Below are 57,671 nucleotides of genomic sequence, written 5' to 3' on the forward strand. Positions count from 1 at the left end.
TGCATTTCACTTGAAGGATGAAACTGCAATTACCTATTCATATTGGGTAAATAGCAGATATTTGGCTTTAGGTGTTGAATGCCCATTAGAGTTTCAAAATGAGATTGACAAAGCAATAAATAAAATGAAGAAATAGAAAACTAGAAGTATACTTTTTTCTTTTCTTTATAAAGTATACTTCTAGTTTTATCTATTTTATTCAGTTTTATATTTCCTCTTAGCCTCTAAACCACTTTCATTAATAGCCGGGCTTTCTATAGTTTGAACTATAGAATTTTTAGAGAATTGATTTTCTGTTGATTTATAGCCTTTTTTATTATAATTTCTTGCTAATTCACCTTCAATATGCTTATCAGTCAAAAGTAACACCTCCTTAACTTTGTTTCATTAATTATGGTGTCCTTTTGCATTTATTTTTATTAGTTTTAAATGAATGTTGGTTTTTGCATTCATTTAAAACTTTTCTTTAGTAGCCTAAGGCTATTTTTAAGATTATAGATTATATTCTGTGCTTCCCAGTAATACTTTCTATTTCTATTTTAATTATATTAGTTTTATTTTTTGCTCTTTCTACGTATTCTCTTCCTTCGTTTAAATATTCAGGACTGTATTTGCTTATAAATTCTAGCAGTGGTTCAGTTCTTTCCGCTTCTGAAACAATAGCTGCCGTGCCCATAACAATAACGCTTTCATATTCTGTAGAAAATTTATCCTTAAGCACTTTTGTTTTTCCTACAACTGTAAAGCTCACCTTATTATTTGCATTAATGTTGTCTATTTTACTTCCAACCATTGCACAATGAATGTATATTGAATTACCTATAACTACGTAATTTACAGGAACTCCATAAGGCTGATTTTCCTCTCCACAGGTTGATAAAATTCCATACTCACCCTTCTTAAGTAATTCAAAAGCATCTCCATCTTCCATTTTCCTGTCTACTCTTCTCATTGTTCTCATGATTATAATTCCCCTCCCATTTACCATACCTTTTCAATTGTGTATAATGAACTATATCAAATATTATACCATGATTCAAATCAAGGAGTTGACTTTATGCGAAAAATTGGAATGAGGAATTTAAAAACAGCTTTATCTGTTTTTCTATGCATTGTAATTTTAAAGTTTTTTAATATAGATTATCCATTTTACGCTTGTATAGCTGCAGTAATATGTATGCAAGGTTCGATTTTCGATTCATTTACAACAGGTAAAAATAGAATGGTAGGTACTTTTATTGGGGCATTAGTTGGATTGCTTTTTGCTCTTATTGAACCTAGAAATCCTTTCCTAAGTGCTATAGGAGTTATGGTAGTGATTTATATCTGTAACTTGATAGGTAAAAATAAAGCTATCACCATAGGTTGTGTGGTATTTCTCGGAATAATGATAAATCTTACTGATACGACTCCCTTAGTTTATAGTACTACGAGATTGTTAGAAACCTTTGTGGGAATAGCTATTTCAGTTCTGGTAAATTATTTAGTTTACCCACCTAAATACTTCAACAAATTATACAAAATGAAAGAAAACATAATTACTAACTTACAAGATTCCTTAGAAGAACACCTAAGCTCAGACCTTCCAATTAACTTATCCAAGTTAAATAAACAAATTTCAGATTTTGAAGATTTACTTAAGTCTATTATTTCTGAAATTACTATTAAGGAATCTAAAGTCCCTGAGATTGAAAATTTAAATTCCGTATTAAACCTATGTAAACAAGCTTATAGTCATCTCTTTATGCTGGAATCCCTCAGTGGAGGTTTCAGTTTAAATCATAAAAATATAGAAAATCTAAAGAATATAATAAATTTAGAAATAGAAAATAAACCTTCTCTCAATTCAGATATGGAGATAGTATATAATTATCATATAGAAAATATAGTTAAACTTATTTCTTCTTTAAACACTAATTTATGCTAATAAAAAGTGGATATTTCAAAATTAAGTCTTGAAATATCCACTTTATTTGCATAGATTGTATATAGTCAAACTATTCTTCTACTTTAATTGCATCAACAGGACAAGACTCTTGAGATTCTACAGCACCATCTTCGCTTCCTGATGGAACTTCATCAACTATAGCATGAGCCTTTCCGTCATCACCCATGTCAAAAACCTCTGGGCAAATTGAAGGACATAATCCACATCCTATACAGGTCTCTTGATCAACATAAGCTTTCATTTACATCTCTCCTCTTTAATTTCTTATTTCGTATACCCTTTTATGATTCCCTTTTTATTATAAATTTATTACATATATTAGTAATAAATTTATTATTTTGTTGATTGATGAAAATTATTTATGCTTCTTCCTGATCATCCTCATCGCTCTCTTCAAACTTACCTGTTTCAATTTTTCTTACTAAATGTTCTTCTTCATATATATCGCTAAATAAATATTCATCTCTTTCATTTGGATCTAACATCTTAATTAATTCAATAGAATAACTATAAGATGGAAGCCAACATTTAAAAACTCCATTTACAACATCAGGAGTCTCTCGGACCTCACACTTTCCATCTATGATAAATTTGCAGTTATGACAGTACTTTTCTAATTTCATTCCTCGTTTCCCCTTCCGCAAGTCTTTTAAAATATTTTCTTCTAAAGCTTCTCATATATTAGTTTAAATAATTTTCCTTGTTTAATCAAGTATTTCAAATATTATAAATTAAAAGGAATAGTAAATTAAACCTTTTCATATTATTTATAAATTACATCTGAATAGGAGGGTACTGTATGTTTAATGAATTAAAAAAAAGTCATATGCCTTATGCAAAAAAAATAATGATAGAATTATATCTAAATAAAAAACTAGACGTTGAAACCATTTGCTCTAAGTTTGTTAAAAAACGCCATAACATAGTCCGTGCTTCAATTAAAGATTTAGAAAAATGTCATTTATTAAGAAGCATAGATAAATCAAAAGTTAAGGATGATGAAAAAGTATATTCTTTAACTAAGATTGGAATGAGCTTTATATCAGAAGAAGCAAGTAAAGTATCAAGTGAAACCGATAATATCTAAATACAAAGAGCCACATTAATTAAGTGGCTCTTATACTAGCTATTTTTTGAATTATACTCTTGTAGAACTCTTTGAAATTCTGCTCCAGAACCTATAGAAGCATACTCAATTTGGCCATTACCCCTACTTACTTCTCTATATGCATTAGCCTCTTCAGTTCCAGGTGGTGAAACTATTACATACTTGTCATTTCCTATTACTAGTCTATCTATTAGTTCCAATTCTACTTTTTTACCATACTCATTTTCTACAGTAATGCTTTGAGTTTTTTCCATATGTAATGCCCTCCTAAATTTATGAATTAATTTGACTTCATAATTAGGGTTCTCAATTTAAATAAATATATTTATACTTTTTTTAATTTAACTTGAAAATTATTTTTAGTATCCTGTAAAATACATTTAAGATCTTCACTATTTATAACATTCTTATTTATTATTAACTCAATAGCTTCCTTAAATTGTTCTTGCAGGTTATTTTTAAAAATAATATTTAAAGCTTTTTCAAATACCCCTTCTAGAGATATAATAAGTTTTTCATCCCTTATTCCGTTCAATTGTATATATCCCATAGCTAAGTCTATATAATATAACATTAAATCAACTTTATCATAGGCTCTAGTAGATATATTTTGAAATTCCATTAATATTTCACTTATCTTATAATATCTAATTTTGTTATTAGGGTAATTTGAAAATTCTTCTACTAGTCTTTCTTTACAAGCTCTTAATAAACTTTCTTCTAATTTTCCGCTTATTTTTAAATTGTAGTAATTCTTCACATCATCAAAAACCTTAAAGACTTCTACAATTTCTTCTTTAAGTTGATTAGTTTCAAGTGTATTTAAATATTCTCTAAGCTTAGCTTCTCTCATAAAGGGTAACTTCTCCTCTTCCTTAAGTAATTAGATATATTTACGGCATAATACTATTATACTCATTTACATATTTTAACAAAAGGGGTTTTTAAAATTTTTATTCCTTAGTTTTTTATTAACACTTGCTTCCTCTTCTAACTACTTCAAACTTTTCTATTGAATAATTTTCTTCTGGATATATATCAGCTTTATCTAATGCAATAGACAGCTGTTCTTCTACTGTATCTATTCCTTCTAAATTAGGAAGCAATACTCCACATCTTGAATCACATCTTACAATAACTCCATACTTTTCAGGGTCTAATTCTTCTCTTGAAGCTTCAGTTGGTTTCATCAATATGTCAATAGAATACTCTAAATCCTCAAGTTCTTCTTCATCTATAGGTGAAAATCTAGGATCATGTAATCCTGCTTCTACTGAGTTTCTAATGATTTCATTAGCAATACAATCAGTAGAAGGGAAAATAGTACCAATGCAGCCCCTTAGCTCTTCTTCCTTTTTAATTGAAACAAATACTCCGTTTCTTTCCTTTAGCATTTTATCGTGAAGTAAAGGCATAGTAATATATTCTCCTGTTTTTACATAGTGTTCAAGACTGGATCTAGCAAGTTTTGCGTATATGTCCTCACATTGTCTTATAGCTTCTATCTCTTTCTTTCTAATTTCACTTATCTTTGAAAGCATATTTTTCTCTTTATTTTCTTTTGAATTAAATTTCATGACTCCGTAGCCTATTCCAAAAGGTGCTTCATAGGATAATACTTCTCCATTTATATCCTTTTGCTCCATGGATCCAAAGAGAATATAGAATGATCTAAGCCCACATTCACCTGCTCCTTTTATCAGCATCCTATCAATACTAAAAATACCTTCTACATCTCCATTTTTTAATAGTTCTAATAATTTCCTATCAAACTCTACTCCAGCCTCCGAAAATCCGTAAGGACCTTCCTCACTAAGTCTATGAGATAAGTCTCCACTGGCAATAACTACTACACTTTTATCCTGAACACTTACTGCTTCTTTTATGGCAATTCCAAATTCGTATAGCTTTACCTTAGAAAGTAACCCATAAGTTATATGCACAATATTATAATTTTTATAGTATTTATTTATAAAATATAAAGGAACCATACTTCCATGATCTAATTCTGTGGAAATACCATATTGATTTGCTGAAGTCTCATCTATAGGTACAACAATTAAATCTTTTTCAGCAGCCTTTTGTCTTATAAGTTCTGTAAGCTGTTCATCTATATTAATGTTAAATTCCACTGCAGGTGCATTGAAGCTTCCTAAGTCTCCTTTTATTGTAGAACCAGAAGAAATCGCTAGAGCATCGCTAAATAAAGGTCCATGAGGGGTAATTATAATTATTGTACTAGGTTTTAGTTTTTCAACTTCACGACCAATACTGTCACAAGCTTTTAAAGTGTTCTCTGCTTTTACTTCTTCACCCTTTCCTACCTCCTCCACTATAATTGGAGGATGAGGCATAATATAATGTGCTAAAATTTTATCCAAAGATAACACCTCCTTTTTAAAGTTTACCACTTATAAAAAATTAAATACATATAGAATAAAAAATGAGGATGTCATAAAAACATCCTCATCTAAATACCATATTAGCCTCTTAAATAGGTATCTCCCATTAAATATTTATCTACGTTTTTAGCCGCTTGTCTTCCACCGTGGATTGCTTTAACTACTAATGATTGTCCTGTGTTCATATCTCCTGCTGAAAATACTTTATTTACATTAGTCATAGAATTTTCATCTGTTAATACATTTCCTCTTGGATCAAGCTTAACTTTTAACTGCTCTAATAAACCTTCGTGTTTTGGATGAAGGAATCCCATTGCTAGGAAAACTAAATCAGCTTTCATTTCAAATTCGCTGTCCTTAACTTGCTCCATTACCATTCTTCCATCTTTATCTTCACTCCACTTTACACGAGCTAATTTAAGCTTTTCAAGTTTTCCGTTATTTCCCACAAAAGCCTTTGTTTCAATATTCCAGTCTCTTGTGCAACCCTCTTCATGTGAAGAAGAAGTCTTTAAAGTTCTAGGATATGTTGGCCAAGGCATTGTGTCATCTCTATCTACTGGTGGCTTAGGCATAATTTCAAATTGGTAAACTTCCTTTGCACCTTGTCTTATAGCTGTTCCTACGCAGTCTGAACCTGTGTCTCCTCCACCTATTACAACAACTACCTTATCCTTTGCATCTATATCCTTCTCTTTAAATTTCTCTCCTGATATCTTTTTATTTTGCTTTGATAAATATTCCATTGCAAAATAAACGCCTTCTACTTCTCTTCCTTCTGCCTTTAAATCTCTTGGAATTGTAGAACCACCAGCTAATACGATAGCATCAAAGTTTTCTAAAAGCTCTTTTGCTTCTATGTCAACTCCAGCCTCAGTATTTGTCTTGAATACTACACCTTCCTCCTTCATTAGCTTAATTCTTCTGTCAACTATATTTTTTTCTAGCTTGAAGTCAGGAATTCCATATCTCAATAATCCGCCAGGTTTTTGGTCTTTTTCAAATACTGTTACTTCATGTCCAGCATAATTAAGCTCTGCTGCAGCTGCAAGTCCTGAAGGACCTGAACCAATAACAGCTACCTTTTTACCAGTTCTAACCTTAGGCATATTAGGCTTTGCATAACCTTCTTCAAATGCCTTTTCTATTATAGTAAGCTCAATTTCTCTTACAGAAACTGCTTTTCTATTTACTCCAAGGGTACATCCAGCTTCACATAGGGCAGGGCATATTCTTCCTGTAAATTCAGGGAAATTACTTGTTAAAGTCAATCTCTTGTATGCTTTCTCCCAATCACCCTTGTAAATCATATCATTCCAATCTGGAATAATATTGCCTAGAGGGCAACCCCAGTTGCAGAAAGGTGTACCACAATTCATACATCTTGAGGCTTGCTCACTCATTTCCTCTTTTGTAAGGGGAATGTAAATTTCTTTATAGTCTTTTATTCTATCTTTAACTTCTCTTCTTTTATATCCTTTTCTTTCAAATTCCTTAAATCCAGTTAACTTTCCCATGCTTACACCCCCTCACTAAGATATCTTTTCCATTTTTTTATTTTTTTCTAATATTGCCTTATAAGCAGTAGGAATGATCTTTTTAAATTTAGATTTATTTTCTTCCCAGTTGTCTAATATTGCTTTAGCTCTTTCACTTGCAGTGTAGTTTAAGTGGTTAGTTATAAGCTTATGCACTAATTCTTCATCTTCTATATCATCTAAATCAAATATTTCCAGCATTTCTTCTGTACATTTTGCTTCTATGCCTGAAGCTTCATCATAAACAAAGGCAATACCTCCGCTCATTCCAGCTCCAAAGTTTCTTCCAGTATTTCCTATTACAACTACAGTTCCACCAGTCATATATTCACAGCAGTGGTCTCCAACACCTTCAACAACTGCAGCAGCTCCACTGTTTCTAACAGCAAAACGTTCACCAACAATTCCATTTACATAAAGCTCTCCATCGCAAGCTCCATAAAGTATAGTGTTACCTGCTATTGAATTTTCTTCTGCTTTTAGCTTGCTTTCTTTTGGAAGTTTAACAATTAGTTTTGCTCCTGAAAGACCTTTACCAACATAGTCATTAGCATCTCCTTCAAGAACTAAAGTTAATCCTTTAGCACCAAAGGCTCCAAAGCTTTGTCCTGCAGAACCCTTAAAGTTAAATACAATAGTATCCTCTGGAAGACCATTTTCTCCATAAGCCTTTGCTATTTCTCCACTTAGCATCGCACCTACAGTTCTATCTATATTCTTTATTTCAAAGCTGCCGCGTACAGGTTTCTTGCTTTCAAGGGCAGGCTTAGCTATTTGTATTAAGTGATGATCAAGTGCTTTATCTATTCCATGATCCTGAGCAATTACACAGTAAGGTTTTATTCTCTTAGGCATATCTGGTTTAAATAAAATGTTAGAAAGATCTAAGCCATTTGCTTTCCAGTGATCTATAGCCTCTTCAACTTCAATCTTGTCAATTCTTCCTATCATTTCATTCATTGTTCTAAATCCGAGCTGAGCCATATATTCTCTTACTTCTTGTGCTATAAAAGTAAAGAAGTTAATTATATATTCTGGTTTCCCTTTAAAGCATGTTCTAAGCTCTGGATCTTGAGTTGCAATTCCCATATCACAAGTGTTGCAGTGACACTTACGAAGCAATGTACATCCTAATATAACTAAGGCAGTTGTTGCAAATCCAAATTCTTCAGCACCTAGTAATGCTGCTACTACAACATCTTTACCAGTCTTTAATTGTCCATCAGTTTGTAATCTTACTCTGCTTCTTAAGTTGTTTAATAGTAATACTTGGTGTGTTTCTGATAAACCTATTTCCCAAGGTATACCTGCGTTTCTGATAGAAGATAAAGGTGCAGCACCAGTTCCACCATCGTGTCCGCTTATTAAAATTACATCTGCATGGGCTTTAGCCACTCCTGCTGCAACTGTTCCAACTCCAGCCTCTGCAACTAACTTAACGCTTATTCTGCTAGCTGGGTTAACTGATTTTAAATCATATATAAGCTGAGCTAAATCCTCAATTGAGTATATATCGTGGTGTGGAGGAGGAGATATTAAATCTATACCTGGAGTTGAGTGTCTCATTCTTCCAATGTATTCATCAACCTTCTTACCTGGAAGATGTCCTCCTTCTCCTGGTTTTGCTCCTTGAGCTACCTTTATTTGAAGCTCATCTGCATTAACTAAATAGTTTGTAGTAACACCAAAACGAGCAGAAGCTACTTGTTTTATAGCACTTCTCTTACTGTCACCGTTACTATCAACTCCAAATCTTACCTTGTCCTCTCCACCTTCTCCTGAGTTACTCTTTCCCCCAAGGCGGTTCATTGCAATTGCAATAGTTTCGTGAGCTTCTCTACTAATAGATCCTAATGACATAGCTCCAGTACAGAATCTCTTAACAATTTCACTTACTGGTTCTACTTCTTCTAGTGGAATGCTATTGCCCTTCTTAAATTTAAATAATCCTCTTATAGTACATAGATTTGTACCTTGATTATTAATGTGCTTTGCGTAATCCTTATATACTTCATAATTATTTGTTCTAGTAGCTAATTGTAGCTTGTATATAGTTTCTGGATTAAATAAATGGATTTCTCCATCCTTTCTCCAAGCGTATAAGCCTCCTACTTCTAGCTCATTTTGAGGCTTTCGAAGTATATTGTAAGCCTTTTTATGTCTTGCTAATACTTCCTCAGCAATAACTTCTTCACCAACTCCGCCTATTCTAGAAGTTGTTCCCTCAAAATATTTGTCAATGAACTCTTCACTTAATCCAAGAGCTTCAAATATTTGCGCTCCATGGTAACTTTGAACAGTACAAATGCCCATCTTTGAAAGTATCTTTAATAGACCCTTACAAATAGCATTAATATAGTTCTCTACTGCCTTTTCTTTGCTTTGTGCTTCTATTCCACCTTCATCAAACATATTCTCAACAGTATCAATTGCCAAATATGGATTCAAAGCAGTTGCTCCATATCCAATAAGAAGAGCACAGTGTGTTGTTTCTCTTGCTTCTCCTGTTTCAACAATTAAAGATACCTTTGTTCTTGTCTTTTGTTTGATTAAATGATGGTGAACTGCTGAAAGTGCTAATAAGCTTGGTATAGCTGCTTCATAGCTGTCAACCTTCTTATCACTTAAAATTAATATATTATATCCTTCTTCAATACGTTTTGAAGCTCTTTCGCATATTAAATTCAATGCTTCCTTAAAGCCTTCAATTCCATTATCAGCTTTAAAAGTTATAGGTATAATGGTTGACTTAAATTCCTTTGTTTGTATTGCTTTAATCTTATTTATTTCATTGTTTGATAAAACAGGTCTTTCAATTTCTATAAAAGGCTGATCAGTCTCTTCTTTATTTAATATATTTTCTTGCGCACCTATAAAATTCATAAGAGACATAACTACGCCTTCTCTTATTGGATCTATAGGTGGATTTGTAACCTGTGCAAATAGCTGTCTAAAATATGCAAATAAAAGCTGAGATCTATTTGAAAGTACAGCTAAAGGAGTATCATTTCCCATGGATCCCAAAGGTTCTTTTCCATTTTCAGCCATATATTTTAGGATAACATCTAAATCTTCTAAAGTATATCCAAAAGCTTGTTGTTTTTCTTTTATATCTTCTTGATTTGAAACTGTACCATTATCTACACTTTGGAAATCGTCAAGAGTAAGTTTCTTTCTGTCTAATATTTCTTTATAAGGCTTCTCTTGTGAAAGCATTTTAGTAATTTCATCGCTATAGAAGATTTTGCCAACACTTGGGTCAACTAATAGCATTTTTCCAGGCTCTAATCTTCCTTTTTTAGCTATTTCTTCTGGAGTAAATTGAAGTACTCCTAGCTCAGATGCCATAACCATGAATCCATTTTTTGTTATAACATATTTTGCAGGTCTTAATCCGTTTCTATCAAGAGTTGCTCCTATTTTTTCTCCGTCTGTAAAGAATACTGCAGCTGGTCCATCCCAAGGCTCAACTAAAGAAGCGTGATATTCATAAAAAGCTCTTTCTTCTTCAAACATAAATTGATTATTCTTCCAAGCTTCTGGAATTAACATTCTCATTGCATGTACGTTACTTCTTCCATCTAAAGTAAGAAGTTCGAAAACATTATCTAAAGAGGAAGAGTCACTTCCACTGTAGTTTACTATTGGGAATAATTTAGAAATATCTTCTCCAAAGGAGTCTGATTGTAAAACTCCTTCTCTAGCATTCATCCAATTTCTATTTCCTCTAATAGTGTTTATTTCTCCATTGTGTGCTAAATATCTGAAAGGTTGTGCTAAGTCCCAAGTAGGAAATGTATTTGTACTAAATCTTTGGTGAACTAATGCCAAAGCACTTTTAAAGTTTATATCTTTTAAATCAAGATAAAATCCATCTATTTGGTCAGCAAGAAGCAAGCCTTTATATACTATTGTCCTGCTTGAAAGGCTGCAAATATAGAAGTATTCAGTATTTCTTTTTACTAGCTTTTTAACTTCATTTTCAGTTCTTTTTCTAATTACGTATAATTTTCTTTCGAATTCGTCTACGCTTGTACAACATTTTTCAATAAACAATTGTCTTATAATAGGTTCTGTACCTTTTGCTGTTTCGCCTATTCCCCTATTATCTGTTGGAACATCTCTCCAACCTAATACCTTTTGCCCCTCTTCTTCAACTATTCTTTCAAAAATTCCTTCACATTGAAATCTTAAAGCTGGTTCTTTAGGTAAAAATGTCATACCTACAGCATAATTGCCCTTCTTAGGTAATTCCATTCCTAAATTATCACAGCTTATTTTGAAAAATTCATCTGGTATTTGAAACATTATACCTGCTCCATCTCCAGTTAAAGGATCTGATCCTACTGCCCCTCTATGAGTTAGATTAACTAATACCTGAATAGCTTTACTTACTAATGCGTGAGTCTTTTCCCCATTTATATTAACTACAAAGCCAACACCGCAATTATCCTTTTCAAACTGCGGATCGTATAGGCCTTGCTTTTCAGGCATGCCTGTTCTACATTCCATATTTGTCCCCCCAATTTCATTGAAATAAAACTTACTAAGCGATTTTGGTTTTAATTATAAAGGTTATTATGCAATTTTTCAATATTAAAGTTTCATTTTTTGACTATTTTTTTGATTAATTTTTATTATTTCGTTTACATTATTAATAAAAAATAATCAAATTGTCATTTTTTTTATTAATAAGTTAAAGCTAGTATTCTACCATTATCATTTTATTCCAATAATAGTAAAGAGATTTAATCCCTTATAATTAAATCTCTTCTAAAATTCTTTGTTAAAATTATCACTGAATTATTGATTTATCTTTCCCACCACTTCTTTAGTATTAACTAAATCTTTAACGTATACTCCCATTACTTCTCTAGTTGTTAAGCTCCTAATCTGAGCTGTTTCTGAATTATTGTCAATCTCTTCAATCCATATTGGAAGACCTTTATATAATACCTTAATTTTATTTGAGCTTGTAATAATTTCGTGCGCTTCATGTAAATCCATAATTATTCCTCCTTTATAGTTTATATATGTTTATATGCTCTGCGTAAATTAATTAAAGTATGTAAATGAACTAAAAATATATTATCAATATGTTTAAAAGTCTTTTATCTGGCAATAATCTGAATAAAACACATATAAATGAAAGGAGAACTACATTAAATATGAAATCAAAAATTAAAAAGGCCCTAATAATTCTTTCCTCTGCAATTGTATTATTCTTTGGAGTGTTTTTCATGACTAGAAGCTTAAACAATCTTGTACAAAGCTCAAATAAATCAGATATAACTGACGTCAATGAAACTTCTTCCAAGGAAAATTCAAATGCAGAAGATAAGGTCCAAGTTTCAAAGGATAATAACACTACAAAAAGTACCAATGATGAACCTGCTGCTCAATCATCTAATAACTCTACTGCTGAAAAGTATACAGATTATGTAGTACAGAAGGGAGATACTTTATATAGTATAGCTAGAAAGACAATTCCATGGAAAAGCCAAGAAGAAGCAGTTAAATTAATAGAAACTATGAATAATATAAAAGATAGAGAAGTAATAGTATCTGGACTACGTTTAATGGTACCAGTAAACACCATTGATACAACAAATTGCATAAAGTACACAGTTCAACCTGGTGAAACTCTCTATAATATAGCTGAAGAATATCTTCCAACAATAGACACAAATGAAGCAGTTCAGGTAATAATGCAAAAAAATAATCTTTCTAACCCTAATCTTTTAAGTGTAGGTCTTGAGATCTACATTCCTGAAGGAGAAGCAGAACCAGACGCAGAATAATAATCAAAAAGAACAAGCACCATCTAATGCTGCTTGTTCTTTTTGTTATATGATATTAACTTTTCTAGTGTTCCATATTTCTTTAGAATAATTTTCAATAGTTTTATCACTAGAGAATCTTCCAGAATGCGCAATATTAATTACACTCATTTCCTTCCATTTGTTGTAATTTTTATATAGAGCCTCAGCTTTTTCTTGAGCATTAACGTAAAAATGAAAGTCTTTAAATATAAAATATTCATCGTTCTTATCTATTAAGTGCTTATATATGTTTATAAATTCACAATTAGGCACTTGAAAATATCCATTAATTAAGCTATTTACTATTTTATTGATTATTGGATCTCTATTAAATATCTCTTTTGAGTTATATCCACCATATCTTTCGTAGTTCATTACTTCATCAGCATTCAAACCAAAAATTATTATATTTTCTTCTCCAACGGCCTCTCTTATCTCAACATTTGCTCCATCCAGAGTAGCAAGGGTAATTGCCCCATTCATCATAAATTTCATATTACCGGTTCCAGAAGCTTCTTTTGAGGCAGTTGAGATTTGCTCACTTATATCTGCACAAGGGATAATTTTCTCTGCTAGAGAAACTCCATAGTTTTCTAAAAATAATACTTTTATTTTATCTTTAATACTTCTATCATTATTTATTTTATACTGCACCGTGGTTATTAGTTTTATAATCTCCTTAGCCAAAAGATAACTTGGGGAAGCTTTTGCAGCAAAAAAGAAGGTTCTGGGAACTATATCCAAATTAGGATTCTCTTTAAGCTTAAAATATAAATTAATAATATTAAATAGATTTAAAATCTGCCTTTTATACTCATGAAGCCTTTTAACTTGAACATCAAATATGGAATATGGATTGATTTCCACTCCATATCTATCCTTTATTTCTTTTGAGAATTCTATTTTATTTTTTTTCTTTATTTCCGCTGCTCTATCTTGAAAAGCTGCATCTCTAGAATATTTTTTTAGATTAATAAGCTCCTCTGGTTTTTTAATCCATTCTGTTCCTATAGTACTGCATATAAGCTTTGATAAGCTTGGATTTGCTTCCAGCAACCATCTTCTATGAGTAATTCCATTTGTTTTATTATTAAATTTTTCTGGATAAAGCTCGTAAAAATCTTTTAATTCTCTTTTTTTTAAAATTTCTGTATGAAGTCTTGCTACTCCATTAACCGAGTATCCCCCTACTATTGCTAGATTAGCCATCTTTATATGATTTTCATTTATTATAGACATTTTATTGATTTTACCTTGTTCCATTTTATATTTTACTTTTAAATCCTCTACAAATCTTCTGTTAATTTCCTGCACTATCATATATATTCTAGGCAATATCCCCTTAAACATGTCCACCTGCCATTTTTCCATAGCTTCTGCCATAATAGTATGATTTGTATAGGAAATTGTTTTATTAGTAATTTCAAACGCTTTATCCCATTCTAAGCCTTCTTCATCAATAAGTATTCTCATAAGCTCTGGTACTGCTAGAGAAGGATGAGTATCATTAATATGAATAGCTACATATTTATATAAATCATTAATATGATTTTTTTTACTTTTATAACTTCTTATTATACTTTGAACACCTGCACTAACGAAAAAATATTGCTGCTTAAGCCTTAATAGTTTTCCTTCTATTTTAGAATCATCTGGATATAAAACCTGTGATATGGACTCAACAGATGCTTTGTCTTCTAAGGCTTTAAAATATTCTCCCCTACTTATTAAGTTTAAATTAACTGCTTCTTCCTCTTCTAAAGCTTCTGCGCTCCAAAGCCTTAAGGTGTTCACAGTTTTATTGTCATAACCTATTATAGGAATATCATAAGGCACCGCTTTTATTCCTTGATAATTCTCATAGGTAAACTTCAAATAACCATTTTCATAATTTTCAATTACTCTTCCTCCAAGTTTTACAACTACAGCCTTATTATCCTTTCTCACTTCCCAAGGATTAGGTTCTTTTAGCCAATTATCAGGAATTTCTATCTGATATCCATTGACTATCTTTTGCTCAAAAAGGCCATACTTATATCTTATTCCACAACCATGACCAGGAATTCCAAGTGAAGCCATGGAATCTAGAAAACAGGCTGCTAATCTACCAAGACCTCCATTGCCAAGACCTGCATCTAACTCTTGTTCTTCAATTTCTTCTAACTTTATTCCTAATTCTTTTAAGGCTACCCTGCATTCCTCTTCAATACCTAAATTATAAAGATTGCTTTTTAAAAGACGACCTATGAGAAACTCCATAGAAAAATAGTAAACCTGTTTTTCATTATTTGCTTTGTACTGGCTATTTGTCTTACTCCAATTTATTGAAGAATAATCTCTAATTAAGTCCGCTAAAGCTTCATATTTCTGGAGACTAGAAGCTTCTTCTATATTTTTTCCAAACATACTTTTAACTTTTCCTGCAAAATCCTTTTTTATAGTGTCTTTATTAGCAATCATTAATACACCTCTACAAATGATTATATTATATTGTTATACATATTTAGGTATTCTTGTGCAGATTTATTCCAACTATAATCTCCTTTTATTGCTCTCTCAACTAATTCACTCCAAACTTCTTTTTGGTAGTAGCATTTTATAACCCTTCTTATGGTATACAGCATATCCTTAGAATTAAAATTCTTAAAACTAAATCCATTGCCATCTCCAGTATGTTCATTATATGAAAAAACTGTATCATTCAGCCCCCCAGTTTCTCTAACAATTGGGATACTTCCATACCTTAGAGCAATAAGCTGACCTATGCCGCAGGGTTCGAATTTAGAGGGCATCAAAAATATATCCGATGCTGAATATATCTGCTGTGCTAGAATTCCGTCAAAATAGAGATTAGCTGAAAGCTTCTTGGAATTATTAGTTTCATAATATCTAAACATATCTTCATATTTCTTGTTACCAGTACCTAAAACTATTAGCTGAATATCTTCTTTTAAGATTTCATCTATAACCTCTTCAATTAACTCTAAACCTTTCTGTTCCTCCAATCTTGTAACCATTCCTACAACCGGTATATCTATATTAATAGGAAGTCCCAGCTTCTTTTGAAGTTGTTCTTTATTTAACTTCTTTAATTGGAAGCTATTTTCATCATAATTATAAAATATACTTTTATCCTTTCTAGGATCATTCAATTCTGTATCTAGGCCATTTACTATTCCATACAAATCTTTACTTCTGCTGTACAAAAGTCCATGAAGTCCCTCCCCATAGTCCTCAGTTTTTATTTCTTCTGCATAAGTTATGCTCACAGTATTAATTGCATCAGCAAACATTATTCCACCTTTAAGAAAGGATATTCTATCATAGAATTTTAACCTATCCTCACTAAAATATTCTTCTCTCAAATTTAACATTTCATGAAGCATTTCTTTTTCAAAAACACCTTGGTATTTTAAATTGTGAATTGTTAGTATAGTTTTTATTTTGCTATGTAAAGAGCTTTCACTATAATGCTCCTTAAGTAAAGGGATTGCAATAGCTGTATGCCAATCATTACAGTGTAATACATCAGGTGAAAAACCTTCCATATAATTTATTGCTTCCAGTACAGCCTTTGAGAAAAAAGAAAATTTTTCTCCATCGTCCAAATCCCCATAAGGTTTTGCTCTTTTGAAATAATACTCATTATCTATAAAATAAAAACTTATGCCCTCTTCCTCTAACTTAAATAATCCACAATATTGATTTCTCCACCCCAGCTGAATATTAAACTCAGCTATTTTTATCATCTTTTCTAAATATTTTAGTGGTATCTCGCTATACTTTGGTAATATTACTCTCACATCTAGTCCTAACTTACTAAGTGCCTTTGGAAGAGCATAGGCAACATCACCAAGCCCTCCTGTTTTAATGAACGGATATGCTTCTGATACAGCATATAGTATTTTCATATTTCATCCCATCCTTACATTAAGATATATATGTATATTCTACACATTACATTTTTTACCTTTTTAATTTTATGAAAGAATTTTGGATAAAATGTATAAAAAAGCAATACAAATAAATTGTATTGCCCTAAAATTGAATATTCGATCTATATATTTTTCTCTTTTCAAGTGACCATATAGGGTTAGAGAATTCCCCCCTATTAGCTTCATTAGTTGCCTTATGCATATCATATAAACTAGCATCCATTATGTCTAGGTAATGAAGCATCTGAGCTTCTGGAATCATAGGCTTTTTAGGACTTCCAAATTCTGCTTCATAATGATGGGATAGAATCATATGCTGTAATAGCATTGTTATCTCCTTATCAGCTCCTACCTTTTGTGCCGCAATTTCAACATTTTTAACCCCTTGAATGATATGTCCTAAAAGCTGTCCTTCTATAGTATAGTCACTTACAATGCCAAGCTCACTTGAATCCATTTCATCAATCTTTGCTAGATCGTGTAGTATTACCCCTGCATATAATAGATCAGTATTTATAAATGCATAGATTTCACAAAGTTTTTCTCCAGCCTTCAGCATTGTTGTAGTGTGGTATAAAAGCCCGGATCTTACTGCATGATGGTTCTTTTTTGCAGCTGGGAAATACAATATCTTGTCTTCATAGCTATCGATTATATTTTCTACAATGGCTCTTATATCCCTGTTGTTTATTTTCGAAATATAATCATATATTTGCTCCAACATATATTCTGGTTCGTAAGGTGCAGATGGCACAAAGTCAGATATCTTAACCTGATCCTTTTCATCAGTAAGCCTTATTTTATCAATTTTAAATTGCATGTTATTTTGCCATACAGTAACACTACCTCTTACTTTTATCAGCACATTAGGTTTATATATTTCTTCATCACCTTCATTATAGTTCCAGTACTTTGCATTTATCTCTCCAGTACTATCACCCATGGTAAAGTCTAAGTACTTTTTACTATTAGTAGCAGTTCTGCATTCTGCTGATTTAATGATAAAAAATCCATCAACCTTATCATTTACGTGAAACTTATCAATAGTTTTCATTAATATGTCCAAATTTATCCCCCTCTTTCTAGGTAGGCTGGAAGCTTTCAAAATTCCATTTAGTTTTTTTATTTTCGCCTAGATAACTTTTAACTCTTTATCATTATAAAACATATATAAATATTTTTCCTTTACTTTTTTATTAGTAATTAATTCTATGGCTCTTGAGTAATAATCTAACTGTATTTTATATCTGTCTATAATGTGTTTTTCTTGACCTTCCTCATAATAATCAGTCTTATAGTCCAGTAATACTAAGCCTTCCTCTTCTTCAAAATAACAGTCAATAATTCCTTGAAGCATTATCTTCTCATCAGCATATTTCTCTTCAGGAAGTTCCTTAAATATTTGTGTACTTTTTAATTGTATATGAAAAGGAATCTCTTTATATACCTGTTTTGCTTTTAAAACTCTCTGTCCAAGATTAGAATTAATAAAGTTTAAAATCTTCGCTACATTGATGCTTTCTGCCTGCTCTATTGTAATTAATTCTTTTTCTACTAAAGCATCCAATTGTTCTTTTAGCTTTGTCTCATCCATGTCCCTTTGAAGTTTTATTTTCTGCATTACTGAGTGCATTGCAGTTCCCTTTTCTGCTCCTGTAAGCTTTCTATCCTTTTCCATAAAGCTAGGCCTTTTAACAAGACTTGGAGTATATATGCTTTGACTGTAACTGCTATACATATCCCCTATGGTTCTTCTGTTTTCCATTTTCTTTATTTCTGTAACAGTAATTAGGGTAGGGAGCTTTGAAGACTCAGAAAATTTATACTTCCATTCTAATCTTTCTTTTATTGCATTATAATAAGAAAGTTCTATATTCTCTTTTGCTTCCTCTCTTTCCTCAATTGACTCAGATTTCTCTTTTTCTTCAGTGTTTCTATATTCATTTCCTGCATTATGAATTCTGATTTCCCATTTAGAATCATCTTCTAGTAATTTTACAGTATCATAATCTTCAATTCCAGCAATTTTTCTTAATAGTTCCCCATTGCTATGTCTTATTATGGATGGACAAATCCAATCTAAATAATTCTTTGCTTTAGAAATTTCGTATTCAGATAATTTTTCATCACTATTGTCTAGGCCGTAAGCCCATTTTTTAGCTTCCTTTTCAATACTATTTACCCTTCCTGTTATGATAAGCTTTTCTTTTGCTCTAGTTAGCGCAACATATAATATTCTCATTTCTTCTGATAAGGTCTCTATTTTAATTTTTCTCTTTAAAGCTTCCTTTAATACTGTTGGATAAGATATTCTCTTTTCTAAACTTATATAATCAGTTCCATACCCTAAGTCTGTATGGAATAAAATTCGTCTATTTATATCCTGCATATTAAAATTCTTGCCTAAGGCACTTAAAAACACTACTGGAAATTCTAAGCCTTTACTTTTATGGATACTCATTATTCTAACAACATTTTCATTTTCTCCTAAAATCTTTGCGCTTCCCATGTCTCCGCTGCTCACTCTAAGCTTATTTATAAAATTAATAAAGTTAAATAAGCCCTTATAGCTAGTGCTTTCATATTGTTTAGCCCTTTGAAAAAGAATTCTAAGATTTGCCTGTCTTTGTATCCCTCCAGAAAGAGCCCCTACATATCCATAGTAGCCTGTATCCGTATATAAATACCAAATAAATTCATCTATAGGAAGATGTATAGCCTTCTCCCTCCAAAAGTTCAATTTCTTCATGAATTCCTTACATTTAGTAATTAGAGGTTCTACCTTTCTGTCCTCCTCAGTTTCCTTCTCAACTATATTTAATAATCCTTGATAAAAATCACCATTATCATTATTAAGCCTAATATCTATAAGCTCCTCAGGGGAAAAAGCTCCAATTGGTGATCTTAACACCGCAATTAATGGAATATCCTGCCTTGGATTATCAACTATCTGAAGAAGAGATAGGATAGTCTTTATCTCAAGTGTTTCAAAATAACCACTTCCCACGTCTGCATAGGCAGGAACAGCTAAATCTTTTAATTCATCCATGAACACTGGAGCCCAATTAGAAGTACTTCTTAGAAGTATGACTATATCCCTATATTCAACCTTTCTATATCCTTTCAAATCCTTATCGTATATCTTATAAACTTTCTCATTTCTTGGATTAACTAGTTCTTCAATTCTCTTTGCTACAAACCTTGCTTCAAGCTGTATGTCAGAAAGTATCTCCTCATCTGCTTCTTTTTCCTTTTCTTCCCCCTGTGAAGAATCCTTAGCTTCTTTACTTTTTTCTATTAAATTGAGCTCTATACTGCCTCCAATAATTACTTCTTTGTCTTCACACTCTTCAAAGCTTGCACCTAAATTAAGAGCTTCTCCTTCGTCATATTCTAGTTCTCCTACATTTACAGACATTATTTGCTTAAAAATGAAGTTAACTCCATCTAGAATCTCTTTCCTACTTCTAAAATTTTTGAAAAGTTTTATTACTCTTTCCTTTGCATCCTCTTCTTCAGAATAGTAGTTATACTTTGACATAAATAATTCTGGCTTTGCCTGTCTAAATCTATAAATACTCTGCTTTACATCTCCTACCATGAAAACATTAATGTTTTTGCCAGTAGTTTCATCTTTTCTTGCTATTGAATTAATTAAAGCCTCCTGCACATAATTACTATCCTGATATTCATCAACTAAAATTTCAATGTATTTTTCTTTTAATCTTGAAGAGACTTCCTCATTTTTCAATATATCTAGTGCAAAATGTTCAAAATCATTAAAGTCAATAATTCCCCTATCCCTTTTTGCCTCTGCATATCTTTCCATAAATTTTATTGTAGTTTCAGATAGTACTTTCATAATTGGATAAAGTTCTATTAAATCTTCTATAGTATCCTTACTGCCATACAAAGCTACTCTTTCTTTCATACCTTCTTTAATTTGCTTTTTCATTTTATCTCTTATTTCTTTCACTTTTTCCTGATTATCTTTATTTTCACACCTTTTGCAAGGTTTCAATTTATTAAAATTAGCCTCCTCCAAAGAGCTTTTTAAACTATCCCAGGATATTTCACAGCTTTTAATTAAGTCTTCTATCATGGATAATTCTCTGCTAAAATCAGCAAAATATGGTTCCAATCCATTGGTGCTGCTTATTATCTCTATAGCCTTTTCCATTAGACCTTTTAATCCATTTAATTGTATCTTTATATCTTCCCTTATTATATTGGCCCACTTAGATTTGCCGAAATCATAGTTTTCATCTACATTAAAATCCTCTGCCATACTTATTAAGGTATCTTCAGGATTTGGGGCTGCCATAGCAAAATTATATAAAGAAAGTATGATATTTTGAAGTTCCAAATCATCTTTATTATTACTATAGAATTCTACCAGTCTTAAAAATTCTTCAGTACAATTTTCTTTTTCGTAGAGTTCTTCAAACATCTCTTCTATAGTCTCATCCTTTAAGAGTATTGTTTCCGTTTCATCAGCAACTCTAAAAGATGGATCAATATTTATAAGATGAAAATTATTTCTTATTATATCTAAACAAAAGGAATGAATTGTGGTTATACTTGCTCTATTAATTAAGGTAAGTTGTCTTTGCAGATGTTTTGATTTAGGTGCCTTTGCTATTTCATCACTTATTGCCTTGGCAATTCTTTCCTTCATTTCTGAGGCAGCTGCATTTGTAAAAGTCACAACTAGAACTCTATCTATATCAATTGGATTTTTAAAATCTGTTATCATTTTAATTATTCTTTCTACTAATACTGCGGTTTTTCCTGAACCAGCTGCTGCTGCAACAAGAAGATTGCATCCATGAATATCAATTGCAGATTTTTGCTCTTTGGTCCATTTTACTTCTTCATGCTTAGTAGCTGCCATATCTCTTCATCCTTTCTTTCTTCAATTACTTTGTAGCTATTTCCATCAAAGGCATTGTCAAATTGACATATGGCTGAATACATACAAAAGCTACAGGCAGTTTTGTCCTTATCTTTAAAAGGTCTAATATTAATTTCTCCTCTTAACATTTCTTCGCAGGTTTTAATAAGGTTATTTTTAACATGCTCTCTTAAAATATTAAACTGTTCTTCTGTACCCACGGAGGATTTTCCTAAATCCCCTCCTTTATTAATTCTTGCAGGTATTATTAATGAAGAGCCTTCAATTTCTTTATCCATTTCTTTAACTATTTTAGGATCAGCAAGAAGCAAACCTCTCATCTTCAATTCCTTCATTATCTCTTTTTCAATCTCTTCCTCAGAAATCTCCCTACTTCCCTTTACTATTGGATCATGAATTCTAAGATAGAATACTCCCCCTGGTATTTTAGGATCTTTATCCTTTATTTGTTCATTTGTAAGTATGGCATCAAGATAAGTAAGCAATTGAATTTGAAGTCCATAATAAACATCCGATAGCTTAAAATCCTTATTCCCAGATTTATAATCAATTATTCTGTAATAATCCTTGCCTTCAAGAGTAAGCTTATCAACTCTGTCTATCCTTCCTATAAGCTTAACCTTCTCACCATTTGAAAGTTCTATTTCAATAGGTGGATAGACAGCTTTATTATCAAAGCCTACTTCATATCCTATAGGCTGAAAACCGCTTCTCTTAAGATGTTCTATAATTATTAAAATAGTTCTTATAAGTACCCTTTTTAGCCTTTCAGTAAAATATCTATACCTAGGAGAACTGTCAAATATCCCCCCTGAAACCTCCTTAGCTTCTTTATCAACTATATCTGAAACTGTTTTAATACACCAAGTCTCATCTATTTCATACCACTTCATAGAATTTCTTTCTATTATTTTAGAAAATTCATCAATTACACTATGCATGAAACTTCCTAAATCAGGAACACTTATGGCAAATACTTTTCTTTCCTTTGCTTTAAGTCCATATTGAACGTAATAAGCAAAAGGACATTCAACGTATTTCTCAAGCTTAGAAACACTAAAATAAAGCTTATCTCCATAAAGCTTTCTGACCTTTTCTTTACTTATCTGCTCCACAGCATTTGTATAAGCAGAAGCAGAATAAATTGCATCTAATTTACTTCTCCATTCAGGATTATCCTTATACCACTGCTCAACTGCCCTCCAAAATGGGCTTATTTCCTCATCCTTATTATCTCTTCTTAAAAGAGATACAAGCTTATTAAAGGTAGGAATCTCCCTTGTAACTAATTCCATACTACTATCTATATCTTTTTCAATAATTTCCCCCTCCTCAGTTATTCTAGGGAAAACTACTTTTAATCTACTTATAATAATGGATGGTCTTAAGGCCTTACCCTCGAAATCAGCAATTGAATAGCACAATCTGAGGTATTTACCTGTATTCGTAAGAGTCTTATATATTAAAAATTGTTCTTCAAAAGTCTTTATTTTTGAATCATCAGCAATTTCAACGTCCATATTTCTAAGGCTATTTCTATCAGCATCTGTCAAAATTCCTTCATCCTTTAAAACAGCTGGAAATATTCCATCATTAACTCCAATTACATAAAGAAGTTTAACTGTATTAGTTCTTACTCTCTCTACATCAGATACTAGAACTTCATCTAAAGATGGAGGTATGATACCCATCTTATGTTCTCCAAAGCCCAAAGATAAAAGTTTTACAAATTCTTTTAAATTCAAAGGTTCTTCTTTAAAAACTTCTACAATCTGATCTAAAAGCTCCATTACTAGATTCCAAATTTGGCTATATTCTCTTGCTAGAGCTTGATTTCCCTCTTCATTGAATTTATTTACCCAGCTTTCTATGGTCTCATTTACTCCCAAGTCACATAAAAAATTGAATATGGCCTTACATATTTCCTCTGCCTTTTTATTCTCCTTTAAGCTTTCATTAAGCTTTAGTAAGGGTGTAGTTATATGTACTCTTATTTTATTTACTTTTTCTAATAATTCCTCATTACCATTTTCCCACTGTGAATTCCATTTATTTTTTCCCCTTATTCCATTAGCCATAACATAATTTTCAATTATGTGTAAATCATCTGGTTTTATATTTAGAAGTCCAGCTTTTAAATATCTAAACATAGCTTCATAAGACCAATTCTTATTAAAAATATCTATGGCTGATGTTATTAGAACTACTAAAGGATTATCATCAATTTGTTTTTTCTTGTCTATAAAATAAGGTATTTTATATTCATCAAAAATTACCTTTATTATCTTTTCATAAATGCTCAAATCCCTAGTTATAACTGCTATTTCTTTAAATCTTACTTCTTCCTGCCTTGTGAATTTAATTATATCCCTAGCAACTGCTTCTATCTCAGCATAGGGATTTAGTCCTCTAATTATAGATAAGTCCTCAGTTTTCTCACTATAAATAACATTTGGATGCCTAAAATAATTAGCTTCCAAATGCTTTATTTCCTGGTTTTCTTTGAATCTATCCATGCAAGAACTTTTTAGCACAATTTTATCTTCTATTTGAATAGCATTTTCATTAGCTAAGTCGATTAACTTTTTTTCTGTATTTTTTATAGGAGCAAAAACATCTGTTAAGTCCATTTCTCCTGAAGTATTTATACATAAGGTTATATTTACTCTCTCAGCCTTCTTAAGCATTTTCTCTATTATCTTATACTGCTGAGTGGTAAAAGAATTAAACTCATCAAACCATATTTCTGCCTCTTCAAGTAAGCTCCAATACTCAATTTTATCATATAGTAAATTTAATTCATCTTCACTATCTATGTAATTTCTATGCAGTGCTTCTTCAAAAGTTTCAAATATAATACTAATATCATAAATTTTGTCCCTAAAGAGTTCTCCCTCTTGAATATTGCCAAGAGCTTCCTTAAGAATATATGGGCTTATATCGTATCTTTTAAACTCAGTAATAATATCTGAAATCTTATTTACAAATCCTTTTTGCTCTGAAGCAGCTGCAAAAACCTTTAACTCTTCCTTTAACTTATTCATTATGTTTGAAACGAGCATTAGCTTTCCTGAGGAATTCATATGTTTTTTAGTGATTCCTCCTACCTCATCAAATACTGAATAAGCAATTCTTTCAAAGCTTGTTACTTCAGCATTACCAATTCCCGTACCCCGTATATGCTCAACTAGACTCTTTTCTGCTTGAAAAGAAAACTGCTCTGGAACAATTAAAATTAGATGTTTATTTTCCCCCTTCTCAAGTCTTTCCTTTATAGAATCAATACAAAATCTACTTTTACCACAGCCTGCGCTGCCATATATCAACCTTAAACCCATGAAATTCACCATCTTTATTATTAATATTATCAAATATCCATACTCTTTATATTATATCATAGTTTTGTAAATCTATAGTTTTAAGTCTCTATTCATCCTTTTCTATCAGCTTAATTTCACAGACTACTTTAGTAACTATAAAAGACATTAACATTAGTCCTCCAGAAATTATATATACATTTGATAAAAACATATTTGTCTGCCATTCCTTTACTGCATTTAAATCTTTCTTAACAATTTCTTCTTTGCTATAGTCAGCTAGCATTGCTTTAATGTCTAAAGCCTTCAATTCTTTAATCAATACCTCTTTATTATTTATTTCTTGAAGTTCTTGAAGTCTGTTAATAAGTACATCTAGCGCCTTATTATTTCCCTCTTTTAATTTTCCAATATAGCTATTTACATTTTCTTTTATGGTATTAATGGAATATTCAGATACATTAACAGGCACTGCTTCCTTATATTCATAATTCAACTTATCAATATCCTTTAAGCTTATACCCTCTTTTTCTACCTTAGCTAGCATAAACCTATTTAGTCTATTTTCATAAATTACCTCTGCACCTTTTTCTGTATGAGATATTCCAAGTAGTATGAATATAATTGCTCCTATAAGTGTAAAAAGAATAATTTCCTTATTATATTTTAGCTCTTTCCTCTCAATTCCAATAAGTCTCCCTATAATTTTAAACATGGCTTTCTCCTTTTATTTAACATAATTTCTTATGTATAATTCTTTACATAATTTTATTATTATAATCACTAAAGCTAAACTTAGGGTAATTTGCCATATTGTGAAATTATTAATTGTAATATATTATATATACAATATAATAGTCCTATCAAAGTTAAAAATTCTGTAGAAAGAAGGTGCTTTCTATGCTAGATAAAATTGACTTAGAAAAAAAAGTTGATAAAAGTAAGTATAAACAGGCCATCTCAGAAATAAATACTAGGCTTAGCGAACTTCAAAGAAAATCAAAAGAGCTAAAAATACCAGTAATACTACTCTTCGAAGGCTGGAGTTCATCTGGCAAAGGAATTTTAATTAATAAACTTATTCTTTCTATGGATCCTAGGGGTTTTAAGGTTTGGAGTACAGATAAACTTACAGAGGAAGAAAAAATGCATCCATTCTTATGGACTTATTGGAACAAACTTCCTTCCAAAGGCAGAATATCAATATTAAATAAAAGCTGGTATAAGGAATTACTCCATTCAAATATAAATAATAACAGCCAAAATAAGATAGATTCTATTTATAAGGATATTTACTCCTTTGAAAAAACACTTGTAAAAAATGGATATTTAATAATTAAATTCTTTTTTCACATAAGCAAAGAAGAACAGAAAAAAAGATTTAAGAAAATCGAAGATAGTCATTCCATGGCATGGAAAGTTACTGAAAATGACTGGAAACAAAATGAGGATTATCATATATATAGAAAAGTCTTTAATAATATGCTTAAAAAGACTAATTATGACTTTTCACCCTGGCACATAATAGAAGCAGAAGATAAAAAATATGCTTCATTGAAAATAAGTGAGACCCTTGCTAAAATTCTTGAAGAGAGTATTCACTCTATAGAAAAAGCTGATGAAAACAAAGTTGAAGATTTTTCCATAAACTCAAAAGCGGACCATGAGTATCAATCAATACTAAATAATTATGACTTATCATTAAATATACAAAAGGAAGATTACTCAAAGCAATTACATCTATATCAGAAACGTCTAATTGATCTCCAATATATGCTCTATGCAAAACGAATACCTGTAGTAATAGTATATGAAGGAATGGATGCTGCGGGCAAAGGTGGAAACATAAGGAGGCTAACTGAACATATGGATCCAAGAGGCTACGAGGTTATACCAATTTCAGCTCCTAACATGGTAGAACAGGATTATCATTATCTTTGGAGATTTTGGACTAAAATGCCTAAGGATGGTCATATATCGATTTTCGATAGAAGTTGGTACGGAAGAGTCTTAGTAGAAAGAATAGAAGGATTTTGCAGCCAAGATGATTGGACAAGAGCTTATGATGAGATTAATGCCATGGAAAAGCAATTAATAAATCATGGCACAATTCTCTTAAAGTTCTTCCTCCAAATTGATAAAGATGAGCAGTATAAAAGATTTAAAGCTAGAGAAGAAAATCCAGAGAAGAGTTGGAAAATCACTGAAGAAGACTGGAGAAATCGCAGCAAATGGGAAGAATATGAGGATGCTATAAATGAAATGTTTCATAAAACCAGTACAGAACAGGCCCCTTGGACAGTTGTTGAATCTACTGATAAAAAATACGCAAGAATAAAGGTGCTAAGAAATGTAGTTGAAGCCTTAGAAAAAATATTACTATAATTTTTTTAACTAAAAAGAGGTTAAAGTCTTTATACTTTAACCTCTTTTCTCCGGTGGCAGGCACCTTAATTGAAATTTTTTAAAATTCTTCTCTTACAGCATCTATTAAATTGTCTCTTTTCATTCTTCTAAGTGGTGCTTGAATTGAAATATATCCAATAAGCATAGTGCCTATTACTGCAATAGCTATGGATTCTATTGGCAGGCTATAGCTTTGCTCTCTTACTTCATTAATATTCCTGTAAATTACATAAGAAAATACTGTTCCAATTATAGAGCCATATATACTACCAACAATTCCATACAGCATTCCTTCAAGAGTAACAATTTTTCTAAGTTCCTTTTGAGTAAGGCCAATACATTTTAAGGCTGCAAATTCTCTTCTCCTTAATATTAAATTTGTAGTTAATGTATTAATAATATTAACACAGCCTATTAAGGATACTACTATAACAAATCCGAACAATAATATTTTAACCATTAAAATTGCAGCCTTTGTCATTCTGTTTCTTTCTATAATATTTATAAGCTTTAAGTCCCCAGCTGAGCTTATTATATTTTCAATACGATTTTTAGCCACATTTTCTAAACCAGCGTCTTTAATTTTTATATTTAAACCTGAAGGTTTTATTGTTTTTTCTAATAACTTTTCAGCTACATTTTTTGTGGTTATAATTTTTAAATCTTTTTCAACACCTGTAAAGTCAAAGGGATTTCCTTCAAGCACAGCTAAAACTTTAACCTTTTTTACATCCTTATCTGTAAATTGGACTTTATCTTGACTATCACTAAACCTTTTCTCATTGCTTTGAAGAAGTATCTCATCTCCCACTTTTAGTCCTGATATAGGTCCATAAAAATTGTTTTCTGTTTTTTCATTATAGACTCTATTTTTCCCTATGATGATTACTCCATTTTCACTGTTTAACTTCTCAGAGTCTATAGCGCCTTCCTTTATATATTCTTTTGCAATATTAAGGGATTTGTCATCATATACAATTAAAGAACTATTTACTAGGGTTTTGTTTTGACCTTTGTATTTAATATCTGTATAAACCCCACCAACGTTTTTTATATCCTCTAATTCTTTATTTTTATCCATTACAGCATAAAAGTAGTAAGGATTGTATTCTTTATATGTCACATCTGTTTCAGAAAGCTTATCAATGCTGTCAATAATTTTTTCATCAATAGTAACACTATTTGACTTACTTGTTTTATTATCAGCGACAACAGAAAAGTGAATGTTGCTAGATTCATTTAACTCACTATAAACGTTTAAGGATATATCCATAAATGCCTTAAAGGTAATAAATAAGGTAACACTTATTACTATTGAAAATACTGTAGTTCTGTATCTTTTTCTATTTCTCTTTATATTTTTTGAAGCTAAAGCTCCTTCAAACCCAAAAATTCTTCCTATAATTAAGCTCTTTCTTCTCTTTATATTTTCCTTTGCAATTGAACTCCTGCTGTTAATTGCAACTAACGGAGAAATCCTTCCTGCAAAAATTGCTGGCAGCATTGCTGATACATATATAGAAATTAATCCAACAATAACGCTAATTATTAAAACATCTAGGGTTATTTTAGGCTGAATAAGCACTAACTGTCCCTTTCCAATAATTTTAAATGCTATATCTATACCATATAAGGCCCCTATCCCGCAGCAAAGTCCTATGGGAATTCCTATAAGTGCAAGAAAAGTAGCTTCTCTTAAAATGATTTTTCTTATTTGTCTTGGTGTAGTTCCTACAGCTCTTAATAATCCAAATTGCTTAACCCTTTCTACAACACTTATGTGAAAGGCATTATAAATAACAGCTATAGTTGCAAATACTACAATTCCAATTATTACTGAAAGTCCACCTAATAGTTGTTTTGGAAAACCTTCTCCCTGCATTGCTAACAAATTACTGTTTTCCATAACTGATTTTTCATCAGAAAGTCTTTTAAGTTCTTTAATATTTTCCCCTAATTTTCTATTAACCTGTAGTTCTGCTAAAAGAATTTTTCTATTACTATTTACATTTGAGCTAGCAGAAATTATTTGCCCCTCTCCAGATATTTGACTTCTAAATGTATCATTTAATATTCCCACTAAATCATATTCCTTACTTCCTACCTTTATAGTTTCTCCTGGCTTAGCATCCTTATTTACTTTATAAAGTAACCAGTTTTCTAAAGCCACTTCTCCTTTTTTTTCTGGGAACCTTCCTTCTTTTAATGTAATAGGCAGTAGCTTAACAGCCTCCTCAGTTACAAATACTTCCCTTGCCTTAACTTTATCGTTTATATTTATTTCTTCTCCTTCTGCATATGTACCACTTCTTAGAACATTTGGATTGCTCTTAATCTTCGTAATTAAAGTCGCATTAACTTTTGAGTAAGCTATATGCCAAGATCCAAAATTGTTTTTCATATCCTGTATCTGTGCCTCTTGCATACTCTTTAGAAAGAATCCTATAGAAGACACTAAAGCCACTGATAGTATGATTCCAATTAACGTAAGTATAGTTCTCTTTTTATTGCTTTTTAAATATTTCCACGTTATTTCCTTATAGCTACTGATCATAGTTTTCACCTCCTAACTTACTTTAAATATTTATCTGAAACTATTCTACCATCCATAATTGTTATTACTCTATCTGCGCTGGAAGCTATATTTACATCGTGAGTAATCAATATTAGAGTCTGATTATATTTTTTTGCTGAAAATTTTAAAAGCTCGATTACTTCTTTTGAAGTACTGCTATCAAGATTCCCTGTAGGTTCATCAGCAAGTATTATTGAAGGTTTATTTAACAGAGCTCTACCTATGGATACTCTCTGTTGCTGACCACCTGATAGCTCTGAAGGCAAGTGATGTTTTCTCTCCTCTAGCCCTAAAAGCTTTATTATCTCTGCTAAATATTCCTTATCCACTTTGTCATTATCAAGAAGTGCCGGCAAAGCTATATTTTCCTCTACATCTAATACTGGCAGCAGATTAAAGAATTGAAATATGAATCCAATTTTTCTTCTTCTGAATATGGCAAGCTTTTCTTCCTTATATTCATATATATCTTCTCCATCAATAATTACCTTTCCCTCAGAAGGTCTATCAAGACCACCTAATAGATGAAGTAAAGTACTTTTACCAGAACCGGAAGCACCTACTACCGCTACAAATTCACCCTTGTTTATAGTTAAATCCACACCTTTAAGTGCTTCAACTTTATTTCCTTCTTTACCATAAATCTTTTTTAAACCTTGAATCTTTAAAATCTCCATAGTATCCTCCTCTTTTCCTTTTGATGATTACATTATATTGCTATTATCCATAAGCCTCCATGACAGACTTCTTACAAATAGAAAAATTATCTTACAATTCTGTAAGAAAGTATAGAGATATAAAAAATACCTGGGATTGCTCCCAGGTTAGGTTTAACCTTCTTGTAAATCTTTAATATCTACGTTGAATTCCTGATTAGTTTCTAAATTTTTAACTTTGATAATATCACTATTTCTATCAATATTTCCTAGCCAAACAGGATCTCCTTTATACTTTACCTCTATCACACCTAATGATTCTATAATCTCACAAGCTCTATTTTTATCCATGTGCATTTCTCCTTCGTAATTATGTTTATAATGTATTTTGTCCTATAAAGCTACAAAAAAATACACCCTAATGGGTGTAATCAGCTGCAAGTATATTATTTTTTTTAAAACGTCTTATTTGTTTTCTTAAGAAACAATACGCTTGTACATCATCATCTGTTATCTTAAGTACTTTTATTGTTCTTTGGGTTATTTCGTTTCCTTTTAGGTATAAAATAATAATAATCCTCTGCTCCTCTAAAGATGCTTTTAATACTCTATCATACATTTTTAACACCTCTATTATTTTAATGAGCTATAAGATTATTATACTCTTGTTAAAATGCTAACGCAAACATTTGTTCTTATTTTTATTAATTATACACTACTTTCATAAACTAGCATATTTATTCCATAAGTTTAATTACTTAATACTTTAAAAAACTAATTGTAAAGCTTGTATCTTCCGAAGGCTTACTGCTAACCTCAATATATCCTCCATGCTTTTCCACTACTGACTTAGCCAGCGCCAGTCCAATTCCTATGGACTCACTGTTTTTAGATTTTTTCCCTTTATAAAATCTTTTAAATATATGAGGTAAATCTTCCTCACATATTGCTTCTCCAGTATTTGAAATTATTATTTTAGTATATATAGGATTATCTATAATATTAATATAAACCCTTCCCCCTTCTCCAGAATGCTCTATTCCATTTTTCACCAAATTAATTAGAGCTTCCTGAATCCAGAGCCTATCATGCTTTAAAAATATTTGTTCATTTTGCACAAACTCTAATTTAACCTTTGACTGTATTGCTCTGTCTTGAAGGGTTTCAATTGTTTCTTCTATAGTTTCATTTAAACTCTGATTTTCTATTTCTAGTTCTATGGCATTTGCATCTATTTTAGCAAGCTTAAGTAGGTTTAAAATCAACCATTTCATTCTATTAAGCTGATTTTCGCTGTTTTTTAAAAAAGTTCTCTCCTGTTCCTTAGTCAAATCCTTATTAAGTAAAATATCATTATATAAAATCATAGAAGAAAGGGGAGTCTTTAACTGATGAGAAATATCTGAAAGCAAATCTACTAAGAAGCTTTTTTCTTTGTTAAGAGCATAAATATTCCCTCTAATGACCTCCCCCATAGAATTAAAGGATTTTGTAAGTTTTGATAAATCTCCTTCTCTTTCCTCACTGAGCTTCAGGTTATAATCTCCCTCTACAATCCTCTTAGCTGCTGAAGTAAAGGCTCTAACTGTCTTATAAAAGTATCCATACTGAATGTAATTAAAAATGAAAAGTATGAAGGTTAAAATAATACCTGAATATAAAATAGTTAACTGTATACTTTTAAAGTTTCCATTAATATACGGGAATACCTCAGTGTCAAGGGTATTACTTAAACCATATTGCCTTAAAATTTCTCTGCCTTTTAGTTCTTGTTCTTGAGTCACGTCTTTAGTCAGAAGAGGTACTATTTCACTTTCAAGCTCAGGATCAACTTCAACCACCTTAGCTGTAATACTACCAAAGACCTTTATATAGTCTTCCTTCAATTTATCATTATGTAACTTTATTAAAAGCAAATTTAAAGCTAGAAAAGAAATCATTATAATTATTAAGCCCATGGAGCTCTTTTTAATTTCAGGATTATTAAAATATCTATTCATACCTTTACTCCTTAACTACTTCCTTATTCCACTTATATCCTAAACCACGAAGGGTAACTATATACTGAGGCTCCTTTGGATTTTCTTCTATCTTTTCTCTTATCCTTTTTATGTAAACTGAAAGAGTATTTTCATCAAAAAAGACTTCTTCACCCTCCATCAATTCCTTTAATATCTCATTTCTTTTCATAACAGTTTGTGGTTTTGACATAAATATTAAAAGAAGCTTGTATTCTTGTGCTGTAAGGGCTAATTCATTATCCTGCTTTTTAGCTAGTGCCCTTGAAATATCAATAGCTATATCTCCACTAATTAATTTATTTTCTGAAATAACTGTCTTAGAATTTCTTTTTAGAATGGCTTTTACTCTTAAAAGCAGCTCTTTTACTCTAAAAGGTTTAGTTATATAATCATCTCCACCTATTTCAAAGCCCATTACTACGTTTACCTCTTCATCTAAAGCTGTTAAAAATATTACGGGTACATCATACTTTTCTCTAATAAACTTACATAAGTTATACCCGTTACCATCTGGAAGATTCACATCTAATATTATTAAATCAAACTTTTCTCTCTCAATAAGAATCTTGCCTTCCTTCATAGTTCCCGCTATTAAAACCTGGTAGCCTTCATCCTTAAGGGTAAATTCTATACCCATTGATAATGCCTCATCATCTTCAACTAACAGTAATCTATTCATTTCTGTATCCTCTCTTAATCTTCGCATTCTTCGAATCTATTTACAAGCTTCCCATCAACTTCAACCTGTTCTAAAAACATTTCAAGAGGTCTTACCCAAATTCCGAACTCACCGTACAAAGCTTGATATACAACTAAATCTTCAAGAGTCTCTGAATGCTTAGCTAAATGGAGTACTAAGTATTGGTTTCCTTTGAAGTGTTTATATTTTTTCCCTATATTAATCTCTCTAATATTTTTTGAAGTGTCCATGCTTTTACCTCCAAATCTTGCTATTGCAAAATTTCAAATTTTTCCTACTTTATTTAACAATGGTACTATAAAATTATACAACATTTATACATTATTCTCCTCTCAATATATAAAAAATAAAAATTTAAACAAAAAAGACCTCCAAAATCTTGGAAAGTCTTTATAATTAGTTCAAAATCACATGTACTAGTAATTATATATTAAGAAAAATTTTTTGCTTTTTCATACTCTTTTCTTATTTGCTCAGTTGGATCATCATAAGCTGGATACCAGCCTTTTCTTATAAGTATATCAGATAACTGGAAGTGTTCTCCTATAGCTTTGTCTAACTGATCACCTAACATTTGCCTTAGCTGAGGATCTACAGCTTCTGCTGTTGCAGCAGCTAAAGAAGTTATAGCAAATTTTGAATCCTTACTCATATCTTGTGCAATATCTTTACTTTCTAACTTATTATCATTTCCCATAAGCCTATCTAAAAAAGACATTTTATTTACCCCCTTACATATTTAATTTATTTTGAATAAAAGATTCCATTGCTTTTATATTTTCCTTTTTAGTATGTAAGCATCTTTCGGCAAAGGACTGTAGCTCACTATCTTCTATCATAGATATACTTGACTGAATTTTCTTTGCACCAATAAGATTACTATCCATTAATTCTCTCAATTCAAGCATTTCATGTGGTGCAAGATTCATTTTATTATCCATCATTTCACCTCCAATCTAACAAACTCAAATTAATGAGATTGAATTTTTTTATAAACTTATTGAGTAACCGAACTAATTTCTCCTAGTTCTGATTGAAGCTGTTGTTGTGGATTTCCATATGCATTATACCATCCTTTACTCACTGCTATATCAGAAAGTCTGTGATGAGAATTAATACAAGCTGTTAATTGGTTTTTAAGAGTTTTCCTAAGTTCAGGATTTGTTGTTTCTGTTAATGCTTTTGCAAGTGTTCCTATTGATGCCTTTGAGCTTGAAAGTAAATCAAGTGCAATATCTTTTTCGGATAATTTATCATTTTCTGCCATCTATCTTCTCTCCTTACTATCTTTATTTTGCATTAAATCCTAGCGTAGATTGTATATTTTGTAGAGTTGTTTTTTTAGAAGCTATTGAGTCCTGCATAAAGTTTTTCAACTCTTGGTCATTAACCATATTTAAACTTGCACTTACCTTTTTAATTCCTAACATTTCTTGACTTATAAACTCACGAATTTCTATAGCCTCATGTGATGCTAATTGAGTATTTTCCATATGTATCACCTCCCAACTATAGATAGTATTATCCTCCTGTTTATAATAATCCATGGAAATTAAATCCACTATCGCAAGATGTTTAATATTGCTCCAAATTTATTGTGATAGTATAATACTATTAAATAAAAATTACTTAAACCAATTACATTATTTAATAGTATTAACAATATGCCCACAATTCCCATAGGAGATATTATAATGACAGACAAGGAAAAATGTGAATTAACAATCGAAACTACGGATGGAGAGGTATGTCCTGTACGTACAACCCAAAAGATATTTGAAGGTAAGTGGAAACTCATAATTTTATATTATCTAAGCTTAAAATCAACACGCTTTAATGAGTTACAAAAACTAATACCAAATATATCTCACGGAGTACTTTCATTGCAGTTAAAGGAACTAGAAAAAACACACATGATAAATCGAAAGGTATACAACGAAATTCCTCCAAAGGTGGAGTATTCATTAAGTGAGACTGGTGAAAAGTTTTTGCCAGTTATGAATATTTTAACTGATTTTGGCAAAGAGTATATAAAGACACATAATGTTAAATTTATTAAATCTGAATAATTAAGCTATCCTATTGAAAACCCTAGGATAGCTTTTGTTTTACTTTATTATTGGTCATAAATTTATGACTATCTCATAAAATTGTGCGTACTTGTTTACTTTATAACATTATTTATAATGATATTGTAAATAAATTTCATGAATCAAAATGAGCATTCATTTTAGGAGGTTAATTATATGACAAAGGAAAGTGTATTAGAATTATTACCAAATGGCTCAATGGGAATATTCTCAACTATCAATGAAGAAGGATTCCCAGATGGGAGAGGATGGCAATTCCAATTCGAAGAAAATGGCAAATTTTATTTTGCTACTAACAATACTAAAGATGTATATAAAGAAATGCAAGCTAACTCAAATGTATCTTTTACTTCAATGGAACCAACAGGAAAGTATACTGTTAGAATTATAGGTAAAGCAACATTTATTTCTGATCCATCTGAAAAAGAAAAAGCCTATGCTAAATTAGATAACATAGTAAAAAGCATATATAAATCATGGGATGATCCAATTTTAGAAATATTTTATGTGTCAAATGGAGAGTTAAAGGTCGCTACAGGATTCAATCCAGCAGAAGTTATTAAATTCTAAGATATAAGCCAATTGCTCAGGCAATTGGCTTCTTAATATAATCCCATGAATTTTCAACTTAATTAAAAGCTTTTAAAACTAATGTAGCATTATGTCCACCAAAACCAAAAGAATTAGTTAAAGCATAATTAAATTCTGCTTTACTACCTTCATTAGGAATATAATTCAAATCACATTCTGGGTCTGGAGTTCTGTAATTTATTGTTGGTGGTAAAAATCCTTCCTTTATTGAAGATGCTGTTATTATAGCCTCAATAGCACCTGAAGCTCCTAATAGATGACCTGTCATTGATTTAGTTGAACTAATTGGGATCTTATATGCATGTTCTCCAAAGACAGACTTCACTGCAGCAGTTTCATTTTTGTCATTCGGCTTTGTAGAAGTTCCATGTGCATTTATATAGCCAATGTCAGACGGTTTTATATCAGCATCTTCAATTGCAAGCTTCATGCATCTTGCGGCCCCTTCTCCTCCTTCTGCTGGTGCAGTTATGTGAAAGGCATCATTTGTACAGCCATAACCAACTACTTCTGCAATTATATTTGCTCCTCTACTTAAAGCATGCTGAAGTTCTTCAAGTATGAGTACTCCAGCCCCTTCTCCTAGCACAAATCCATTTCTTTCTAGATCAAATGGTCTACAAGCAGTTGCAGGATCATGATTTGTAGTCATGGCTTTACTTGCGCAAAAACCTGCTAAAGTTAATCCTGTAATAGGTGCTTCTGCTCCCCCGGCTATCATTACATCTGCATCATTTCTTTGAATTACTTTGAATGAATCTCCAATTGAATTTGTAGAAGATGCACAAGCTGTAACAGAACACTCATTGAAGCCTTTAGCACCATACTTTATAGCAATAAGACCTGAAGCCATATTGGGTATCATCATTGGGACTAGGAAAGGACTTACCCTTCGATAGCCTTTTTCTATAAATTCATTATGTTGACTTACCATAGTCTCAATTCCACCAATACCAGTGCCTATTATTACACCCATTCTTTCTTTATTGACTTTATTTAAATCAATTTTCGAATTTTTTACTGCTATTTCAGTGGATGCTAAAGCAAACTGTGCAAATCTATCAATTCTTCTCAATTCTCTTTTCTCAATAAAATTCATTGGATCAAAAGCTTTTACTTCCGATCCAACCTTAGTTGGTAAATCTGAAACATCAACTCTTTCAATGATGCTAATTCCGCTTCTTCCAATCTTTATTGATTCCCAAAGCTTATCTGCTCCTATTCCTAGAGATGAAACTGCCCCCATTCCTGTAATAACTACTCTTCTTTTCATATAGACCTCCTGTAAGCCATACTAGTAATATCAGTATAAATCTTTAAAATTTGAAAACTATTTACTTTAATTGTCTTAATAGGTATAATAAACTGAAATGAAAAATATCGCCTTTGAAAATAATTGTAATAGATTAAACTAATTAAAATGAACAGATATTGCTTTTTAATTAAATAACTATTAATAAGAAAAGGTGTTTAAAATATGAAAGACTTAAAAAAAGCTATTGTTACTACAATAGATTATATTGAGAATAATCTTTATAATAGAATTTCCTTAGATGATATATCTCTCCATACCAGAATTTCAAAATATTATCTTCATAGGTCCTTTAAATCTTTAACAGGTGAATCTATTATTGAATATGTTCAAAGTAGAAAATTAACCTCCAGCATAAATGAGCTTATAAATACCAATATGAGAATTATCGACATTGCCTTAAACTATGGCTTTGATTATGAGCAATCTTATATAAGAGCTTTTAAAAAGACCTTTGGATGTACCCCATTAAAAGTAAGATCTGACCAAACCTCATTAAGTTTAGTAATTAAAGAAAAAATTAATACTAAAGATATTTTATCTTTTGGAAATTCAATTACTTACAATCCACACTTTGTATTTAAGCAGAAATTTAATTTAGTTGGCATTAAACATAAGATATTAAGTAAATCCGGTGATAAAACTGCAAATATATACGGAAAAGACTTCTTTTACAATCACAAAAATAGAATTCCTAATGTTATAAATCCACACCTATATTTTGGCTATACAGATTGGGGCAGTAATGGATTTATATATTATACTCCAAGTGCACATGTAAATGATTTAAATATTATTCCTGAAGGAATGATAGGTATTACCGTTCCAACTCATAAATATGTTGTATTTCGCTTTATTGGTTTTTTTAGCCCCGATGAGATTAATGGCAGACATATAGGACGACTATTGGTTCAATTGTACTCTAGATGGATTTTTAAATCAGGATATAAATTTGCTGATACTTTTAGATTTGAATATATAGATACTTCAATGTCAAAGGATAATTACTGCGAATTACATATATATCAACCAATAGAAGACGCATAAAATCTTATAAGAAACTTTGCTTGAGACCCCTAGGGGTCTTTTTCACTATCATTACCTTTTTCACAAATGCCTATTCTTTCTCATATTATATCATTATGAGAATTTACAGTTAGGAGTAAAAGTATGCCAGAAAAAATTAGTAATCAACTAGTCGAGATAGTAAATATAACCAGCCCAGCCTTGAATTCAAGACTGGGAAGATATTTTATCGGACAAACCGGGCTGCTGAATTTTGGCAACGGATATAATGCCTGGGGCGGGATAATAAATCCTATTAATTCAGGAGTCAATCTATATTTTGATATTTTTACCATAACAAACTTTTCTACACAAAGCTTCATGGGAGAAATATGGTTAAATGCCGATGCACCTAAAAATGCAGTAATCTCTTCAACTGTAACTCCATCGAATCAGGGTATTTCACCTGCTCCAATACCAAAGTCCGTAATGAAGTATGCCGATTATTTCACTGGACCCATGACTAGAGGTGTAAATATTTTCGGCAGAATTGTTTCTCCAAATTCCACCCTTGTAAGCGATTCACACAATGGCTCAATAATTATCGGCCCAGGAGGCTCCTTTTCAATACTTATAAGACCGTTGGAATCTGAATGCATCACATGCACAATAGTTTTGACCTGGTGGGAGGAAGCAATATGAATCATCAGTCAATGCATGATTATGAGGAGGAAGATTATGAGCTTAGTATTAATGGATAATGAAAAACAACCCCCAAAAGTCAACGTACTTTCTGAGAACGTATATCACTCCTATCTTGGAGAATACTTTCTAGGGCAAACTGATATCATTTCTTTCGGTGGAGGATATAATGCATGGGGTGCACTAGTCAACCCGTCTGATTCCAAGATTAATATGTTTTTGAATGCCTATACCATTACCAATTTTTCCAATGTGTCATTAACAGCTGAAGGCTGGCTAAGTACCACACTTCCTGGAAGTGGAAAAACATCGCCATATTTTGCTGCCGGTAATCAGGCAATTATTCCAACGCCAATGCCCAAGGTGAAAATTCTAAATTCCAGCTTTGTATCTTCAAAACCTAGCGGCGGTACCTACACCTTTGTAAGAAGGGTTGAACCAAGTCAAACCCTTACAAAGCATGATTTTCAAGGCCTGTATATCATACCTCCAGGAAGTTCATTTTCTCTATTCTTTTTGTCACCGGTAAATTCGCAGATATATGCGAGATTAGCCTTTGGTTGGTGGGAAGAATCTATATGTCAATAAGATTTACAAAGTCAATATAAAAAAGAACCCTCATGGGTTCTTTCTTTAAAACTCAGCTACTCCTGGTGTTCTTGGGAATGGAATTACGTCTCTTATATTTCCCATACCAGTTAAGTACATTATCATTCTTTCAAAACCAAGTCCATATCCAGCATGCTTAGTTTCGCCATACTTTCTTAGTTCTAAATACCACCAGTAATCTTCTTTATTAAGTCCTAATTCTTCCATTCTCTTTTCTAAAGCAGGTATTCTCTCTTCTCTTTGGCTTCCACCAATTAGCTCTCCTACTCCTGGTACTAATAAATCTGCTGCTGCAACAGTCTTTCCATCATCGTTAAGTCTCATATAGAAAGACTTAATGTCCTTTGGATAATCTGTAACAAATAGAGGCTTCTTAAATACCTTATCAGTTAAGTATCTTTCATGCTCTGTTTGAAGGTCTATACCCCATTCTACTGGGTACTCAAATTCAGCTCCTGATTTTTTAAGTATATCTACTGCTTCTGTATAAGTTATTCTTCCAAAATCAGAGTTAACTACATTTTCAAGTCTTTGGAATAACTCCTTGTCTATAAAGCTGTTGAAAAATTCCATTTCTTCTGGAGCATTTTCCATTACATAATTAATTATATATTTAACCATAGCTTCTGCTGTATCCATGTAATCAGTTAAATCCGCAAAAGCCATTTCAGGTTCAATCATCCAAAACTCTGAAGCGTGTCTCGCTGTGTTTGAATTTTCTGCTCTAAAGGTAGGTCCAAAGGTATATATATTTCTAAAAGCAAGAGCAAAAATTTCTCCTTCTAACTGCCCACTTACTGTAAGATTTGTTTGTTTTCCAAAAAAGTCTTGTTTATAATCAACCTTTCCCTTATCATCCTTAGGAGGGTTTTCTAAATCTAAGGTAGTTATCTGAAACATTTCTCCAGCACCTTCAGCATCGCTTCCTGTTATTATTGGTGTATGAACATAAACGAAATCTTGGTCTTGGAAAAATTTATGTATTGCATAAGCTGCTAAAGAACGAACTCTAAATACTGCTGAAAAAGTGTTACTTCTTGGTCTTAAATGAGCTATAGTTCTTAAGTATTCAAGAGTATGTCTCTTCTTTTGTAAAGGATAGTCTACATTAGAATTTCCTTCTAAAACTACTTTCTTAGCTTGAAGCTCAAAAGGCTGCTTTGCATTTTCAGTTAGTACAATTATTCCTTCTACAAAAATACTTGAACTTATAGGGTATTTGCCTATTTCCTTAAAATTTTCTAGCTCTTCCCCAAAAACTACTTGAAGATTTTTAAAGAAACTACCATCATTCAATTCCATAAATCCAAATTTATTTGAAGCTCTTATTGTTCTAATCCATCCGCTTATTTTTACTTCTTTATTGACAAACTTATCAGTTTCCCTGTAAATCTTTTTAATTAATGCAGTTTCCATGATATCCCTCCTCAATATAATATATAGTATAATACTTTTCATAATAAAAAAACCTTAATCCTAAATAATTATTAGGACGAAGGTTTGGCTCCGTCTAAGTCTAGAAAAGTAAAAATATGGTCTCGGTTTCTCATATTAGAAAAAAACATTTTTTTATGTAATTTTTAGCTCATAAAGATTATAATATTAAATAAAATGTATGTCAACAAATAACGGGGGTATTATATGAAACTTATTGATTTTCATTGTGACACTGCTCTAAAAGTATACGAGGATGCTTCAGAGCTTAAGGAAAATGATTACTCCATTGATATTCAAAAGTTAAAAAAAGCTAATTCTTTAGCACAGTTTTTCGCTATGTTTGTAGAGTTAAATATAACTAAAGATCCATTACAAAAATGTCTAAGCATGATAGATAAATTCTATACTGAGCTTTCCAAAAATAAGGACTCAATATTATTAGCTACAAGCTACGAAGATTTACTTTATAACAAATCTAAAGAGAAGATTTCTGCCTTTTTAACTGTTGAAGAAGGTGCGGTTCTAAAGGGACAAATGTCAAACCTTAGAATTTTAAATAAACTAGGTGTAAAATTAATAACTCTTACTTGGAACTTTCCTAATGAAATTGGTTATCCAAACTGTATACCTGAATATATGGATAAAGGCCTTACTCCTTTTGGAATTAAATTAGTAGAAGAAATGAATAGGCTTAATATGATAGTGGATGTTTCTCATCTTTCTGATGGAGGCTTCTATGACGTAGCAAAGCATTCAAAGGCTCCCTTTGTAGCTTCTCATTCAAATGCAAGATCCATAACTAATCACCCTAGAAACTTAACTGATGAGATGATAAAGCTACTCTCTGAAAAAGGTGGAATTATGGGTTTGAACTTCTATGGAGAATTTCTAGGCGGAGGGCAGAACAGCAGGATTGATCATATGGTCTCCCATATTAAACACATAAAAAGCATTGGCGGTATAGAGGTTTTAGCTATTGGTTCCGATTTTGATGGTATAGAGTCAACTTTAGAAATTGAAAATATCGGAGAAATTCATAAGCTGATATCAGCTCTTAAGAAAAATAAATTTACTGAATCAGATATAGAAAAAATCTTTTATAAAAATGCTTTGAGACTCCTAAAAGATATAGGCTAGTAATATTTTAATAAATATGTAATTTATGCTTTAATATAGTCAAGTCTTATTATAAAATATTAATATAAATAAGATTGAGGTGAAGGTACATGTACAAGTTAAGAAATTATTCCGAAGAAGCAGTTGACAATTTGCTAGATACTGTATTGTCTAAATACGATAATACTTGTAAATGCGAAAAATGTAAGCTAGACATAAAAGCTTATGCATTAAACTCTATCACCCCTAAGTATGTGGTTTCTGACAAAGGCGAAATTTATACTCGAGCTCTTAATGAAATTAATAAACAGGAAGTAGTAAACATTACAGAAGCCATAATGAAAGCAATTGAAATTGTAAGCAGCAATCCTAAGCACGATTAAAAGGCAGCTCTAATATTAAATTAAATAATATTAGGGCTGCTTTTTAAAAACTAAATTTATTCACAAAATATCTCAAAGTATAAAACCTCTTTCTTTGGAAATTTTAAATGTTAAAGGAGTGAACATAATGGAATACATGAAGGCTTATAATGAATGGCTGAAGGATAGCTATATTGATGAAAAAACAAAAGAAGAGTTGAAAAATATTGAAAAAGATGAAAAAGATATAGAAGATAGATTTTACAAAAATTTAGAATTTGGAACAGCTGGTTTAAGAGGTAAACTAGGAGCTGGAACTAACAGAATGAATATTTATACCATTTCAAAGGTAACTCAAGGTATAGCTGAATTTATAAAAGAAAAAGGCATTTCCTATATGAACAGGGGAGTAGCGATAGCCTATGATGTTAGGTATTTTTCAAAGGATTTTGCCAAAACTACTGCCCTAGTATTTGCAGCTAACGGTATTAAAGTTTTTCTATTTGAAGATATTAGGCCTACCCCCGAGCTTTCTTTTGCCATTAGACATTTAAATGCTTGTGCAGGAGTGATAATAACTGCAAGCCATAATCCAAAAGAATACAATGGCTATAAGGTTTACTGGGAAGATGGGGCTCAGGTTTTATCGACTATTGCTGATCCTATGACAGAAAAAATTAATAAAATTACTAGCTTTAATGATATAAAGAGCATCTCCTATGAAGAAGCAATCGATAAAGGTCTGCTTCAAATAATAGGAAAAGAAATAGATGATGTATATATTTCTAAGGTAAAAGCTTTAAGCATAAGTGATGATATTGATAAGAATATTAAAATTGTATATACTCCATTAAACGGTACAGGGAATATACCTGTGAGAAGGGTTCTAAGAGAAAAAGGATTTACAAATATAATAGTAGTTCCTGAACAGGAACTTCCTGATCCAGATTTCACCACTGTAGGTTATCCAAATCCCGAAGACACTAAAGCTTTTAAATATGCAGAAAATCTAGGTAAAAAAGTTAATGCAGAGCTTTTAATTGCAACAGATCCTGACTGTGATAGACTTGCTATAGAGGTTAGGGATAAAAATGGAGACTACATTTCTTTAAATGGCAATCAAACTGGTGCTATTCTTATTCAGTACATTGTTGAAGGTATGAATGAAAAAGGCAATTTACCCAAAAATGCTGCTATTGTCAAATCCATAGTTACAGGAGATTTAGGTAAAGCTATTGGTGAAAAATATGGAGTAACCACCTTTGAATCCTTAACTGGCTTTAAAAATATTTGTGGTAGAATCCCCGAATTTGAAGCTACAGGAAAATATAAATTTATTTTTGGATATGAAGAAAGTATTGGATATACTTCTGGTACCTTTGTTAGAGATAAGGATGGAGTCAGTTCTTCAATGCTTCTATGTGAAGCAGCAGCTTACTACAAAACTAAAGGGAAATCTTTAATTGATGTTTTAGAAGATATATACAAAGAGCATGGATATTATAAAGAAAAGCAAATATCCATTGAGCTTGAAGGTCTTCAAGGTCAAGCAAGAATTAAAAGAATGATGGAAACCTATAGGAAATATTATCCAAGAGAGATAGCCTCAGCAAAACTAAATAAATTTATAGACTTTCTTAAGGGCTATGCTGATATTCCTCCTTCTGATGTATTAAAATTCTATCTGGAAGATGGAAGCTGGTACGCAATTCGCCCTTCTGGCACTGAACCTAAAATAAAAATTTATTTATATACAAAAGGAAACACATCTGCTGAAGCAGATAATAACCTTTCTAATATGGAAAAAGTTATTTTAGAATTCCTAAATTGTATAGCCTAATACTTAATCAGTGTTAAATTCATCCAATACGTGAATATGACAGTATAAGTAATATATTTCAAATTTACAATTTTTGTATTATAATGATATTGTATACATCACTAATTATAAGAAAACCATCATCAGGATAAAAATTTTTTTAATCTTGATGATGGTAATTTAATTAGTTTCAAGTTTTGCCACTTTAAAAGACTATACCTGACTCTAATTCATCTAAAAGCTTCATATACTTTTCTTGAACTTTTCTTTCTCCTGCTTTTTCTTCAATTTCCTTACACTTTTCATCTATTTCATCTAAATCTTCTTTTGATAAATTGTTTTTAGCATACTTATAAAGAGCATTATCTTCTTTAAAAATATGTCTTTTTAATAAATCTGAATATCCAATAGAATTAGCTATTATATCTACTCTTGAATCCATATCTCCGGCTTCATACTTCTTTAAAGCCTCTTCTAGGTTCATCATGAAAAGTCTGCCTAAATCGTGTTCAACAAGCATTCCTTCTACTGTAACCTTCCCAATACGGTTGTTATCTCCACCTTTTAATTTTTCAAAAAGAACTATTTCCTCTTTGCTGTGGTGATGTTTATCTGCGTAATTTCTTACAAAGTCAATTATCTTATAAAAGTTGTTGTAATCTACCTGTTCATTATTAACTACTTTAATACAGACCTTTCTTATAACTTCAAGCATTCTCAAGATATTCTTATGTTCTTCCATCATAATATTTATTGCATTCATTTTTATTTCCCCTTTCAAAATCACATTTATTTCTAATAGTATTTCTTATTTTTGATAATAAATTTATTGTTTTTTTCTTTAGTAAATAATATCATATTTTTAGGGAGAACTTAGTAACTTTAGTTACGTAACTACGTAAATTTTAAATTATAATAATTTTTTATAAAAAAAGAGTAACTAGTTAAATTACTAGTTACCTCACTTAGTCTCATTTCAAGATTTTTTATAAACTCATAGGTTAAAGGTGCCTTTTCCTTTAATTTTGAATTTTCAGCTTCGTTTAAATAATACATTGCAAAGGTTTCAGCAAAATACTCTTCTGAATAGTTTACAAAGTATGCTTCATTGCCAAATAAGTTTACAACCTCTTTTCTCCATATAGCTTTATATTCTTCACTAGAAGAAATATTGTTAAAAACATAGGCATCAATTGCATGTGCTGTTTCATGTAATTCTAAATTTACAGACCCATGAGCTTCTCCTGGATCACTATAACCTATTCTTGCAACTACAGGTTTTCCTCCTGCCCCCGGAACATCATCCCATGTTTTCCCGGTTTCTTCCCAACCTCTAGGTGTAACCCCTTTCAAATATTCGTATTCTTTTACTTCTGTAATATTTGTATTAGTTAAAATTATATTTACATTTTTCTTATAGAGTTCTTTTAAAATTAGAGAAGGTATCTTTTCTATTCTTCCAATCATTTTATTGACTTCATCAATATTATAATTTTCCTTTGGAAGAATAATTAGATTACTTATATTAAAAGCTTTACTGTTTTGTATAGCTTGTCCATCTTTAATGTTTAAAGCAGAAGCTCCTGAGGCTTGAAGCGATAGAAACAGCATCATAAAAGTAACAAAAATAACCTTAATTAGCTTATTGTATCTCATTTTCATCTTCCCCCCTGCTAAAAGGCTGTATTTCAGCTAATTAAGATTATATCATAAAATAATTTTTTTATAAGAGGAATCTATACCCTCATTTATTTCATTCCTACCAGTAAGCATAAATCCATTGAGACTTCTTTCTTAACTTTGTCATTTCCCCAAAGCTTTTTAACCTTCTCATATGCACGATTATAGAAGTCCTCCCCCATGTCCTCTATACACAATCTAGTTGCTGACCAGGACTTCATATAATCAAATAATTCATTTAAATCCCACTGAATAACCATATCTATACTTGGAGTCTCAATCTTCTTAAATGGGAAATCTAAATCTCTATAATGATTCCATAAAATTTTATTTTCCTTTGCCCAATAAGGGTTGATTTTCTCAAATATCTCTTCTTTTATTAACAAATCAATATCCTTTTCTACATTAAACCAAGAATAGCCCCAAGCTGCGAATATGCCGTCTTCCTTTAGAACTCTTTTTACTTCTTTCCAAAATTTTTCATGATTGAACCAATGAAGTGCTTGAGCCACACAAATTAAATCAAAGGTATTATCCTTAAAATTTGTAGTTTCTGCACGTTGCACGGAATAATCTATCCCCTCATGCTTCATTGAATTTGTTATTTGATTCTCACTAATATCTTTTCTTTCTCCATGCTATCCCCCCCAAATTTTATATTTAACTTATGCCTTATATTAAAAAAAGAGGCAATCAGCCTCTTTTAAATATACATTGCAATTGGAAGTATCTCTATTATAGATCCATCACTTTCTAGGAAGTGATTTTCAAACTCATACTTTATTGAACTGTTATTAAAAATACTCTCTTTTATTTCTTTAAAATCCTCTTCATGTAGTAGATCTAAGCAAGTCTTTATAGCGAAATCCTTATTATACTCAGTGGCTTTGTTAATATTAACTACCTTACCCATTATAGTTATATTGTTATATAAATCCTCTATATTGTCTTGCACATATTTTAGATGTATTGGAACTATAGCCTTTACATTGGTATTAAACAAATGATCTGTTATAAGTCTCAAACATCCCGCTTCCTTGCAATCCGTAACCTGACTCTTCAATAAATTTAATATTGGAGTATCCTTAGAACCCTCTTTTATTTCTAATGTACTTCTCATTTCCATGTATTTTATAATATCTTCAATTTGTTTTAATTGAGGATTTTTATTTAGTCTACAGCTGATTTCTATATAATCATTTTCTTTAATATTTTTAATATCTTCACTAGAAGTAATTTGCTTTAGTATATTTTCTGCCTCTAATATTTGCTTTGTTTCTAAAAAAACTACTATTATTTTTGATATTTTCTCCTCAGTCCTCTGCTTAGAAAATTCATCTAATAACTCCAAATTGAAGGTACCTTGCAAATAGCACCCCTTAATTACATTTGCTAATGGAGTTGATATTCTAATTGCTTGCTGTGACTTTGTGCTTATAGTTTTAATTTGTACAAACTCTTGTATAACAACTGTAAATAAATTATTTAATAAGTTCTCATTAATATATAAAGGAATAACTGCCTTGTTTTTTAGCATCTAAAACAAATCCTCATTTTAAAATACTTTACATTTTAATTTTATAATTGTATTTTTATTTTTAGAACTTATTAATATTCTTATTTAATTTTCTTTATTACTTTTTTGACTAATATATCTCTCACTTCTTTAACTTTTTCCTCTGGAATAGTTACATATGCATCTTTTTTACTATTTTTTGTTAAGAACTTTTCATCTATAGTTATTATTAAATTGTCTTTTGACCAACTATATCTATCAATTTGATCCCAGGTAATTCCTTTAGATCCTACAGCTAGTCCATTTTCACCTATATATTTTTTACTAAGCTGTGAATACATTAAAGATATGTAAAAAGAAGCCCAGAATAATAATTGTACTACTAAGTTAAATATATTTTTATTTCTATCTAATGCTTGCTCTGTTGCTAATTTATATTCAATAATGGAAATTCTAAACATATATATAACGGCTATTGTAATTACTGATACTCCTATATATTTAGTTATTCCCCTCTTCTTTTCAATTTCAATAAGTTTTTTTCCTATCCTCTTCTTTTTCATCATAGTTGATACTGTATTAGTTACTATAAAAGCAATGAAAATTAAATAAATATAATTATAACTTTGAGCCTGAGCCATTTCCCCTTATCCTCCCTTTTGTTTATTTTATCACTACATTTTCTTATTATATCTAAATTATATAAGTTTTGTATATAGCTAAGAGTTTAAAATTTCTTATTTCTTATGGTATAAAGCTCTTTTGATTCTTTATAATATCTATTTAATTTTCTTAAATTTACTATCCAAAGGTATGCAACGAAAGGTATAAATAAGGCTAGTAAAAATGATACCTCTGACATTAAAATGAAATCGAAAATACCGTGCAATATAGCTGGAACCCTTAAAGATTTTTTAAGGTAATACTCATATTCTTCTCGACTACTCGAAAACTTTGCCAGTGAAAGATAATATCCCATTGTAACTGCAAAAAGCAAATGAGCTGGCACAGATAAAACACCTCTATATATACCTACATAAGGATTTGCAGTATACCTAAAAACAACATACATTACATTTTCAATTGTCGCAAAGCCTAAGGCAGAATAAGCTGCATAAATTATTCCATCCAGTTTTTCATTAAATTCACGACTTCTAAAGGCAAATCTCAGTACCACTTCTCTTTTAAAAAATTCCTCTGTTATTCCAGCTACAATAAAAGCTGTATAGGCAGCACCTAATAAACCATTAAAAATATTGAAAGATGAAAGTATATTCTCTACAATACCTGTTGGTATCACAGAAAGAGCACCAAAAATAAACACTTTTATCAATAAGCCTAGTGGCTCTCTGTCATACCTATCCGTTAGATATGCTGAAAAAGCTAATACAATTCCTGGGACAAGTGCAATAATAAACAATCTTGTATTCATGTGTTTCTCCTTTGTATATTCATTTTATCCTTAGTAAATAGTTTAACTGAAAAATTTAAATTCTAAAAGTAAATACTGCATCTTCTTTATTTTTAGGTTCTTTTTTAGTCTTAAAGCTGCATGAAGTTAAGTTGACCATAAAAAATATAATAATGAGAGATACATTTGCAATCTTAATAATTCTTTTAAACATATAGCGCCTCCAAAATAATACACTATAGATTATTATTCCCGAAGCTGATTAAATTAAACAAAGCTCATATAATATTAAAATATTACATGAGCCTTGTAAGCTAGTTTTTAAACTTTTCTAAGTCAACCTCATAAAACTCAGCTAACTTCTTTTTCTCTCCATTAGTGGTTGAGATTATTCCTTTTTCCTTGTCTATATACTCGGAAACTGATATATTCAATAAGGCTGCAATATCCTTCTCGCTTTCTCCATTTTCAAGTCTAAGATTTTTCAAGTTCTCATTCATAAGCTCACCCCTAACGTTGTTTTAAGTTATTATTTAATACACTGTTAGTATTAGAGTAAAGCTTATTTATTATTCAATAAACTCTTCTTATACATATTGAGAATGTCTTCCTCTGTTACATCAAAAGGATGATTTTTTAATTTATCTTTATTACTGATCATTGCTTTTGAATACTCAATTATCTGTTCTTCAGTTACAGAAGTCTCTTTACCAATTAACTCTTCTATATATTTTCCAAATTCATCAATGTTATTGAATTTTAGAATAGAAAGTATCTTTTGTTGCTTGTCCATAATTGAGCACAGTTCTAGATATGCTTTTAAAATTAATCCATTTGCTCTTCCATGAGGAATACCGTTAAAATATGTTAATGGATATCCCATTCCATGAGGCAAAGAAGTTCCCGCTTGAGCAATTACAACTCCAGCTATAGTTGAAGCTAGCAATAATTTTTCTCTTATTTCTGGATTAAAGCTTCTATTTTTTAATGCCTCAAAACATTCGCTAAAAAGAACAAAGCCTTTTTCTGCAAAGGTATCACTTAAAATGTTTGCATTAGCTGATAGATAACCTTCAATTAAATGTGATAAAGCATCCACTGCAGTATTTATAGTTACATTATCAGGTGTGCTGTTTAAGTATTTAGCATCTAAGAGAGCTATCTCTGGGAAAACTTGTTGTCCAAAATTTCTCTTTGTTTTTAATTTATGATCTGTAAAAATTGCATATGGAGTTACTTCTGTTCCTGTTCCAGCAGTAGTAGGAACTGCAACAATTGGAAGTGATAAAAATTTTGTTTTAGAAAATAAATCTTCTACTGAACAGTCTTTATTTTTCACCAAAACTCCAATAGCCTTAGATGAATCAATAGGAGAACCTCCCCCTATTCCAATTATAAAGTCTACCCCTTCTTTTCTTCCTATTGTACTTGCCTTTTCAACAGTTTCTAAAGATGGATTTTCTTCTACTTCATCAAAAATACAATAGCTTATATTGTGCTTATTTAAAGCTTTAGTTACATCCTCTAAAGATCCATTTTTCTTTGAAGAACTTTTCCCAGTTATTATAAAAGCCTTAGTACCAAGCTTAGTAAAAAGTTCCGACCTATTTATTACCACATTCTCACCAAGCAATACCTTAGTTGGCATATAATATTGAAATTCTGACATCGTATCCTCTCCTCCCCATTTGTTCTAATATAACAATTATACCAAATTACATATATGCTTGTTGACCAAATTTTCGTATTATTTTTGTCTAATAGAAACATACTTTCCTAAGAGTTATGAATAAAATAACCTATTAGAAAAATCATATTATTAGTAAAATTCTTTATTATATCAACTTTATTTTATATTTAGATCTTAGGAGTTGAGCTTACCTATGTTAAAAAGCTTTAAAATAAAAAATCCTCAAAGGGCTATATTTTTTGCTTCTATGGCAGCCATATATTTTTTATTTATCTTTTTTGATCTCTATTATTTCAATACTGGGAATTCATACTCCATTACCTTAAAGTATTCCAGTATAATTGTTTTTTTTATTCTTTCTCTAAGTATAGGTGAGAATGGTATAAGTAAAAAAGATACCTTACTTCTTCAACTGGCTCTTTTCTTTACTCTTTGTGCTGACACCTGTCTATTGATTTTAAATAATTTTTTTATTGGGGTCTCTTTCTTTTGCATAGTTCAATTTTTATATATTCTAAGACACTCCAAAAGCTTAAACATAAGCAAAGTGCTTATTTCACTATGCTTAATTATATTTCTTCCTATATGTACCATTAAATTATTTCCATTATATATTGATATAAGACTTCTTACTATTTCAACTATATACCTTATATTGCTCGTAAACAGTTTGCTTGTGGCAGTTAACTTTAATCAAATTGTAGCTCTTGCTATGACTTTATTTTTCTTCTGTGATATTAATGTAGGTATATCCCATATACTTTCCATTTATCCAGTGTATTTATGGAATATACCCTTAAGCTTTTTAACTAGCTTTCTAGTATGGATTTTTTATTTTCCTTCCCAGCTTTTACTTGCATTGAGTGGTTTTAAAAAGTATTTCCATTGATTATACAAAAAGCTGCATATCTGATTGCAATGCGTCCTTTAGATATTCTGTTGCAGTAATAATTTCAAGCTCAGGTATGAATTCTTCTTTTTTAAAGCCCATAACCTCTACGGACATTTTGCAGCCGTAAAATTTAACTCCTTTTTTTATAGCTCCCTTTAAAAAGTCTATTAAACTCGGCGCATCAGCGTCCTTCATCATCTCTTGAAGCATAGCCTTCCCAACCCCTGCCATATTCATTTTGGATAATGGCAATTCTTCAGGTCCTTTAGGTGTCACCATATCAAACATCTTTTCATAGGCTGTTTTATCTTCAAGGCTCATTTTTTCAGGATCTCTCACTAAGAACAAGCCCCAAAATGCACAAAATATAGTTACCTCTACCCCCATCTCCTTAGCTGCATTTGCTATGGTCAAAGCAGCAAGAGCTTTATCATATTCTCCACTGAAAAGAAGTAAATTTATTTTTTTATTTTTATAATTGTTTTCCACCAAACTTTACCTCCTAAAAATAATTATTATAGCTTTAGTGTAGGTAAAAAAATGATTACTATTCATGCCTAAATTATTAAAAATCCTAAAATAAATGTGGCAAACACTCCCACAGCCACAGGTATTAGATTCCTTCTAGCAATTTCAAAAGAATCTACCTGACAAATAGCTGCAACAGGAGCAACACTCCAAGGAATTACGGTTCCTCCTCCTATCCATATGGTAATTATCTGGCCAAAGGCCGCTAACTTTTCTACGCTTAAGTGTGCTGAATTACCAAAGGTATTTGCTAAAGTTCCTACAAGAGGAAGCCCACCAAAACCTGAACCGCTAATGCCAAGCATTGTACTAATAATCCCCTGAATTGTTACTACTGCAAATTTTGATATAGGTATTTTGTTTGATACATATAATACAATATCTGTAAGAATTCCTGTGGCATTTTCTCCTAATATCTCCTTTGCTGTAGCTTCACTTCCCAAAAAGAAAAATGCTCCTATTAGGATTATTGGTGCAAATACCTTTATACCAAATACAAAACCTTCTTTTACTAGATTAGCCATGTAGCTTAAAGCTTCAAGGAATGTGTTTTTAGCTAAAGAAGCTATTAATAAAATTAAAATAGCTGTTCCTCCAATTAAAGATGTGGCATCGTCTCCCTTTAGTTTAAATAAAAACATACCCAATATATCTGTAATAAAAAGTATTATTACCAATTTAGACACAATTTTTGCTTTCGAATTAAACACTGTGTTTCGTGTTTCAGCAATTTCTTTATAACTATTATCCATGATTTCTTTTCTATATTTTTTCATTAGAATAAAAGCTGTTACAATAGCAGAAAAACACATAGTTCCCCAAAATGGCAGACTTGCTTTTACTATTGTAAGAGTATCTTCTACTCCTGCTGTCTTAGCGGTTATTGATGGAGATCCTTGAATTACAAAATCACTGGATAAGGCTGCACCTTTACCAAATAGGCATAGTACAGAGGCAATCCATATTCTTGGAAGCCCAGCCCTGATAGCTGCTGGTACCATTATGCTGCCCATAAATACTACAGCAGGCGTTGGCCATAGAAACCAAGAGGTTATTGTCATAGTTATGCCTAAAATAAAAAAAGCTAAGGTCTTGCTTTTAATTAATTTTGTTATTGGAGCAATCATAATTTCGTCTACCCCAATATCACTAAGAGATTTTGACATAGCGTTTATAAGTGAAATTATAATAATTGTATCTATAAACTCTTTTCCCGAAACAGTTATTCCCTTGTAAATTACTATAAGAGACTTAATTGGATTTAAAGTAATTATAAACCCAATAATACCCAAACCTAAAATGCATAGTATTGTAATATCTTGTTTCATGCTAATAGCAATAATAATAAGTATGATTATAAACAAATACATATAGTGTACTAGCGTTAATTCCAAAATAATTATATTCTCCTTGTGGTTTATATCATTTAACTTCACCTATTATGCTTTGTAGATTAGAAATAGTTTATTCAATGGGAATTTATATTTTTTATTGTTATATATTTATTATTGGGCATAATAAATTTAGTTTCACTTGGAGGATTACCATGGAAAAGAAAATATTAAATATGTCTAAAAGTGAATTTGTAAAAAAAACAATAATGATAATAGTAGGCAGTTTTGTAAACGCACTGGGGGTAAATTTGTTTATAATTCCTAGTAAGCTATTAAATGGCGGTTTGTCTGGAATAAGCTTAATAATTCATTATTTATTTAATTTGCCTGTGGGCTTGGTCCTCTTAGTTCTAAACATACCCTTGTTTATACTGAGCGTCTTAAAAACAGACAAAAAGTTTACAACCTTCTCCGTTATAGGTACTGTAGCTCTTTCCTTGGGACTTATAATTCTAGAACCCTTATCAAAGATTTTTCATTTCTCAAACGATGCTAGCAGGCTTTTATATTGCATATACGGCGGGATTATAAGCGGTTTAGGTCTTGGAATTGTTTTTTCTAATAATGGATCTACAGGCGGGATTGATATTATTAGTGTTATTGCTAAGAGAAAATATAATATAGACATAGGCTTTGCTAGCTTTATAATAAATTTTATTATTGCAACAGCAGGCTCAATATCCTTTGGTATTGAAGTAGGATTATATACCTTTATTGTTATGTATGTATCCTCCTATTTTACAGATAAGGTTTTGAAGGGCTTTAGTACTCAGAAAATGCTGATTATTGTATCGAAGAAAGAAAAAGAAGTTTCCGAAGCTATTATGAAAAAGATAAATAGAGGAACCACTATACTTTATGGTGAAGGGGCATACAGTCGAGAAAAGATAAATATCATATATTGCATTGCCTCACCAAGGCAATTGCCTAGAATCAAACAATTAGTTCACCAAATTGACGAAAGTGCATTTATATCTATTACAGATACCTCTGAAGTACAAGGAAAAGGATTTGTGGATATTATTGGACAATAAAAGAAAAATGCGACGCATTTTTCTTAAGTAACCAGTAACCAGTTGCCAGTAGGATTAACAAAACTGGTTACTGGTTACTAAGAATTTTACGTCGTAAAATTCTTTTAATATGGTGTTTCTTGGTACACATAATAATTTAGCCAATTAGAAAAAAGTAAATTAGCATGTGCTTTCCATCTAACAATAGGTTCTTTATTGGGATCATCATCTAAGAAATAGTGTCTAGGTACTTTTATATCTAGTCCTTTTGCAATATCTCTATCATATTCAGATTTTAAAGTTAGAGGATCATACTCAGAATGTCCTGTTACAAATATCTGTTTTCCATCATTTGTGGCAACTATATAGACTCCTGATTCCTCTGACTCAGATAATACCTCTAGTCCTTTAACCTTTTCAATATCGCTTTTTAAAACCTCTGTATGACGTGAATGTGGAACATAAAATTCACTATCGAAACCTCTTAATAGCTTTATCTTGCTATCAGAAATTGTATGCTTGAATACTCCAAACATCTTTTCAGGAAGTATATACTTAGGCACTCCATAATGATAATATAAGCCTGCCTGTGCCCCCCAACATATGTGAAGCGTAGAGGTTACATTAGTAACTGAAAATTCCATGATTTCCTTTAAAGCATCCCAGTAATCAACTTCTTCAAAATCCAGCTGTTCAATTGGAGCACCGGTTATTATCATTCCATCAAATTTTTGATCCTTTATATCTTTAAAAGTGTTATAAAAACTCTCCAAGTGCTCTTCGGATATATTTTTAGACTTATGTTCCTCAATATGAAGAAGCTTTATATCCACCTGCAAAGGGCTATTACCAAGTAATCTTATAATTTGAGTTTCTGTTTGTATTTTAGTTGGCATTAAGTTTACTATTACAATTCTTAATGCTCTAATATCTTGATGTATAGCTCTTTCTTCATTCATTACAAAAACATTCTCATCTGAAAGAATTTTTGCCGCTGGAAGATTTTCCGGTATTATAATTGGCATTTTAAAATCTCCTTTCCCCAAATATTAAATAATAAAAAACTACTTCCTTAATAAACAAGAAGTAGCTTAATTCAAATTAATCTATCAATAAATAATAGACAATTCACTTCTTATCTTTCAGGATATTTCCTGCTGGAATTAGCACATTTTCAGTTAATAATAAACTGACTGTTGCCGGGTTTCATGGGGCCAGTCCCTCAACCACTCTTGATAAGATGGATCTTTATTAAATTTTAAGATAATTTTACTCGTCAGTTTATACTATGTCAAGATTTTTTTTATTATGCATTTTCGTTGAGCAATTATGCAGTATAATGAATTATTTTCAATTATGTGATATAATTACCATAAATTAAAATGAAATTCCAGTTCAAGGAGAGATTTCTTATGAAGCCGTTAGAATGGTTTTTCCTTTTTATATTATATATAGTAGATCATAATCCTGAAAATAGAATTAATATACAGTATAGTGAATTAAGAAAAAGGAGGTAAAAATAAGATAGTATTATGAAAGTAAAATCATGTTCAAGATAATTACCTTCATTATATTTTTCACTGGCAGTTTTTACATTTTACTGTGGAACTAAATTTATGTGGAATATATTCTTATATCTAGTGAATTTTCTAAATGTAAATGGTACGAATTTCATATCAGTATTTCCATTGGTACTTGGATATTCAATTATTACAAGTTTTTATAAAACAAGAGAGATTAATGATTATTCATAATACTCTTATATTCACACGAATATTATAAATGCAAATTAACATTAAAAAGGGGGCAAAAAATGCTAATGCATAAGGGAACTCTGCCACTAGAAACTGAAAGGCTTATATTACGCAGATTTAAGCCAAGGGATGCAGAATATATGTTTAAAAGAAAAATTAAAAGATCAATAATAGTTATTTTATGTTTATTTTTAATATTGATATTAGGTGCTTGTTCTTCGGACTATAACAAGGTTATAGAGACTAATTGGGAAATTCCTCTTCCTAAAAGTTATGAAGAGTTGTATTCAATTGATAGTGGAGCCAGTTTTCATGGGGATGGGTATAGATATCATGTCTTTAGTTATAAAGAAGAACTCAAACAAAATGAAATTGCAAAATTTAGTTCAGAAAAAAATGTTAATGTGGAAAAAGAAGTAGAGAATATTTTAATTTCACTGAAAGTATCTAAAGAAAGCAGACCTGATTTTTCAGAAGAATATTATTGGTATAAAAAAAATGATAATAATGATTTACGTAATAATTTGTACTTAATTTATTTTATTCAGGATAAAATGCTTCATATAATAGAAGAGTTTTATTAAAATAAATTTCTATATTTAATTTCGGCACATTATTCCTATATTATTACTCGAAATCAAAATATTACAAAAATTTAAATATTGGACAGGAGGATATCTGTGGAAGAGCAAGATTTAACCTTTAAAACTAATCGAGGAATATTTAATTATAGGGTTGGAGCAATTATTATAAGAGATAAAAAAGTACTTATGATTAAAAATGATAGTGCACCTTATTATTATTCAGTTGGCGGAAGAGTAAAGTTAAATGAAACATCAGAGGAAGCCGTTGTTCGTGAGACTCTTGAGGAAACAGGCATAAATTTTGAAATTGATAAATTAGCCTTTATTCATGAACACTTTTTTTATGAAGAAATAACAAGGGAACATTATCATGAAATTGCCTTTTTCTATTTAATGAAAGAGAACAATAACATGAATTTTGTATGTAAAAGCTTTGGAGAGCAAGGTGCAAAAGAACATTTACACTGGTTGCCTATTGATAATTTAGAACAATACCACTTGTTTCCTGAGTTTTTCAAAACTAAATTATTAAATAGCATAACTTGTTTTGAACACATTATTTCAAAGGAATAAAACTATATGTTTAAGCATAAACTTAGTTCTCTATTTTCTTATGTTGTGTCACAACAGTATTTTAGGGTGAAGTAAAAATTATTTGTATAACATACAGATAAATAGTAAATTTATATGTTTTATATTAAAAGAAATAGGAAGAATGGGAGGGAAACTTTAGTGAGCTATATAGTTACAATGATGTTGCTTACTATAGATAATTATGAGTAAAAATAAGATTGCTTTATATCATTGCAATAGTGATAAAGAA

59 protein-coding genes and 1 riboswitch (2 of these 60 cut by a window edge) are annotated in these 57,671 nt (G+C 30.9%); of the genes, 18 read left to right on the plus strand and 41 right to left on the minus strand.

From position 1 onward, the window contains the following. A protein-coding gene (locus CLHOM_RS08595) for a hypothetical protein (protein WP_139205609.1) crosses the window boundary here: on the plus strand, positions 1-136 show its 3' end. Its footprint begins 596 nt before the window's first position; the window shows 136 of its 732 coding nt (coding positions 597-732); its start codon lies beyond the left edge, outside the window; the stop codon is at positions 134-136. Between the two features lie 59 nt (positions 137-195). Here the strand turns inward: CLHOM_RS08595 and CLHOM_RS18510 are convergent, their stop codons facing one another. Both CLHOM_RS18510 and CLHOM_RS08600 read right to left on the minus strand, forming a co-directional pair. Beyond that, entirely contained in the window at positions 196-360 is a 165-nt protein-coding gene (locus CLHOM_RS18510) for a hypothetical protein (protein ID WP_175478641.1), read from the minus strand. Between the two features lie 139 nt (positions 361-499). Continuing rightward, a complete protein-coding gene (locus CLHOM_RS08600) occupies positions 500-961 on the minus strand; it encodes a pyridoxamine 5'-phosphate oxidase family protein (RefSeq protein ID WP_278321726.1) in 462 nt (153 codons plus the stop codon). A 96-nt stretch (positions 962-1,057) separates the two neighbouring features. On the opposite strand from CLHOM_RS08600, the gene CLHOM_RS08605 reads away from it, so the two are divergent. Next, positions 1,058-1,927: an FUSC family protein gene (locus CLHOM_RS08605; protein ID WP_052221293.1), complete on the plus strand. Its 870-nt coding sequence runs from the start codon at positions 1,058-1,060 to the stop codon at positions 1,925-1,927. Between the two features lie 70 nt (positions 1,928-1,997). On the opposite strand, the gene CLHOM_RS08610 is transcribed toward CLHOM_RS08605, so the two are convergent. Beyond that, on the minus strand, positions 1,998-2,189 hold the full coding sequence (locus tag CLHOM_RS08610) for a ferredoxin (protein ID WP_052221294.1): 192 nt from the start codon (positions 2,187-2,189) through the stop codon (positions 1,998-2,000). Between the two features lie 118 nt (positions 2,190-2,307). Further along, a complete protein-coding gene (locus CLHOM_RS08615) occupies positions 2,308-2,571 on the minus strand; it encodes a hypothetical protein (RefSeq protein ID WP_052221295.1) in 264 nt (87 codons plus the stop codon). A gap of 176 nt (positions 2,572-2,747) precedes the next feature. Here CLHOM_RS08615 and CLHOM_RS08620 point away from each other — a divergent pair, with 176 nt between their 5' ends. Then, positions 2,748-3,035, plus strand: a complete 288-nt coding sequence (locus CLHOM_RS08620) for a hypothetical protein (protein ID WP_052221296.1) — start codon at positions 2,748-2,750, stop codon at positions 3,033-3,035. A 35-nt stretch (positions 3,036-3,070) separates the two neighbouring features. Here CLHOM_RS08620 and CLHOM_RS08625 read toward each other — a convergent pair whose 3' ends face one another. The 6 genes from CLHOM_RS08625 to CLHOM_RS08650 all read right to left on the minus strand — a co-directional run bounded on the left by CLHOM_RS08625 (position 3,071) and on the right by CLHOM_RS08650 (position 12,003). Next, positions 3,071-3,310, minus strand: a complete 240-nt coding sequence (locus CLHOM_RS08625; RefSeq protein ID WP_052221297.1) for a DUF1292 domain-containing protein — start codon at positions 3,308-3,310, stop codon at positions 3,071-3,073. A gap of 71 nt (positions 3,311-3,381) precedes the next feature. Then, positions 3,382-3,909, minus strand: coding sequence for a DUF6155 family protein (locus tag CLHOM_RS08630; protein WP_052221298.1), 528 nt, complete (start codon positions 3,907-3,909; stop codon positions 3,382-3,384). A gap of 118 nt (positions 3,910-4,027) precedes the next feature. Beyond that, positions 4,028-5,410 carry an AmmeMemoRadiSam system protein A gene (gene amrA, locus CLHOM_RS08635; RefSeq protein WP_052221587.1) on the minus strand — a complete coding sequence of 461 codons (1,383 nt, stop codon included), beginning with the start codon at positions 5,408-5,410 and terminating at the stop codon, positions 4,028-4,030. Positions 5,411-5,538: 128 nt separating this feature from the next. Continuing rightward, positions 5,539-6,975 carry a glutamate synthase subunit beta gene (locus CLHOM_RS08640; RefSeq protein ID WP_052221299.1) on the minus strand — a complete coding sequence of 479 codons (1,437 nt, stop codon included), beginning with the start codon at positions 6,973-6,975 and terminating at the stop codon, positions 5,539-5,541. Positions 6,976-6,990: 15 nt separating this feature from the next. Then, positions 6,991-11,508 carry a glutamate synthase large subunit gene (gene gltB, locus CLHOM_RS08645; RefSeq protein WP_052221300.1) on the minus strand — a complete coding sequence of 1,506 codons (4,518 nt, stop codon included), beginning with the start codon at positions 11,506-11,508 and terminating at the stop codon, positions 6,991-6,993. A 291-nt stretch (positions 11,509-11,799) separates the two neighbouring features. Then, positions 11,800-12,003, minus strand: coding sequence for an H-type small acid-soluble spore protein (locus CLHOM_RS08650; protein ID WP_052221301.1), 204 nt, complete (start codon positions 12,001-12,003; stop codon positions 11,800-11,802). 161 nt (positions 12,004-12,164) lie between these two features. On the opposite strand from CLHOM_RS08650, the gene CLHOM_RS08655 reads away from it, so the two are divergent. Then, the gene (locus CLHOM_RS08655; RefSeq protein ID WP_052221302.1) at positions 12,165-12,797 is read left to right on the plus strand and encodes a LysM peptidoglycan-binding domain-containing protein; all 633 of its coding nucleotides are present in this window, start codon (positions 12,165-12,167) and stop codon (positions 12,795-12,797) included. Between the two features lie 45 nt (positions 12,798-12,842). Here the strand turns inward: CLHOM_RS08655 and CLHOM_RS08660 are convergent, their stop codons facing one another. From CLHOM_RS08660 to CLHOM_RS08685, 6 genes are all read right to left on the minus strand, one after another. Next, entirely contained in the window at positions 12,843-15,278 is a 2,436-nt protein-coding gene (locus CLHOM_RS08660; protein ID WP_052221303.1) for a glycogen/starch/alpha-glucan phosphorylase, read from the minus strand. Between the two features lie 20 nt (positions 15,279-15,298). Next, complete coding sequence (glgA, locus tag CLHOM_RS08665; RefSeq protein WP_052221304.1) at positions 15,299-16,729, minus strand: glycogen synthase GlgA; 1,431 nt, start codon at positions 16,727-16,729, stop codon at positions 15,299-15,301. A 127-nt stretch (positions 16,730-16,856) separates the two neighbouring features. Further along, complete coding sequence (locus CLHOM_RS08670; RefSeq protein WP_082204389.1) at positions 16,857-17,819, minus strand: 3'-5' exoribonuclease YhaM family protein; 963 nt, start codon at positions 17,817-17,819, stop codon at positions 16,857-16,859. Positions 17,820-17,885: 66 nt separating this feature from the next. Then, complete coding sequence (gene addA, locus CLHOM_RS08675; RefSeq protein ID WP_052221305.1) at positions 17,886-21,647, minus strand: helicase-exonuclease AddAB subunit AddA; 3,762 nt, start codon at positions 21,645-21,647, stop codon at positions 17,886-17,888. Then, entirely contained in the window at positions 21,620-25,006 is a 3,387-nt protein-coding gene (gene addB / locus CLHOM_RS08680) for a helicase-exonuclease AddAB subunit AddB (protein WP_052221306.1), read from the minus strand. The genes addA and addB overlap by 28 nt, the downstream gene beginning before the upstream one ends. A gap of 88 nt (positions 25,007-25,094) precedes the next feature. After that, positions 25,095-25,700 carry a hypothetical protein gene (locus CLHOM_RS08685; protein WP_052221307.1) on the minus strand — a complete coding sequence of 202 codons (606 nt, stop codon included), beginning with the start codon at positions 25,698-25,700 and terminating at the stop codon, positions 25,095-25,097. A 185-nt stretch (positions 25,701-25,885) separates the two neighbouring features. Between CLHOM_RS08685 and pap the strand changes: the two genes are divergently transcribed. After that, positions 25,886-27,370: a polyphosphate:AMP phosphotransferase gene (pap, locus tag CLHOM_RS08690; protein ID WP_052221308.1), complete on the plus strand. Its 1,485-nt coding sequence runs from the start codon at positions 25,886-25,888 to the stop codon at positions 27,368-27,370. 79 nt (positions 27,371-27,449) lie between these two features. On the opposite strand, the gene CLHOM_RS08695 is transcribed toward pap, so the two are convergent. From CLHOM_RS08695 to CLHOM_RS08745, 11 genes are all read right to left on the minus strand, one after another. Further along, a complete protein-coding gene (locus CLHOM_RS08695; RefSeq protein WP_052221309.1) occupies positions 27,450-29,945 on the minus strand; it encodes an ABC transporter permease in 2,496 nt (831 codons plus the stop codon). Positions 29,946-29,962: 17 nt separating this feature from the next. Continuing rightward, the gene (locus CLHOM_RS08700; RefSeq protein WP_052221310.1) at positions 29,963-30,643 is read right to left on the minus strand and encodes an ABC transporter ATP-binding protein; all 681 of its coding nucleotides are present in this window, start codon (positions 30,641-30,643) and stop codon (positions 29,963-29,965) included. 153 nt (positions 30,644-30,796) lie between these two features. Further along, a complete protein-coding gene (locus CLHOM_RS08705; RefSeq protein ID WP_052221311.1) occupies positions 30,797-30,973 on the minus strand; it encodes an H-type small acid-soluble spore protein in 177 nt (58 codons plus the stop codon). A 67-nt stretch (positions 30,974-31,040) separates the two neighbouring features. Continuing rightward, positions 31,041-31,241: a hypothetical protein gene (locus CLHOM_RS08710; protein ID WP_052221312.1), complete on the minus strand. Its 201-nt coding sequence runs from the start codon at positions 31,239-31,241 to the stop codon at positions 31,041-31,043. Between the two features lie 139 nt (positions 31,242-31,380). Further along, positions 31,381-32,622: a sensor histidine kinase gene (locus CLHOM_RS08715; protein WP_052221313.1), complete on the minus strand. Its 1,242-nt coding sequence runs from the start codon at positions 32,620-32,622 to the stop codon at positions 31,381-31,383. Between the two features lie 4 nt (positions 32,623-32,626). Continuing rightward, the gene (locus CLHOM_RS08720) at positions 32,627-33,322 is read right to left on the minus strand and encodes a response regulator transcription factor (RefSeq protein WP_052221314.1); all 696 of its coding nucleotides are present in this window, start codon (positions 33,320-33,322) and stop codon (positions 32,627-32,629) included. Between the two features lie 14 nt (positions 33,323-33,336). Further along, complete coding sequence (locus CLHOM_RS08725; RefSeq protein WP_052221315.1) at positions 33,337-33,573, minus strand: DUF1653 domain-containing protein; 237 nt, start codon at positions 33,571-33,573, stop codon at positions 33,337-33,339. Between the two features lie 200 nt (positions 33,574-33,773). Beyond that, the gene (locus CLHOM_RS08730; protein ID WP_052221316.1) at positions 33,774-34,061 is read right to left on the minus strand and encodes a spore coat protein; all 288 of its coding nucleotides are present in this window, start codon (positions 34,059-34,061) and stop codon (positions 33,774-33,776) included. A gap of 13 nt (positions 34,062-34,074) precedes the next feature. Beyond that, complete coding sequence (locus CLHOM_RS08735; RefSeq protein ID WP_052221317.1) at positions 34,075-34,284, minus strand: hypothetical protein; 210 nt, start codon at positions 34,282-34,284, stop codon at positions 34,075-34,077. Positions 34,285-34,340: 56 nt separating this feature from the next. After that, positions 34,341-34,610 (minus strand): spore coat protein, encoded by a 270-nt coding sequence (locus CLHOM_RS08740; RefSeq protein ID WP_052221318.1) that lies wholly within the window; start codon positions 34,608-34,610, stop codon positions 34,341-34,343. Positions 34,611-34,632: 22 nt separating this feature from the next. Continuing rightward, complete coding sequence (locus tag CLHOM_RS08745) at positions 34,633-34,836, minus strand: hypothetical protein (protein ID WP_052221319.1); 204 nt, start codon at positions 34,834-34,836, stop codon at positions 34,633-34,635. A gap of 201 nt (positions 34,837-35,037) precedes the next feature. Between CLHOM_RS08745 and CLHOM_RS08750 the strand changes: the two genes are divergently transcribed. After that, a complete protein-coding gene (locus CLHOM_RS08750) occupies positions 35,038-35,412 on the plus strand; it encodes a winged helix-turn-helix transcriptional regulator (RefSeq protein WP_052221320.1) in 375 nt (124 codons plus the stop codon). A 177-nt stretch (positions 35,413-35,589) separates the two neighbouring features. After that, on the plus strand, positions 35,590-36,003 hold the full coding sequence (locus tag CLHOM_RS08755) for a pyridoxamine 5'-phosphate oxidase family protein (RefSeq protein WP_052221321.1): 414 nt from the start codon (positions 35,590-35,592) through the stop codon (positions 36,001-36,003). Between the two features lie 58 nt (positions 36,004-36,061). On the opposite strand, the gene fabF is transcribed toward CLHOM_RS08755, so the two are convergent. Beyond that, positions 36,062-37,297 carry a beta-ketoacyl-ACP synthase II gene (gene fabF / locus CLHOM_RS08760; RefSeq protein ID WP_052221322.1) on the minus strand — a complete coding sequence of 412 codons (1,236 nt, stop codon included), beginning with the start codon at positions 37,295-37,297 and terminating at the stop codon, positions 36,062-36,064. A 204-nt stretch (positions 37,298-37,501) separates the two neighbouring features. Between fabF and CLHOM_RS08765 the strand changes: the two genes are divergently transcribed. The 3 genes from CLHOM_RS08765 (at position 37,502) to CLHOM_RS08775 (ending at position 39,631) form a co-directional block, all read left to right on the plus strand. Beyond that, positions 37,502-38,383 (plus strand): AraC family transcriptional regulator, encoded by an 882-nt coding sequence (locus CLHOM_RS08765; RefSeq protein ID WP_052221323.1) that lies wholly within the window; start codon positions 37,502-37,504, stop codon positions 38,381-38,383. A 123-nt stretch (positions 38,384-38,506) separates the two neighbouring features. Further along, the gene (locus tag CLHOM_RS08770; RefSeq protein ID WP_052221324.1) at positions 38,507-39,043 is read left to right on the plus strand and encodes a DUF6143 family protein; all 537 of its coding nucleotides are present in this window, start codon (positions 38,507-38,509) and stop codon (positions 39,041-39,043) included. 36 nt (positions 39,044-39,079) lie between these two features. Further along, entirely contained in the window at positions 39,080-39,631 is a 552-nt protein-coding gene (locus tag CLHOM_RS08775; protein WP_052221325.1) for a DUF6143 family protein, read from the plus strand. 45 nt (positions 39,632-39,676) lie between these two features. On the opposite strand, the gene asnS is transcribed toward CLHOM_RS08775, so the two are convergent. Then, a complete protein-coding gene (gene asnS / locus CLHOM_RS08780; RefSeq protein ID WP_052221326.1) occupies positions 39,677-41,068 on the minus strand; it encodes an asparagine--tRNA ligase in 1,392 nt (463 codons plus the stop codon). Positions 41,069-41,293: 225 nt separating this feature from the next. Between asnS and CLHOM_RS08785 the strand changes: the two genes are divergently transcribed. The 3 genes from CLHOM_RS08785 (at position 41,294) to CLHOM_RS08795 (ending at position 44,407) form a co-directional block, all read left to right on the plus strand. After that, the gene (locus CLHOM_RS08785; protein WP_052221327.1) at positions 41,294-42,226 is read left to right on the plus strand and encodes a dipeptidase; all 933 of its coding nucleotides are present in this window, start codon (positions 41,294-41,296) and stop codon (positions 42,224-42,226) included. A gap of 89 nt (positions 42,227-42,315) precedes the next feature. After that, a complete protein-coding gene (locus CLHOM_RS08790) occupies positions 42,316-42,588 on the plus strand; it encodes a late competence development ComFB family protein (RefSeq protein ID WP_052221328.1) in 273 nt (90 codons plus the stop codon). 127 nt (positions 42,589-42,715) lie between these two features. Then, the gene (locus CLHOM_RS08795) at positions 42,716-44,407 is read left to right on the plus strand and encodes a phospho-sugar mutase (protein WP_052221329.1); all 1,692 of its coding nucleotides are present in this window, start codon (positions 42,716-42,718) and stop codon (positions 44,405-44,407) included. 184 nt (positions 44,408-44,591) lie between these two features. Here CLHOM_RS08795 and CLHOM_RS08800 read toward each other — a convergent pair whose 3' ends face one another. From CLHOM_RS08800 to CLHOM_RS08850, 11 genes are all read right to left on the minus strand, one after another. Then, positions 44,592-45,149 (minus strand): hemerythrin domain-containing protein, encoded by a 558-nt coding sequence (locus tag CLHOM_RS08800; RefSeq protein ID WP_052221330.1) that lies wholly within the window; start codon positions 45,147-45,149, stop codon positions 44,592-44,594. Positions 45,150-45,280: 131 nt separating this feature from the next. Next, positions 45,281-46,042, minus strand: a complete 762-nt coding sequence (locus CLHOM_RS08805) for an anthrax toxin lethal factor-related metalloendopeptidase (RefSeq protein ID WP_074782711.1) — start codon at positions 46,040-46,042, stop codon at positions 45,281-45,283. Positions 46,043-46,134: 92 nt separating this feature from the next. After that, complete coding sequence (locus CLHOM_RS08810; RefSeq protein ID WP_278321730.1) at positions 46,135-46,686, minus strand: class I SAM-dependent methyltransferase; 552 nt, start codon at positions 46,684-46,686, stop codon at positions 46,135-46,137. 83 nt (positions 46,687-46,769) lie between these two features. Further along, complete coding sequence (locus CLHOM_RS08815; RefSeq protein WP_052221332.1) at positions 46,770-47,603, minus strand: DUF6414 family protein; 834 nt, start codon at positions 47,601-47,603, stop codon at positions 46,770-46,772. A gap of 80 nt (positions 47,604-47,683) precedes the next feature. Further along, positions 47,684-48,223: a DUF5673 domain-containing protein gene (locus CLHOM_RS08820; protein WP_052221333.1), complete on the minus strand. Its 540-nt coding sequence runs from the start codon at positions 48,221-48,223 to the stop codon at positions 47,684-47,686. Positions 48,224-48,309: 86 nt separating this feature from the next. Beyond that, complete coding sequence (locus CLHOM_RS08825) at positions 48,310-49,014, minus strand: PrsW family intramembrane metalloprotease (protein WP_052221334.1); 705 nt, start codon at positions 49,012-49,014, stop codon at positions 48,310-48,312. A 55-nt stretch (positions 49,015-49,069) separates the two neighbouring features. Beyond that, entirely contained in the window at positions 49,070-49,207 is a 138-nt protein-coding gene (locus CLHOM_RS18330) for a hypothetical protein (protein ID WP_161803213.1), read from the minus strand. 100 nt (positions 49,208-49,307) lie between these two features. Then, entirely contained in the window at positions 49,308-49,493 is a 186-nt protein-coding gene (locus CLHOM_RS08830; RefSeq protein ID WP_052221335.1) for a helix-turn-helix domain-containing protein, read from the minus strand. A gap of 62 nt (positions 49,494-49,555) precedes the next feature. Then, positions 49,556-50,662 (minus strand): iron-containing alcohol dehydrogenase family protein, encoded by a 1,107-nt coding sequence (locus CLHOM_RS08835; RefSeq protein WP_052221336.1) that lies wholly within the window; start codon positions 50,660-50,662, stop codon positions 49,556-49,558. A gap of 910 nt (positions 50,663-51,572) precedes the next feature. Next, entirely contained in the window at positions 51,573-52,064 is a 492-nt protein-coding gene (locus CLHOM_RS08845) for a DsrE/DsrF/DrsH-like family protein (protein ID WP_052221338.1), read from the minus strand. A 68-nt stretch (positions 52,065-52,132) separates the two neighbouring features. Continuing rightward, positions 52,133-53,497 (minus strand): hypothetical protein, encoded by a 1,365-nt coding sequence (locus tag CLHOM_RS08850; protein ID WP_242846754.1) that lies wholly within the window; start codon positions 53,495-53,497, stop codon positions 52,133-52,135. A gap of 152 nt (positions 53,498-53,649) precedes the next feature. Between CLHOM_RS08850 and CLHOM_RS08855 the strand changes: the two genes are divergently transcribed. Further along, positions 53,650-54,531, plus strand: a complete 882-nt coding sequence (locus CLHOM_RS08855; protein ID WP_052221339.1) for a YitT family protein — start codon at positions 53,650-53,652, stop codon at positions 54,529-54,531. Between the two features lie 104 nt (positions 54,532-54,635). On the opposite strand, the gene metA is transcribed toward CLHOM_RS08855, so the two are convergent. Beyond that, complete coding sequence (gene metA, locus CLHOM_RS08860) at positions 54,636-55,535, minus strand: homoserine O-acetyltransferase MetA (protein ID WP_052221340.1); 900 nt, start codon at positions 55,533-55,535, stop codon at positions 54,636-54,638. A 107-nt stretch (positions 55,536-55,642) separates the two neighbouring features. Continuing rightward, positions 55,643-55,752: riboswitch (SAM riboswitch) on the minus strand. A gap of 170 nt (positions 55,753-55,922) precedes the next feature. On the opposite strand from metA, the gene CLHOM_RS18865 reads away from it, so the two are divergent. The 4 genes from CLHOM_RS18865 to CLHOM_RS08875 all read left to right on the plus strand — a co-directional run. After that, entirely contained in the window at positions 55,923-56,027 is a 105-nt protein-coding gene (locus CLHOM_RS18865; protein WP_341376971.1) for a DUF6688 family protein, read from the plus strand. A 296-nt stretch (positions 56,028-56,323) separates the two neighbouring features. Continuing rightward, on the plus strand, positions 56,324-56,848 hold the full coding sequence (locus tag CLHOM_RS18515; protein ID WP_052221341.1) for a hypothetical protein: 525 nt from the start codon (positions 56,324-56,326) through the stop codon (positions 56,846-56,848). Between the two features lie 96 nt (positions 56,849-56,944). Next, positions 56,945-57,421 carry an NUDIX hydrolase gene (locus CLHOM_RS08870; protein WP_052221342.1) on the plus strand — a complete coding sequence of 159 codons (477 nt, stop codon included), beginning with the start codon at positions 56,945-56,947 and terminating at the stop codon, positions 57,419-57,421. Between the two features lie 202 nt (positions 57,422-57,623). Continuing rightward, on the plus strand, positions 57,624-57,671 hold the start of the coding sequence (locus tag CLHOM_RS08875) for a DUF362 domain-containing protein (RefSeq protein WP_052221343.1). The gene runs 1,074 nt beyond the window's last position; the window shows 48 of its 1,122 coding nt (coding positions 1-48); its start codon is at positions 57,624-57,626; its stop codon lies beyond the right edge, outside the window.

The organism is Clostridium homopropionicum DSM 5847, assembly GCF_001263795.1.
GTDB classification, from domain to species: Bacteria; Bacillota; Clostridia; order Clostridiales; family Clostridiaceae; genus Clostridium_H; species Clostridium_H homopropionicum.

Excerpts from the sequence above, each read along its gene's own strand:
- CLHOM_RS08825 (WP_052221334.1), bottom strand. The coding sequence starts at position 49,014 with ATGAATACAAGATTGTTTATTATTGCACTTGTCCCAGGAATTGTATTA.
- CLHOM_RS08605 (WP_052221293.1), top strand. The coding sequence starts at position 1,058 with ATGCGAAAAATTGGAATGAGGAATTTAAAAACAGCTTTATCTGTTTTT.
- CLHOM_RS08705 (WP_052221311.1), bottom strand. The coding sequence starts at position 30,973 with ATGGATAAAAATAGAGCTTGTGAGATTATAGAATCATTAGGTGTGATA.
- CLHOM_RS18330 (WP_161803213.1), bottom strand. The coding sequence starts at position 49,207 with ATGTTTAAAAGAATTATTAAGATTGCAAATGTATCTCTCATTATTATA.
- CLHOM_RS08610 (WP_052221294.1), bottom strand. The coding sequence starts at position 2,189 with ATGAAAGCTTATGTTGATCAAGAGACCTGTATAGGATGTGGATTATGT.
- CLHOM_RS08830 (WP_052221335.1), bottom strand. The coding sequence starts at position 49,493 with ATGAATGAGAACTTGAAAAATCTTAGACTTGAAAATGGAGAAAGCGAG.
- CLHOM_RS08855 (WP_052221339.1), top strand. The coding sequence starts at position 53,650 with ATGGAAAAGAAAATATTAAATATGTCTAAAAGTGAATTTGTAAAAAAA.
- CLHOM_RS08770 (WP_052221324.1), top strand. The coding sequence starts at position 38,507 with ATGCCAGAAAAAATTAGTAATCAACTAGTCGAGATAGTAAATATAACC.
- CLHOM_RS08795 (WP_052221329.1), top strand. The coding sequence starts at position 42,716 with ATGGAATACATGAAGGCTTATAATGAATGGCTGAAGGATAGCTATATT.
- CLHOM_RS08820 (WP_052221333.1), bottom strand. The coding sequence starts at position 48,223 with ATGGCTCAGGCTCAAAGTTATAATTATATTTATTTAATTTTCATTGCT.
- CLHOM_RS08630 (WP_052221298.1), bottom strand. The coding sequence starts at position 3,909 with ATGAGAGAAGCTAAGCTTAGAGAATATTTAAATACACTTGAAACTAAT.
- CLHOM_RS08805 (WP_074782711.1), bottom strand. The coding sequence starts at position 46,042 with ATGAGATACAATAAGCTAATTAAGGTTATTTTTGTTACTTTTATGATG.
- CLHOM_RS08785 (WP_052221327.1), top strand. The coding sequence starts at position 41,294 with ATGAAACTTATTGATTTTCATTGTGACACTGCTCTAAAAGTATACGAG.
- CLHOM_RS08730 (WP_052221316.1), bottom strand. The coding sequence starts at position 34,061 with ATGTCTTTTTTAGATAGGCTTATGGGAAATGATAATAAGTTAGAAAGT.
- CLHOM_RS08750 (WP_052221320.1), top strand. The coding sequence starts at position 35,038 with ATGACAGACAAGGAAAAATGTGAATTAACAATCGAAACTACGGATGGA.
- CLHOM_RS08655 (WP_052221302.1), top strand. The coding sequence starts at position 12,165 with ATGAAATCAAAAATTAAAAAGGCCCTAATAATTCTTTCCTCTGCAATT.
- CLHOM_RS08775 (WP_052221325.1), top strand. The coding sequence starts at position 39,080 with ATGAGCTTAGTATTAATGGATAATGAAAAACAACCCCCAAAAGTCAAC.
- CLHOM_RS08740 (WP_052221318.1), bottom strand. The coding sequence starts at position 34,610 with ATGGCAGAAAATGATAAATTATCCGAAAAAGATATTGCACTTGATTTA.
- asnS (WP_052221326.1), bottom strand. The coding sequence starts at position 41,068 with ATGGAAACTGCATTAATTAAAAAGATTTACAGGGAAACTGATAAGTTT.
- CLHOM_RS08720 (WP_052221314.1), bottom strand. The coding sequence starts at position 33,322 with ATGAATAGATTACTGTTAGTTGAAGATGATGAGGCATTATCAATGGGT.
- CLHOM_RS08625 (WP_052221297.1), bottom strand. The coding sequence starts at position 3,310 with ATGGAAAAAACTCAAAGCATTACTGTAGAAAATGAGTATGGTAAAAAA.
- CLHOM_RS08735 (WP_052221317.1), bottom strand. The coding sequence starts at position 34,284 with ATGGATAATAAAATGAATCTTGCACCACATGAAATGCTTGAATTGAGA.
- CLHOM_RS08800 (WP_052221330.1), bottom strand. The coding sequence starts at position 45,149 with ATGAATGCAATAAATATTATGATGGAAGAACATAAGAATATCTTGAGA.
- addB (WP_052221306.1), bottom strand. The coding sequence starts at position 25,006 with ATGGGTTTAAGGTTGATATATGGCAGCGCAGGCTGTGGTAAAAGTAGA.
- CLHOM_RS08660 (WP_052221303.1), bottom strand. The coding sequence starts at position 15,278 with ATGATTGCTAATAAAGACACTATAAAAAAGGATTTTGCAGGAAAAGTT.
- CLHOM_RS18515 (WP_052221341.1), top strand. The coding sequence starts at position 56,324 with ATGCTAATGCATAAGGGAACTCTGCCACTAGAAACTGAAAGGCTTATA.
- CLHOM_RS08790 (WP_052221328.1), top strand. The coding sequence starts at position 42,316 with ATGTACAAGTTAAGAAATTATTCCGAAGAAGCAGTTGACAATTTGCTA.
- CLHOM_RS08650 (WP_052221301.1), bottom strand. The coding sequence starts at position 12,003 with ATGGATTTACATGAAGCGCACGAAATTATTACAAGCTCAAATAAAATT.
- CLHOM_RS08715 (WP_052221313.1), bottom strand. The coding sequence starts at position 32,622 with ATGAATAGATATTTTAATAATCCTGAAATTAAAAAGAGCTCCATGGGC.
- CLHOM_RS08755 (WP_052221321.1), top strand. The coding sequence starts at position 35,590 with ATGACAAAGGAAAGTGTATTAGAATTATTACCAAATGGCTCAATGGGA.
- CLHOM_RS08725 (WP_052221315.1), bottom strand. The coding sequence starts at position 33,573 with ATGGACACTTCAAAAAATATTAGAGAGATTAATATAGGGAAAAAATAT.
- CLHOM_RS08745 (WP_052221319.1), bottom strand. The coding sequence starts at position 34,836 with ATGGAAAATACTCAATTAGCATCACATGAGGCTATAGAAATTCGTGAG.
- CLHOM_RS18865 (WP_341376971.1), top strand. The coding sequence starts at position 55,923 with ATGAAGCCGTTAGAATGGTTTTTCCTTTTTATATTATATATAGTAGAT.
- gltB (WP_052221300.1), bottom strand. The coding sequence starts at position 11,508 with ATGGAATGTAGAACAGGCATGCCTGAAAAGCAAGGCCTATACGATCCG.
- CLHOM_RS08765 (WP_052221323.1), top strand. The coding sequence starts at position 37,502 with ATGAAAGACTTAAAAAAAGCTATTGTTACTACAATAGATTATATTGAG.
- glgA (WP_052221304.1), bottom strand. The coding sequence starts at position 16,729 with ATGAAAATACTATATGCTGTATCAGAAGCATATCCGTTCATTAAAACA.
- metA (WP_052221340.1), bottom strand. The coding sequence starts at position 55,535 with ATGCCAATTATAATACCGGAAAATCTTCCAGCGGCAAAAATTCTTTCA.
- pap (WP_052221308.1), top strand. The coding sequence starts at position 25,886 with ATGCTAGATAAAATTGACTTAGAAAAAAAAGTTGATAAAAGTAAGTAT.
- fabF (WP_052221322.1), bottom strand. The coding sequence starts at position 37,297 with ATGAAAAGAAGAGTAGTTATTACAGGAATGGGGGCAGTTTCATCTCTA.
- CLHOM_RS08620 (WP_052221296.1), top strand. The coding sequence starts at position 2,748 with ATGTTTAATGAATTAAAAAAAAGTCATATGCCTTATGCAAAAAAAATA.
- CLHOM_RS08695 (WP_052221309.1), bottom strand. The coding sequence starts at position 29,945 with ATGATCAGTAGCTATAAGGAAATAACGTGGAAATATTTAAAAAGCAAT.
- CLHOM_RS08815 (WP_052221332.1), bottom strand. The coding sequence starts at position 47,603 with ATGCTAAAAAACAAGGCAGTTATTCCTTTATATATTAATGAGAACTTA.
- amrA (WP_052221587.1), bottom strand. The coding sequence starts at position 5,410 with ATGCCTCATCCTCCAATTATAGTGGAGGAGGTAGGAAAGGGTGAAGAA.
- CLHOM_RS08640 (WP_052221299.1), bottom strand. The coding sequence starts at position 6,975 with ATGGGAAAGTTAACTGGATTTAAGGAATTTGAAAGAAAAGGATATAAA.
- CLHOM_RS08700 (WP_052221310.1), bottom strand. The coding sequence starts at position 30,643 with ATGGAGATTTTAAAGATTCAAGGTTTAAAAAAGATTTATGGTAAAGAA.
- CLHOM_RS08615 (WP_052221295.1), bottom strand. The coding sequence starts at position 2,571 with ATGAAATTAGAAAAGTACTGTCATAACTGCAAATTTATCATAGATGGA.
- addA (WP_052221305.1), bottom strand. The coding sequence starts at position 21,647 with ATGGCAGCTACTAAGCATGAAGAAGTAAAATGGACCAAAGAGCAAAAA.
- CLHOM_RS08685 (WP_052221307.1), bottom strand. The coding sequence starts at position 25,700 with ATGTTTAAAATTATAGGGAGACTTATTGGAATTGAGAGGAAAGAGCTA.
- CLHOM_RS08710 (WP_052221312.1), bottom strand. The coding sequence starts at position 31,241 with ATGTATGATAGAGTATTAAAAGCATCTTTAGAGGAGCAGAGGATTATT.
- CLHOM_RS08835 (WP_052221336.1), bottom strand. The coding sequence starts at position 50,662 with ATGTCAGAATTTCAATATTATATGCCAACTAAGGTATTGCTTGGTGAG.
- CLHOM_RS08600 (WP_278321726.1), bottom strand. The coding sequence starts at position 961 with ATGAGAACAATGAGAAGAGTAGACAGGAAAATGGAAGATGGAGATGCT.